General features: G+C 69.8%; 53 protein-coding genes and 1 tRNA gene (1 of these 54 running past the window's edge). 14 read left to right on the forward strand and 40 right to left on the reverse strand.

Annotated features, from left to right (window positions below):
* From hpnE to RIE08_13335, 6 genes are all read right to left on the reverse strand, one after another.
* Window positions 1–1,102, reverse strand: partial view of a hydroxysqualene dehydroxylase HpnE gene (gene hpnE / locus RIE08_13310; GenBank protein MEQ8718584.1) — the 5' portion only. Its footprint begins 260 nt before the window's first position; only the first 1,102 of its 1,362 coding nucleotides appear in the window; it begins with the start codon at window positions 1,100–1,102; its stop codon lies beyond the left edge, outside the window.
* The gene (locus RIE08_13315) at window positions 1,099–1,953 is read right to left on the reverse strand and encodes a squalene/phytoene synthase family protein (protein ID MEQ8718585.1); all 855 of its coding nucleotides are present in this window, start codon (window positions 1,951–1,953) and stop codon (window positions 1,099–1,101) included. Before RIE08_13315 ends, hpnE begins: the two co-directional genes overlap by 4 nt.
* Window positions 1,950–2,831: a squalene synthase HpnC gene (gene hpnC, locus RIE08_13320; GenBank protein ID MEQ8718586.1), complete on the reverse strand. Its 882-nt coding sequence runs from the start codon at window positions 2,829–2,831 to the stop codon at window positions 1,950–1,952. Before hpnC ends, RIE08_13315 begins: the two co-directional genes overlap by 4 nt.
* 194 nt (window positions 2,832–3,025) lie before the next feature.
* Window positions 3,026–3,802 (reverse strand): TetR family transcriptional regulator, encoded by a 777-nt coding sequence (locus RIE08_13325; protein MEQ8718587.1) that lies wholly within the window; start codon window positions 3,800–3,802, stop codon window positions 3,026–3,028.
* 62 nt (window positions 3,803–3,864) lie between these two features.
* Window positions 3,865–4,689, reverse strand: a complete 825-nt coding sequence (locus RIE08_13330) for a fumarylacetoacetate hydrolase family protein (GenBank protein ID MEQ8718588.1) — start codon at window positions 4,687–4,689, stop codon at window positions 3,865–3,867.
* Window positions 4,690–4,742: 53 nt separating this feature from the next.
* Window positions 4,743–7,037, reverse strand: a complete 2,295-nt coding sequence (locus RIE08_13335) for a heavy metal translocating P-type ATPase (protein ID MEQ8718589.1) — start codon at window positions 7,035–7,037, stop codon at window positions 4,743–4,745.
* Window positions 7,038–7,109: 72 nt separating this feature from the next.
* On the opposite strand from RIE08_13335, the gene RIE08_13340 reads away from it, so the two are divergent.
* Window positions 7,110–7,445 (forward strand): metal-sensitive transcriptional regulator, encoded by a 336-nt coding sequence (locus RIE08_13340; GenBank protein MEQ8718590.1) that lies wholly within the window; start codon window positions 7,110–7,112, stop codon window positions 7,443–7,445.
* Between the two features lie 16 nt (window positions 7,446–7,461).
* Window positions 7,462–8,529 (forward strand): amidohydrolase family protein, encoded by a 1,068-nt coding sequence (locus RIE08_13345; protein MEQ8718591.1) that lies wholly within the window; start codon window positions 7,462–7,464, stop codon window positions 8,527–8,529.
* A 9-nt stretch (window positions 8,530–8,538) separates the two neighbouring features.
* Here the strand turns inward: RIE08_13345 and RIE08_13350 are convergent, their stop codons facing one another.
* A complete protein-coding gene (locus RIE08_13350; protein ID MEQ8718592.1) occupies window positions 8,539–10,329 on the reverse strand; it encodes a class II glutamine amidotransferase in 1,791 nt (596 codons plus the stop codon).
* A 151-nt stretch (window positions 10,330–10,480) separates the two neighbouring features.
* Between RIE08_13350 and RIE08_13355 the strand changes: the two genes are divergently transcribed.
* The 3 genes from RIE08_13355 (at window position 10,481) to RIE08_13365 (ending at window position 12,287) form a co-directional block, all read left to right on the forward strand.
* On the forward strand, window positions 10,481–10,900 hold the full coding sequence (locus tag RIE08_13355) for a pyridoxamine 5'-phosphate oxidase family protein (protein MEQ8718593.1): 420 nt from the start codon (window positions 10,481–10,483) through the stop codon (window positions 10,898–10,900).
* A 3-nt stretch (window positions 10,901–10,903) separates the two neighbouring features.
* On the forward strand, window positions 10,904–11,722 hold the full coding sequence (locus RIE08_13360; protein MEQ8718594.1) for an SDR family oxidoreductase: 819 nt from the start codon (window positions 10,904–10,906) through the stop codon (window positions 11,720–11,722).
* A 118-nt stretch (window positions 11,723–11,840) separates the two neighbouring features.
* Window positions 11,841–12,287 (forward strand): universal stress protein, encoded by a 447-nt coding sequence (locus RIE08_13365; protein ID MEQ8718595.1) that lies wholly within the window; start codon window positions 11,841–11,843, stop codon window positions 12,285–12,287.
* Between the two features lie 23 nt (window positions 12,288–12,310).
* On the opposite strand, the gene RIE08_13370 is transcribed toward RIE08_13365, so the two are convergent.
* Window positions 12,311–13,453, reverse strand: a complete 1,143-nt coding sequence (locus tag RIE08_13370) for a serine hydrolase domain-containing protein (GenBank protein MEQ8718596.1) — start codon at window positions 13,451–13,453, stop codon at window positions 12,311–12,313.
* Window positions 13,454–13,506: 53 nt separating this feature from the next.
* Between RIE08_13370 and RIE08_13375 the strand changes: the two genes are divergently transcribed.
* Window positions 13,507–14,328: a formyltransferase family protein gene (locus RIE08_13375; GenBank protein MEQ8718597.1), complete on the forward strand. Its 822-nt coding sequence runs from the start codon at window positions 13,507–13,509 to the stop codon at window positions 14,326–14,328.
* 172 nt (window positions 14,329–14,500) lie between these two features.
* On the opposite strand, the gene RIE08_13380 is transcribed toward RIE08_13375, so the two are convergent.
* Both RIE08_13380 and rraA read right to left on the reverse strand, forming a co-directional pair.
* A tRNA-Leu gene (locus RIE08_13380) sits at window positions 14,501–14,585 on the reverse strand.
* A gap of 48 nt (window positions 14,586–14,633) precedes the next feature.
* Window positions 14,634–15,110, reverse strand: coding sequence for a ribonuclease E activity regulator RraA (rraA, locus tag RIE08_13385; protein ID MEQ8718598.1), 477 nt, complete (start codon window positions 15,108–15,110; stop codon window positions 14,634–14,636).
* Window positions 15,111–15,309: 199 nt separating this feature from the next.
* Here rraA and RIE08_13390 point away from each other — a divergent pair, with 199 nt between their 5' ends.
* Window positions 15,310–15,909: a DoxX family protein gene (locus RIE08_13390; GenBank protein MEQ8718599.1), complete on the forward strand. Its 600-nt coding sequence runs from the start codon at window positions 15,310–15,312 to the stop codon at window positions 15,907–15,909.
* A gap of 2 nt (window positions 15,910–15,911) precedes the next feature.
* Here RIE08_13390 and RIE08_13395 read toward each other — a convergent pair whose 3' ends face one another.
* The gene (locus RIE08_13395; GenBank protein ID MEQ8718600.1) at window positions 15,912–16,280 is read right to left on the reverse strand and encodes a hypothetical protein; all 369 of its coding nucleotides are present in this window, start codon (window positions 16,278–16,280) and stop codon (window positions 15,912–15,914) included.
* A gap of 76 nt (window positions 16,281–16,356) precedes the next feature.
* On the opposite strand from RIE08_13395, the gene RIE08_13400 reads away from it, so the two are divergent.
* Together RIE08_13400 and RIE08_13405 are read left to right on the forward strand one after the other, a co-directional pair.
* Window positions 16,357–17,316, forward strand: a complete 960-nt coding sequence (locus RIE08_13400) for a PD-(D/E)XK nuclease family protein (protein ID MEQ8718601.1) — start codon at window positions 16,357–16,359, stop codon at window positions 17,314–17,316.
* 27 nt (window positions 17,317–17,343) lie between these two features.
* Window positions 17,344–18,099, forward strand: a complete 756-nt coding sequence (locus RIE08_13405; GenBank protein MEQ8718602.1) for an enoyl-CoA hydratase-related protein — start codon at window positions 17,344–17,346, stop codon at window positions 18,097–18,099.
* 67 nt (window positions 18,100–18,166) lie between these two features.
* Here the strand turns inward: RIE08_13405 and RIE08_13410 are convergent, their stop codons facing one another.
* The 9 genes from RIE08_13410 to RIE08_13450 form a co-directional block, all read right to left on the reverse strand.
* Window positions 18,167–19,213, reverse strand: coding sequence for a YbhN family protein (locus RIE08_13410; protein ID MEQ8718603.1), 1,047 nt, complete (start codon window positions 19,211–19,213; stop codon window positions 18,167–18,169).
* Between the two features lie 71 nt (window positions 19,214–19,284).
* Complete coding sequence (locus RIE08_13415) at window positions 19,285–19,911, reverse strand: GNAT family protein (GenBank protein MEQ8718604.1); 627 nt, start codon at window positions 19,909–19,911, stop codon at window positions 19,285–19,287.
* Between the two features lie 4 nt (window positions 19,912–19,915).
* A complete protein-coding gene (locus tag RIE08_13420; protein MEQ8718605.1) occupies window positions 19,916–21,013 on the reverse strand; it encodes an alanine--glyoxylate aminotransferase family protein in 1,098 nt (365 codons plus the stop codon).
* A gap of 91 nt (window positions 21,014–21,104) precedes the next feature.
* Window positions 21,105–23,651: a trehalose-phosphatase gene (otsB, locus tag RIE08_13425; protein ID MEQ8718606.1), complete on the reverse strand. Its 2,547-nt coding sequence runs from the start codon at window positions 23,649–23,651 to the stop codon at window positions 21,105–21,107.
* A 60-nt stretch (window positions 23,652–23,711) separates the two neighbouring features.
* A complete protein-coding gene (locus RIE08_13430) occupies window positions 23,712–25,082 on the reverse strand; it encodes a trehalose-6-phosphate synthase (GenBank protein ID MEQ8718607.1) in 1,371 nt (456 codons plus the stop codon).
* Between the two features lie 11 nt (window positions 25,083–25,093).
* A complete protein-coding gene (locus RIE08_13435; GenBank protein MEQ8718608.1) occupies window positions 25,094–26,026 on the reverse strand; it encodes a Ppx/GppA phosphatase family protein in 933 nt (310 codons plus the stop codon).
* Window positions 26,026–26,589, reverse strand: coding sequence for a DUF501 domain-containing protein (locus tag RIE08_13440; GenBank protein ID MEQ8718609.1), 564 nt, complete (start codon window positions 26,587–26,589; stop codon window positions 26,026–26,028). Before RIE08_13440 ends, RIE08_13435 begins: the two co-directional genes overlap by 1 nt.
* The gene (locus RIE08_13445; protein MEQ8718610.1) at window positions 26,573–27,241 is read right to left on the reverse strand and encodes an SRPBCC family protein; all 669 of its coding nucleotides are present in this window, start codon (window positions 27,239–27,241) and stop codon (window positions 26,573–26,575) included. Before RIE08_13445 ends, RIE08_13440 begins: the two co-directional genes overlap by 17 nt.
* 37 nt (window positions 27,242–27,278) lie before the next feature.
* On the reverse strand, window positions 27,279–27,857 hold the full coding sequence (locus RIE08_13450; GenBank protein MEQ8718611.1) for a nucleotidyltransferase family protein: 579 nt from the start codon (window positions 27,855–27,857) through the stop codon (window positions 27,279–27,281).
* Between the two features lie 56 nt (window positions 27,858–27,913).
* On the opposite strand from RIE08_13450, the gene RIE08_13455 reads away from it, so the two are divergent.
* Entirely contained in the window at window positions 27,914–28,369 is a 456-nt protein-coding gene (locus RIE08_13455; protein ID MEQ8718612.1) for a hypothetical protein, read from the forward strand.
* A gap of 181 nt (window positions 28,370–28,550) precedes the next feature.
* Here RIE08_13455 and RIE08_13460 read toward each other — a convergent pair whose 3' ends face one another.
* From RIE08_13460 to RIE08_13555, 20 genes are all read right to left on the reverse strand, one after another.
* Window positions 28,551–29,027 (reverse strand): hypothetical protein, encoded by a 477-nt coding sequence (locus RIE08_13460; protein ID MEQ8718613.1) that lies wholly within the window; start codon window positions 29,025–29,027, stop codon window positions 28,551–28,553.
* 412 nt (window positions 29,028–29,439) lie between these two features.
* The gene (locus RIE08_13465; protein ID MEQ8718614.1) at window positions 29,440–30,210 is read right to left on the reverse strand and encodes an XdhC/CoxI family protein; all 771 of its coding nucleotides are present in this window, start codon (window positions 30,208–30,210) and stop codon (window positions 29,440–29,442) included.
* A gap of 7 nt (window positions 30,211–30,217) precedes the next feature.
* Window positions 30,218–30,532: an XdhC family protein gene (locus RIE08_13470; GenBank protein ID MEQ8718615.1), complete on the reverse strand. Its 315-nt coding sequence runs from the start codon at window positions 30,530–30,532 to the stop codon at window positions 30,218–30,220.
* A 46-nt stretch (window positions 30,533–30,578) separates the two neighbouring features.
* Window positions 30,579–31,751, reverse strand: a complete 1,173-nt coding sequence (locus RIE08_13475) for a VWA domain-containing protein (protein ID MEQ8718616.1) — start codon at window positions 31,749–31,751, stop codon at window positions 30,579–30,581.
* Between the two features lie 57 nt (window positions 31,752–31,808).
* Window positions 31,809–32,693: a MoxR family ATPase gene (locus tag RIE08_13480; protein ID MEQ8718617.1), complete on the reverse strand. Its 885-nt coding sequence runs from the start codon at window positions 32,691–32,693 to the stop codon at window positions 31,809–31,811.
* Between the two features lie 88 nt (window positions 32,694–32,781).
* Window positions 32,782–33,597, reverse strand: a complete 816-nt coding sequence (locus RIE08_13485) for an ABC transporter permease (protein MEQ8718618.1) — start codon at window positions 33,595–33,597, stop codon at window positions 32,782–32,784.
* Window positions 33,594–34,373: an ABC transporter permease gene (locus tag RIE08_13490; GenBank protein ID MEQ8718619.1), complete on the reverse strand. Its 780-nt coding sequence runs from the start codon at window positions 34,371–34,373 to the stop codon at window positions 33,594–33,596. Before RIE08_13490 ends, RIE08_13485 begins: the two co-directional genes overlap by 4 nt.
* Window positions 34,374–34,395: 22 nt before the next feature.
* Entirely contained in the window at window positions 34,396–35,337 is a 942-nt protein-coding gene (locus tag RIE08_13495) for an ATP-binding cassette domain-containing protein (GenBank protein MEQ8718620.1), read from the reverse strand.
* Between the two features lie 68 nt (window positions 35,338–35,405).
* Complete coding sequence (locus tag RIE08_13500) at window positions 35,406–35,789, reverse strand: septum formation initiator family protein (protein ID MEQ8718621.1); 384 nt, start codon at window positions 35,787–35,789, stop codon at window positions 35,406–35,408.
* Window positions 35,786–37,069 (reverse strand): phosphopyruvate hydratase, encoded by a 1,284-nt coding sequence (gene eno / locus RIE08_13505; protein MEQ8718622.1) that lies wholly within the window; start codon window positions 37,067–37,069, stop codon window positions 35,786–35,788. The genes RIE08_13500 and eno overlap by 4 nt, the downstream gene beginning before the upstream one ends.
* Before the next feature lie 120 nt (window positions 37,070–37,189).
* Window positions 37,190–38,542 (reverse strand): MazG family protein, encoded by a 1,353-nt coding sequence (locus tag RIE08_13510; protein MEQ8718623.1) that lies wholly within the window; start codon window positions 38,540–38,542, stop codon window positions 37,190–37,192.
* Entirely contained in the window at window positions 38,539–39,273 is a 735-nt protein-coding gene (locus RIE08_13515) for a hypothetical protein (GenBank protein MEQ8718624.1), read from the reverse strand. The genes RIE08_13510 and RIE08_13515 overlap by 4 nt, the downstream gene beginning before the upstream one ends.
* A 110-nt stretch (window positions 39,274–39,383) precedes the next feature.
* Window positions 39,384–39,818, reverse strand: a complete 435-nt coding sequence (locus tag RIE08_13520; GenBank protein MEQ8718625.1) for a hypothetical protein — start codon at window positions 39,816–39,818, stop codon at window positions 39,384–39,386.
* Window positions 39,819–39,821: 3 nt separating this feature from the next.
* A complete protein-coding gene (locus RIE08_13525) occupies window positions 39,822–40,061 on the reverse strand; it encodes an AbrB/MazE/SpoVT family DNA-binding domain-containing protein (GenBank protein MEQ8718626.1) in 240 nt (79 codons plus the stop codon).
* A gap of 125 nt (window positions 40,062–40,186) precedes the next feature.
* Entirely contained in the window at window positions 40,187–40,933 is a 747-nt protein-coding gene (locus RIE08_13530; protein MEQ8718627.1) for a hypothetical protein, read from the reverse strand.
* Window positions 40,930–44,418, reverse strand: a complete 3,489-nt coding sequence (gene mfd, locus RIE08_13535) for a transcription-repair coupling factor (GenBank protein MEQ8718628.1) — start codon at window positions 44,416–44,418, stop codon at window positions 40,930–40,932. Before mfd ends, RIE08_13530 begins: the two co-directional genes overlap by 4 nt.
* Window positions 44,415–45,023 carry an aminoacyl-tRNA hydrolase gene (gene pth, locus RIE08_13540; protein ID MEQ8718629.1) on the reverse strand — a complete coding sequence of 203 codons (609 nt, stop codon included), beginning with the start codon at window positions 45,021–45,023 and terminating at the stop codon, window positions 44,415–44,417. Before pth ends, mfd begins: the two co-directional genes overlap by 4 nt.
* Window positions 45,024–45,058: 35 nt before the next feature.
* Entirely contained in the window at window positions 45,059–45,739 is a 681-nt protein-coding gene (locus RIE08_13545) for a 50S ribosomal protein L25 (protein MEQ8718630.1), read from the reverse strand.
* 58 nt (window positions 45,740–45,797) lie between these two features.
* The gene (locus tag RIE08_13550) at window positions 45,798–46,778 is read right to left on the reverse strand and encodes a ribose-phosphate diphosphokinase (GenBank protein ID MEQ8718631.1); all 981 of its coding nucleotides are present in this window, start codon (window positions 46,776–46,778) and stop codon (window positions 45,798–45,800) included.
* Window positions 46,779–46,808: 30 nt separating this feature from the next.
* Window positions 46,809–47,921, reverse strand: coding sequence for an NTP transferase domain-containing protein (locus tag RIE08_13555; protein ID MEQ8718632.1), 1,113 nt, complete (start codon window positions 47,919–47,921; stop codon window positions 46,809–46,811).
* Window positions 47,922–48,011: 90 nt separating this feature from the next.
* Between RIE08_13555 and RIE08_13560 the strand changes: the two genes are divergently transcribed.
* Genes RIE08_13560 through RIE08_13575 form a run of 4 tightly spaced genes read left to right on the forward strand, consistent with a single transcriptional unit; the run spans window position 48,012 to window position 49,804 of the window.
* Window positions 48,012–48,407, forward strand: coding sequence for a 7-cyano-7-deazaguanine reductase (locus RIE08_13560; GenBank protein MEQ8718633.1), 396 nt, complete (start codon window positions 48,012–48,014; stop codon window positions 48,405–48,407).
* 4 nt (window positions 48,408–48,411) lie between these two features.
* The gene (locus tag RIE08_13565) at window positions 48,412–49,215 is read left to right on the forward strand and encodes a TIM barrel protein (protein MEQ8718634.1); all 804 of its coding nucleotides are present in this window, start codon (window positions 48,412–48,414) and stop codon (window positions 49,213–49,215) included.
* 27 nt (window positions 49,216–49,242) lie between these two features.
* Entirely contained in the window at window positions 49,243–49,464 is a 222-nt protein-coding gene (locus tag RIE08_13570) for a CopG family transcriptional regulator (protein ID MEQ8718635.1), read from the forward strand.
* Complete coding sequence (locus RIE08_13575; GenBank protein ID MEQ8718636.1) at window positions 49,457–49,804, forward strand: type II toxin-antitoxin system VapC family toxin; 348 nt, start codon at window positions 49,457–49,459, stop codon at window positions 49,802–49,804. Before RIE08_13570 ends, RIE08_13575 begins: the two co-directional genes overlap by 8 nt.
* Window positions 49,805–50,254: the final 450 nt, after the last annotated feature.

Raw genomic sequence — 50,254 nt, forward strand, 5'->3', positions numbered from 1 at the left:
GGAACAGGGCGGTTACGGCCCCCGACATCGTCGCGATGAGCTCTGCGGGGGACCGGCCGATCTCCTCGTCGGCACCCGAGATGGACACCGCGAGGCACTGGGCACCGTCACCGACGCCGGCGGCCTCGCTGCGGTCGAAGACGAACTGGGCCGGGCTGTTCAAACCCGCCGCGAACGCGAGGTCGGTGACGGGGCGGTCATAGACGAGGTGGACGTTCACGATCGGCGAGACCCCGAGCTCTACGAGTCGGTCCTGGTGTGCGACTGTGGTCGGCGGAACGATCTCGTCGACGACGTCGTGGGGAACGGCGACCACGACCGCGTCGGCGGTGAGCTCGGCGCCGTCGACGTCCACGGTCAGCCGGCCCGCCTCGGCCGCGCTGACCCGCTGCACGTGCGCCCCCGTGCGCACGGTGGCGCCGGCGTCGCTCAGGACAGCGCTCGCCGCATCGGCGTGCAGCTCGGCCAGTGGAACCCGCGTCCATCCGATGTCGGCCCCGCCGGCTTCGGTCAGCAGGCCGGTGACGAAGACCCTGGCGGCGAGCTTGAGCGACGCCTCGCCCACCCGCACGTTCACCGTCGGCAGGACGATGAGTTCCCACAACGCTGCGATCGCCGCCGCGCCCTGGCCCTTCGATACGAGCCACTGCTCGAACGAGCGGTCGTCGAGGGACGCGTCGTCGGGGTCGAGGCGGCTGAGTGCGACCGCTGCGCGCACCGCCGCTGCGCGCTGGCTGACCGACAGGAACGGATAAGTGGCCAGTGTGCGGGCGAGGTGCAGCGGCGCCGGAAGCCGATCACGTCGGATGCTCCCTCGGCGCCCGTCCGGTGAGACCACCGCCACGTCGAGGGCGTCCTGGAGAAAGACCTTGTCCCCCGAGCCGATCCGGTCCAGGAACGAGCGGTACTCGTGACAACACCGCATGAAGACGTGCTGGCCGTTGTCGTAGGAGATGCCGTCGCGGGCGAACGACCAGGTGGCGCCGCCCAGACGGGGGCGACGCTCGAGGAGAGTCACACGCGCGCCACCGTCGACCGCGTCGACTGCTGCAGCGAGCCCGGCCAGTCCGCCACCGACGACCACCACGTGGGGCGACCTCACGGCGTCATCCCCGACAGCGAGCGCCCGGCGACGACGAGCTTCTCCCATGTCGGCAGCGAAACACGCCCCGACAGGATCGCCTCGGGGTCCCGGCGGATCCGTTCGAGAACCCGGCGGTAGATCCCTGCCATCGCCGCCACGCACGCCCGGCTGCGACGGTCGAGATGGTCGAGCAGCGGTAGGCCTCGCGCGAACCAGGTGACCGCCAGATCCGACGTGTGGGTCACGAGCGTGACGATGGACTCCGCGGGCCCGGACATGTCCGGCGCGACCCCCGCGGCGGCGAGCCGGTCCGCGGGCAGGTATACGCGTCCCATGGTCCGATCCTCGACGACGTCACGCAGGATGTTGGTCAACTGGAGTGCGACACCGAGATCGTCGGCGATGACCGCCGAGTCTTCGGGCGTGTCGGTGCCGAAGACGCCGAGCGAGAGGCGCCCGACCGAACCGGCGACCAGACGGCAGTAACGCACCGTGTCGTCCATCGTCTCGTAGACGACGCCGTCGACGTCGTGTTCGCACCCTTCGACGATCTCGTTGAACGCCGCCACCGGTATCGGGAATCGGCGTGCCGCGTCGGCGACCGCTACGAACACGGGATCGTCGCCGTCGGGGGCGCCACCCGCGGCGACCGCATCGATCGACGTCCGCAGCGCGGCGAGACCTGAACGCTTGTCGTCCACGGGCAGGTCACCGTCCCCGACGTCGTCGATGCGTCGGGCGAGCGCGTAGATCGCAGACATCGCGTTGCGCTTGGGCTCAGGCAGCAGGCGGATTCCGTAGGAGAAGTTCTTCGCCTCGGCGCGGGTGATCTCCTCGCACCGGGAGTAGGCGTCGGCCACGGCGATCACCGGTCGGCCGTCCCCATCGGGGCCTTCACCAGCGACTCGACGAGACGGGCGCCGAGGCGGTGGGGACGGGGCGTCACGTCGGCTCCGAGGACGTCGTGGTCCGCTGCTTCGATGGCGTCGAGGGCCGCGTGACCTCCGGCGACGAAACCCGCGATGGCGAGGCGACGCTTACGGCGCAGCGACGCCACCAGTCTCGACCCGCGCCGCAGCAGCTCACGGGCGCGGAACGTCTCGTACGCGACGACCCGCCGCAGGGCGACACCGGCCGTGTCGGCGTCGAGATCGGACTCCACGCAGCCGAAGCGGTCCATGTCGGTGACAGGGAGGTAGATCCGTCCGGCGTCGTAGTCCTCGCCCACGTCCTGGAGGTGCTCCACGAGCTGCAGCCCGGTGCAGACCATGTCGCTCCAGGTGCGCCGGCGCAGATCGTCCACTCCGAACACGGCCAGGACGAGCCGTCCCACCGGGTCCGCCGACAACGTGCAGTAGTGACGCAGCTCGTCCCAGGTGTCGTAGCGCACCTTGACCTGGTCGAGTCGGTTCGCCTCGATGAGGTCGGCGAAGGGCTTGCGGGCGAGGCCGTGACGGGCGATGGTCGCCTCGAGAGCGACGAACACGCCGTGATCGGCCCGACCGGCGATCGCGGCGTCCAGTTGCTGCTCCGCCCAGTCGAGCGCAGCGAACCGGTCGCCGGCGACCTCGTCGCCGAGATCGTCGACGAGGCGGGCGTAACCGTAGATGGCCAGGAGATCGTCGCGGGTACCGGCGGGGAGAAGCTTCATCGCGACCGGGAAGTTCTCCGCGCGGGCCTGCGACATCACGGCCGCTTCGTCGACGACGTCGTCGAAGGCGCGTGCGGCCTGTTGTGTGACGCTCACCTCACCCCGCCCCTCGTCTCGCGGCTACTCCACTGTCAGCGGTACACAATCGCTGACCGCTCGGTCAGTCGTTGTATGCGCGAGGACGATGGTCTGTCAACCACCCTACGGGGTCCGACCACCCACAGTGCCGATGTGGCCGCTTCGAGCGGGGGCCTGGCCCAGCCAGGGGGGCCCGGTGGGCCCGTCCGGGCTCATTCGTCGTCGGTCCCGCCGACGAGGCCGTAGAACACGTGGACCACCGCGTCGAGGATGAGACTCCCACCGACGAGGTAGGCCTGGTCGTCGTCGCGCATCGTTCGGCCGAGGCGGTCGGCGAGGCCCCGAAACACCCGACGGGCCTCGTCCTCGTAGCCGGCTTCGGCCTGGACGGAGCGTTTCGCCAGCTCCAACAGCAGCGGCAGACCCGGCCGCAACATGTCCGCGAAGATCTCCGCCGACGCGCTCATGTCGGGCTCGTTGCCCGAATCCGCGACGTGGACCGCGAAGTCCTCGATGGAACGCTCGACCACCATCTCCACGGCTCTCAGGAAGACCGCCTCCTTCGAGGCGAAGTGACGGTAGAAGGTCCCCTTGCCGATGCCGGCACGCTCACACAGTTCCCCGATCGTGACCTCGCCGAAGCTGCGCGACGAGAAGGCGTCGGCCGCCACCTCGACGAGTTCGTGCGCGGTCCGCTCGTCCGCGTCGTCATGGGTGACGACGCCATCGGCCAGATCGGCCGGCAGTTGATCGGCTGCGAGAAACCTCGGGAGCACGGACGCGATCTCCGACAGAGGCATCCGGCGCCGTTCGCGAAGCAGACGTATCAGCCTCACAGCGCGTTCGTGCCGCTCGTCGTAGAGGAATCGGTTCGAGGACTCGCGCAGCGGCGCAGGCAACAGCCCGATCCGCCGGTAGTGGTGGATCGAGGTCGCCGGGACACCGGTGCGGTCGACCAGTTCGCCGATTCCGAAGGTCTCTTCGTCCATCGTCGTCACCAGAGTGCCACTACCGCCGGGCTCGTGCCCGCGTCCGGTTCCGTCGCCCGTGCTCAGCGCGCGACGATGCGGTTCGCCAGCACGCCGATGCCCTCGATCTCGACCTCCACCGACTGGCCCGGCCCCATCAGCACCGGCGGCGTGCGGGCGAAGCCGACGCCCTCGGGGGTACCCGTGGCCAACACGTCACCGGGGCGCAACGTCAGACAACGCGAGATGTACGCGAGGGTCTCGGGCACACGCAGGATCATCTGCCCGGTCGAACCGGACTGCATCGTCTCACCGTCGACCCGGCACGAGATGGCGAGGTCATAGGGGTCGCCGAGTTCGTCGGGGGTCACCACGACGGGACCTATCGGCCCGGAGGCATCTGCGTTCTTGCCGACGGTGAACTGGGGAACGGCCTTCTGGAAGGTCCGTGCGCTGACATCGTTGAAGCACGTGTAGCCCAGAACCGCCTGCTGCGCGTCGGCGGCATCCACGTCGAGGAGAGGTGCGCCCACGATCGCCGCGAGCTCGGCCTCCCAGTCCAGTCCGACCTCACCGGGGGGCACCGGGATCTCCGCTCCCGGCCCCACGAGCGTCGAACGCCAACGCCCGAAGATGTTGGGCGCGGCGGGCTGGCTGGCACCGGTCTCGGCAATGTGGGCCCGGTAGTTCAACCCCAGACAGAACACCCGCGCGTCCGAGGGCACGGGCGGCACGATCGTGAGGCCGTCGAGGGCCACGTCGGGCCCCGCCCTCTCGGCGAGGACGGCCCGCCCGGTGCTCGCGAGACGTTCGTAGACGCGGTCTACGGGACCGACCGGGGTGACGGTGTCCCCGTTCACCGTGCCGAGCACCGGCCCGTCGGGGGTCGAGTAGGCGATGAGACGCATGACCGATCTCTACCACGCGCCGCGCCGGATGCAACCGGCGGGTCCTGCGGCCACTACCCGGAAGACGCGTCGTCCCACATCGAGTGGACCCGGCGCAGACGCAGGGAGTTCACGACGACCGACACGCTCGACATCGCCATGGCCGCGCCGGCCACGAGCGGGTTCAACAGGCCGGCCACCGCGAGGGGGATCGCAGCGACGTTGTACCCGAATGCCCACACGAGGTTCTGGCGGATCGTGCGCAGCGTGCGGCGGGAGAGGACTATCGCATCAGCGGCTGCACGCAGGTCGCCCCGCACGAGCGTCAGGTCGGCCGCGTCGATGGCCGCTGCGGTACCCGTACCCATCGCAAGGCCGAGGTCGGCCGTGGCGAGCGCCGCAGCGTCGTTGACACCGTCGCCGACCATCGCGACGACCCGCCCTTGCCCGCGCAACTCCTCGACGACGCTCACCTTGTCCTCGGGGAGGACCTCGGCGCGGATCTCTTCGATGCCCACCGACTCCGCCACCGACCGGGCGACGGCGGCGTTGTCGCCGGTCACGAGAAACGGCTCGAGGCCGAGCTCACGCAACGCCGCGACAGCGGCCCGGCTCGTCGGCTTCACGGTGTCGGCGACGACGACCAACCCTGCGATCTCACCGTCGACGCCGACCGCCACGACGGTCCGACCCGCCCCGGTGGCCTCATCGCACGCCTCGGCCAGGTCCACCGGGAGGGCAAGCGACCAGTCCGCCGCGAGCATCGCCGGACGCCCCACGACCACGGCGCGCCCGTCGACCACCCCCGAGACACCGAGACCGGCACGGCTCGTGAAGGACTCGACGGGCGACAGGGTCAGCCCCTCCGCCCGGGCGGCCTCGACCACGGCGGCGGCCACGGGGTGTTCAGATGCGTCTTCCACCGCGCCCGCAGCGGACAGGAGCTCCCCCCGGGTCACACCGTCGGCGGTGACGACGTCGACCACGCCCATGCGGCCCTCGGTCACCGTTCCGGTCTTGTCGAGGACGACCGTGTCGGCGCGCCGCGTGGTCTCGAGCGCCTCGACCCCCGAGATGATGATGCCCATGCGTGCGCCACGACCGGTGCCGACCATCAGCGCGACCGGGGTGGCCAGCCCGAGAGCGCACGGGCAGGCGATCACGAGCACCGAGACACCCGTCGTCAGGGCGAAGCCGGCCCCGTCCCCCGCCACGAGCCAGCCGACCGTGGTCGCCACGGCCACCGCGACCACGGCGGGCACGAAGACTGCGGCGATGCGATCGGCGAGACGCTGGACGGCGGCCTTGGATGTCTGCGCGCGCCGCACCAGCTGCGCGATTCGGGCCAGCTCCGTGTCTGCACCCACGCGGGTCGCCCGGACGATCAGTCGCCCACCGACATTGGTGGTCGCCCCCGTCACGGCGTCGCCGGAGGTGACCTCGACGGGAACAGACTCACCGGTGAGCATCGACTCGTCCACGGCGGAGGTGCCCGACTCGACGGTGCCGTCGGTGGCGATCTTCTCACCCGGACGCACGACGAACCGGTCGCCGACGACGAGTCGCTCGACTGCGATCCGCTCCTCGGTCCCGTCGGCACGCAGGACGGCCACGTCGGCGGCGCCGAGTTGCAGGAGGGAACGGATCGCGTCGCCCGCGGCTGCCTTCGCCCGATGCTCGAACCAACGACCGAGGAGGATGAAGAAGGTCACTCCCGCGGCGGCCTCGAGGTAGATCTCGTCGCCCGCGGCGCCCCGGGAGACGTCCAGGGAGAATCCCATGCCGAAACCGGGATCCCCTGCGGCCCCGCCGAACAGGGAGTACAACGACAGCCCCCAGGCCGCGGTGACCCCGAGCGAGACGAGGGTGTCCATCGTCGCGGTGCGGTGACGCAGCGCCTTGAGGGCCGAGGAGTGGAACGGCCACGCCCCCCAGACAACGACCGGGGAGGCGAGCGCGAAGACGAGCCACTGCCAGTTGTCGAACTGGGCGACGGGCACCATCGACAACACGATGGTCGGCACGGCCAGGAGGCCGACAACGAGCACCCGGCGTCCCAACTCGTCCGTTGGCGCCGCGTGCGACGCGCCGTCTTCGGCAGACGGCTCGGAACCACCGGGGGGCGCCGGGACCCGGGCGTGATAGCCCGAGGCGTCGACGGCGGCGAGAAGATCGGCGACTTCGACCCGGGTGGGGTCGAAGTCGACGGACGCGACCTCGAGGGCGAAGTTGACGGTGGCGACGGTTCCTGGGACCGAGTTGAGTCCCTTCTCGATGTGTGCGGCGCACCCGGCGCAGGTCATGCCGTCCAGATCGAGCTCGACGTGCTCCGTCCCCGGATGGGTGGCGACATCTCCTACATCGGTCATGGACCTGAGCGTAATACCCCCTGGGGGTATCTTCAACCACTACCCCCCGGGGGTACCAGATAGAATAGGGGAATGGCTTCGAACACCCAGGGGTCCGTTTCGACGACGAAGTCCCCCACACGACCCAAACCGGGCTACTCGACGACGCGCGAGGAGCACCTCGCGAGGTTGCGCCGTATCGAGGGTCAGGTGCGGGGACTTCAACGGATGATCGACGAGGACACCTACTGCATCGACGTCATGACCCAGATCTCCTCGGTCACGAAGGCACTCCAGCGGGTCGGACTCGGCCTGCTCGACGAGCACGTCCGACACTGCGTCCTCGAGGCCGCCGCCCGTAGCCCCGAAGAGGGCGACGAGAAGGTCCACGAGGTCGTCGCCGCCGTCGAGCGCCTACTGCGCAGCTGACCGGGCGACCCCTGACATGACGACGATCGCGGTCGAGCGGGTCATCACCCCGATGGGCGTCCGCACCGGCGCCGAAGTCGAGGTGCACGGCACCCTCATCGACTCCGTGCGGCCCGCCACCGGAGCAGTCGAGCCCTGGACCCTGATACCGGGGCTGATCGACCTGCAGGTCAACGGGATCGGCGGGATCGACGTGTGGAGCGCCCACGGGTCCGACTGGGACCACCTCGACGCCGCGCTCGCGCGCCAGGGGGTCACCGCCTGGCTCCCGACGCTCACCTCGCGCCCCCTGGCGGACTATCCCCGGGCGCTGGAGGCGATCACCGAGGCGGCACTCCGTGACGGACGGGGGCGCCCCGCCATCCTGGGCGCCCACCTCGAGGGTCCGTTCCTGGGGCACCGCACCGGCGCCCACGACGATGCAGCCGTCGTCGCCGTCGACCTCGGCTGGATACGCGACCTCCCCGACAACGTCCGGCTCGTCACCCTCGGCCCGGAGCGTGAAGGCGCCCTCGATGCGATCTCCGCGTTGAGCGCCACCGCTGTGATCGTCGCCCTCGGCCACACCGAGGCCGATATCGCCACCATGACGGCTGCCGTGGACGCCGGGGCTTCGATGGTCACGCACCTCTACAACGCGATGAGCCCGTTCCACCATCGCGCCCCGGGACCGGTCGGCGTCGCGCTGACCGACCCCCGCCTGACCACGTCGCTCATCGCGGACGGCATCCATGTCGAGCCGGTGGCGATCAAGCTCGCGTTCGCCGCCAAGGGGCACGGCCGGGTCGTCCTCGTCAGCGACCAGGTTGCGGGGGCGCCCGATGCAGGCGCGGTACGCCTCGCCGATGGGACCCTCGCCGGGGCCACCGCCTCACTCGCCGACGGAGTGCGCTTCGCGGTGACCCGCTGCGGCATCCCGCTCGACATCGCCGTCCACGCCGCGTCGACGACGCCGGCTGCGCTCATGGGCGACGGGAGCCGCGGACGGGTGGAGGCCGGCGCGCGCGCGGACCTCGTCGCGCTGGACGCGGACCTGGAGGTTGCCGCGGTGTGGATTGGCGGCGAGCGCGTCAGCCTCGACTGAGCCGTCGACTCACCACTCGATGGGGGGCCCCGGATCGAGCGGCTCGACCCTTACCTCGACGTGGAGGGACTCGGCGCCGCCACCGCGGTGGATGGTCCCCGCCGTCGGAGTCGCGTCGATGTAGTTGCGCCCGCATGCCACCCGAACGTGATCCGGGCCGACGACACAGCCGTTGGTCGGGTCCAGTCCCCTCCACCCGAGGTGGGGCAGATAGACCTCCACCCAGGCGTGGGACGCCTCTGACTGCATCGTGTTCTCGTAGTCGGCGCCGGTGTAGATGTAGCCGGTCCGGTAGCGGGCCGGGATTCCCGTGAGCCGGGCGAGGCAGATCAGGAGGTTCGCGAAGTCCTGACAGACGCCCGCACGCTTCGTATAGACCTCCCACGGCGTCGTCGCGAGCGTCGTCGCGCCCGGGTGGTAGGTGAAGTCACGGTGGATCGTGACGTTCATGTCCTCCAGGGTCGCCCACAGGTCGTTGCGGTTCCGCTCGGCGAAGCCGGTGGCCAGTTCGGAGAGCTCGAGGAGTTGGATCTCAGGCAGCTCCGGAGGCAGCAGGTACGGCAACATCATCTGGCGCTGCCACGGCATCCAGACCAGGGGGATCGTCGGACGGTCCGCCCGCCGCGAGGGGTCCTCCAGTTCCCGGACGCGCACGATGGACCGGGCCACGATCGAGAACTCGGTGAACGGGTCCTCGATCTCGTAGCCCGCCACGTCGTTGCCGAAGACGTCTTCCCAGTCCGTGCGGACACCGTCCACGCTCATCTCCAGCGAGTGCAGTTGGATGCGCTGATCGCGGTCACGCACGGGCACCAGGCGGAAGCGGTGCGAGCTGCGCACGACCGGCTCGTCGTAGGTGTACGTGGTGCGGTGGTTGACCTCGAGAAGCCGCTCCGGTGGGCGACGCTGAGCGGCCACCGGCGCCGCTGTGACGCCAGGCGTGTGCAGGCCGGGGTCGGGCATCTCGTGGGCGTCGGCGAGGACCGGAACCGGATCCGTCAGCGCACCCGTGTCGTAGTGGATCGCACCGCGCCGGATCACGAGAAGTTGTCCGGGGGCCATCGTCGTCCACTCGCCGTCGTCGAGGGGTTCGGTGGACACGACGAGCGCCGTACGGTTCTCGTCGAGAGGGCCCGAGAGGTCGAGGGTGATCCCGTTGCGCTCGAGGACGTGGGCGGCGTGGGGCGGCACACGGCGTCGCCAGCTCATCGGGTTGTGTCCGGATCGGTCCTGATAGGCGATCAGGTCCAGGCCGTCGGACAACACCACGTTGAGGGTGCCGAGCTCGTTGGCCTCGGCGAAGAGGTCCGCGAGGCGGTCGTAGCCGAACTCCGAGAGAGTCGCTGCGCCGGCGTCACGGGCACACGACAACAGCCAGCCGAAGAGCCGCTCGGTGTCCGTCTGACCGATCGGCTCGAACTCCGGGCCGTGGATCGGGAGCCTCGCGCCGAGATCCCCGCGCAGGTCTCCGTTGTGGGCGATGGACCAGGTCCGCCCGCCGTACGCCCGCAGGAAGGGGTGCGTGTCACGGTGCGCCGCCCGCTTCGCGGCGCCGCGCAGGTGACATACGAAAATCGTCGAGCGGAACCTGTCCCAGTCCCGAAGAACGGCCGACATCACGTCGGAGCCCGTGGAGACCGGGTCTTTCACGACGGCAGCCGCGAGCTCACCCACCGGATACCAGGCGATGCCCCAGCCGCTGCGCCAGTCGGGTCCGCTCGCGAGCGGCCACGGATCGTCCGACATCGAGATCGCCGGGGACGCCGGGCCGTCGAAGGACAGGCCCAACAGGTCGCTCATCGAATCCTCCAGGATGCCCTCGGGGTGCGGCACCGCTCTCGGGGCGAGATTACCTCCGCCCGGGTGAGCGACCACGCAACGGTCGAAGGACCGTTCCACGCCCTGGGGCTTCGGCAGTAGTTTGTAGCCAGCCCCCAACGAAGGAGTCCCGATGAGTGAGATCGACCGGCGGACGGGCATGGAGACCCTCTCTGAGGACGAGTGCTGGTCCCTGATGAAGAAGACGGCGGTCGGCCGCCTGGCCGTCTCGATCGGTGGCGTTCCCGACATCTTCCCCGTGAACTACGTCGTCGACGGTCGCTCGATCGTCGTGAACACGGCGCCGGGGACCAAGCTCGCCGCTGCGGTCTTCGGCGAGGGCGTCGCATTCGAGGTCGACTCCGTCGACGAGGACAGGAAGCTCGGCTGGAGCATCGTGATCCAGGGCACCGGCACCGAGATCGAGAAACTGGACGATCTCATGGACGCCGAGAGCCTCGACGTCGAACCGTGGGCCGACGGGTACAAGGGTCGCTTCCTGCGGATCGACACGGACCGCATCAGCGGCCGACGCATCCCGGGTCACGACTGAGGCGTGACTCCAGCGCCGGTCCATGACCTGAACGGGCATTGCGCGGTCGTCACCGGCGGAGCGCACGGCATCGGTCGCGCCCTCGTCGAGGCGCTCGCCGAACAGGGTGCGAGGGTCGTCGTTGCCGACGTCGACCTGACGGCCGCGCAGAACCTCGCCGACGCGGTGGGAGGACTCGCCGTCCGCTGCGACGTCGCCGAGGAGTCCGACGTGACCGGCCTCGTGACGGCCGCGACCGAGGCGTTCGGTCCCGTCGAGCTGTTCTGCTCCAATGCAGGCATCGCCGACCCCGCCGACGGACTGTGGAGCACTCCCGAGGAGTTCCGTCGCATCACCGACGTCAACCTCCTCGCCCATGTGTGGGCTGCACGAGCGGTGCTTCCCGGAATGGTCGCACGCGGACGCGGGAGTCTCCTGCAGACGCTGTCGGCCGCAGGACTCATCACCGGTCCGATGGGTCCGGGCTACACGCTCACCAAACACGGCGCACTCGGGTTCGCCGAATGGGTGGCGCTCAACTACCGCAACCGGGGCATCCACGTGACGTGCCTGTGCCCGGCCGGGGTGTGGACCGCGATGTCGGGCCATCCCGACGAGGTTCGAAACGCCGATGCTCCACCGTCCGAAGGAGGGGCACCCACGATGGCCGACTTCGTCGAGCCACGCCTGTGTGCGGAGGTGGCACTGCGCGCACTCGCCGAACGACGGTTCCTTGCACTCCCGCATCCCACCGTCGGTGATGAGTTCCATGCCAGGGCACGGGACTACGACGCATGGCTCGCGTCCTCGGCGGTTCCATGCGACGAGCACCCACAGCAGTAGGACGCGACCCTCGCGAGCCCGGACCGACCTTCGGCCCCGACATGCACCGGCATGACGTGATGTATCGTGCGCCCGCTGCGACCGCTACGCCGACCCCGGGTCGGTGACGAGGTGACCGATGTACGACAAGATCGTTCTGGGAACTGACGGCTCGGAGAGGTCCCGCCGGGCCCTCGACCACGCCGTCGGCCTCTGCCAGGCCACCGGCGCGACGCTGCACCTCGTGCAGGGACTCGGCAGTCCGGTCGTGATGGCCGGCACCGAGGGCGCGATCGCCGCCGCGTCGATCGCCGACGAGGGGACCATCAGCGAGGTGGCCCACCATCTCGAGGAGTTCGTCGCTCCCATCCGCGAACTCGGGGTGTCGGTCGAGATCCACGTCCGGCCGCAGGCCGGCGCCAGGGCGATCCTCACACTCGCCGAGGAGATCGATGCCGACCTCATCGTCGTCGGCAACCGGGGAATGACCTCGGCGAGCCGGTTCATCCTCGGCTCCGTACCGAACTCGATCAGCCATCACGCCCCGTGCTCGGTACTGATCGTCGACACCCGCGACCCGGAGTGACCCGGGGGCCAGGCCCCGGAGGATCAACTCACAGCTGAGCGGATCAACTCACAGATCTCGACGGTCGGGCCGGTCCCGGGTGCGGGATAAGCCATCTTGTTGATCGTCACCGCCACCCCGAGGCCCGTCACCGGATCGGCGAAGGCCGTCGAGCCACCTGCGCCGCCATGGCCGAACGTCGTCTCGCGGGGCCCCATGGCGCCGTGGACCTCGCCGCCGCCGGCCACCGGCATGGTCCCCCCGAGTTGGAATCCGAGCCCGTAGCGCAACGGGATACCCAAGACCCGGTCGGTGGCTCTCGCCCGGACCCGGGTGGCGACAGCGAGGGCGTCGGCACCGACGAGGCGGACGCCGTCGACCTCGCCTCCCGCCGCCAGTGCGGCATAGAGGCGGGCGAGCGCCCGGGCGCTGAAGTGACCGTTGGCACCCGGCATGCACGCCCGGCGCACCTCTGTCGAGTTGTAGTGCTCCCACATCGCCCGCGGCATCGCCCTGTAGAAGTCGGAGTCGGCAGGGATGTCGAAGCCCTCACCGGCTGCGACGATCTCGAGGGTCGCGAAACGGTCCGGGTCGTCCGTGGGCCCGTCCACTCCGATGGACAACTCACCGGCGACCCCGAGCGGCTCGGCGATCTCGGTGCGAACCCAGTCGCGGATGTGGCGACCCGTCGCCCCCGCCACGATCCCGCCGACGATCCAGCCGAAGGTCACTGCGTGGTATCCCACTGCGGACCCCGGCTCCCACGCCGGGCGCGCCTGTGCCATCCGGGCCAACCCCGCGTCCCAGTCCATGAGGTGCTCGAGAGCGAAGGGCTCGGGCATCGCATGCAGCCCGGCCTGGTGGCTCACTGCCTGGGCGACGGTCACCGCCTCCTTCCCGTTGGCGGCGAACTCCGGCCAGACCGCGGCGACGGGTTCGTCGACGTCGAGTAGCCCCCGATCGACAAGTTGGGCCAGGGCGAGCGCCGCCACCCCCTTCGTGACCGAGAAGCTCGCGAACAGCGTGTCGTGACGGACCGGCCTGTCGTCATCAGGTCCCATAGACCCGGCAGCGACGTCGACGATCGCCTCGCCGTCGAGAACCGCCGCCACCTGGATCCCGATCTGGGTGCCGTCGCCCACCTGGGCCTCGACCATCTCACGAACCGCATCGTTCACGTCGCTCATGGCCCCCATCCTCTCGCCTGGTGGCGATGGACCCACGCCTAGGCTCGTACGCGATGGACGCACCACGCCGCACCGTCTGTATCGCATCGGGCGGCGACGGGATGCGCCGGTCCATGAATGCGATCCACCGGGCCTGCGGGATCTCGCTGTTGATCGTCGAGGAGGCACCCGTCAGGGCTTCGGCCCGACGACCACACAGCGAAGGTGCCGCGCTACACACGCGGGCACGTCGGCGACTCGGTGCTGCGGTGCACCGCGTCCGACGGGGCCCGCTCTCCCCCACCACGCCGGTGGAACTGGACCCCGGGATCGAGACCCTCCCGGTGCGCGACGCCTCGGATCCACGAGTGCGCGCCACCCTGCGCGAGATGGGACCCGACGTGCTCCTGGCGTACGGCGGGTCACTACTCGGCAAGGACGTCCTCGGCCTCGCGGGCACCGCACTCAACGTCCACTGGGGTCTGGCGCCGTGGTACCGCGGGCTCTACACCACCGCGTGGGCCCTGCTCGGCTGGGATCCGCACGGCATCGGCATCACGGTGCACCACATGTCACCGGTGATCGACGGCGGGCCGATCGCAGCACAGCTGGCCACACCACCCTGTCCCGGCGACGACTACGCGGCCATCCTCAGACGCCAGCGGGAGGCCGCGGTCGACCTCACCGTCGCCTGCCTTCACCGGATCACGCAGGGGCAGGCGTTGCCGGCCGTCGACCAGGACCGGGAAACGGGCCGGCTCTACACCGCTGAGCAGTGGTCGCCGTCGCTGTCGACAGCGGTCCTCGATCTCCTGGCCGACGACGGCGCGGCGAGGATGATCGCCCGACCGTCACGGCCGGGGCCGCTCGACATCGTCCGGCTCGACAAAGCCTGACGCCGCGTCGGCGTCAGGCGCCCTTCGACAGAACCCCACCGACCACCGCGAACTCACCATCGCCGGGATCGACGTCGCAGATCTCCGGAGCCTCGTAGGGGTGCTCCCCGTTGTCCGTGTCGGTATCCATGTTCACGCCTCCGGCAATCGACAAGCCATCAGACTAGCGCCGTGCCCGGGGTGGGAGTCGAACCCACACGCCCCCTGAGGAGCCGAGGGGTTTAAGCCCTCTGCGTCTGCCGTTCCGCCACCCGGGCCGTGGCGCAACGCTAGCCGTGGGCCCGGTAGCGGTGGCCCCGAGGCACTCAGTCGAGTTGGTGGGGTGCGACGACCACGCCGTCGGCGTCGCAGTAGACCCAGGCGCCCGGCCGGAACACGACGCCGCCGAACTCGACGGGCACATCCCGCTCGCCGCCACCGCGCTTGGTCGCACGCGCCGGGTTCGTGCCGAGGGCCTTGATCCCCACGGCGATCGTGCCCAGTTCCACGACGTCACGGACGACGCCGTTGACGATCACACCCGCCCAGCCGTTGTCGCGGGCGCGCGCACCCATGCGATCGCCCACCATGGCGACCCTCAGAGAAGCGTCGTTGTCCACGACCAGGACCGCTCCCCCGCCGTCTTCGGAGAGGACCTCATGGACGTCGAGGTTGTCGTCGTCGCAGCGCACGGTCTTTACCGGACCGCCGAACGCCGTCACACCGCCCAGATCACGGAACTGGGTGACGCACGACCAGAGTCGCTCGCCGTGGTCGTCGAACAGGTCAGCGGTGGCCTTCATTCCGCAATCGTCGCGCGGGCCACGACGACGAACCACATGAGCCCGGGGACCCTTCGACCGGCCGCCGGCTCACGGCGGGTGGACCTTGACGAAAGCTGTCTGGTATGTGACGTTCGTCTCTGGACCGGGTCGGCAGGACTCACGACCATGGACCGGACCCGGCGAAAACGCCGAGGCGGGAAACACGGGGAGGGCTCACGTGACCACGATCATCGACCAGGCTGCGCGCGCGACAGGCGAGGGCACCGGCGACTCGACGACCACCGGCGAACCACGGGGAATGCTGTTCTGGACGATCCTGCGGATCCTCCTGGGGTGGTCGTTCCTGTGGGCTTTCCTCGACAAGATGTTCGGCCTCGGCTTCGCCACGTGCCGAGCCGGCGACTCGTCCGCCATCGACTTCGGCTGCGACGCAGCGATGATCCAGGGCGGATCGCCGACGTACGGCTATCTCGAGTTCGCCACCAGGGGCAGCCACACCGGCGATCTGTTCAGCTGGATGGCGTCGTCGGGGCCGAGCTCGATCGGCTTCGCCGACATCGGATTCATGGCGGCGCTCGGTCTCGGCGGAATCGCGCTGATGACCGGTATCGGGACGCGTATCGCAGCTGTCGGCGGGGTACTGCTGATGGCCTTCATGTTCCTGGCGGGCGACGTCTGGCCCGAGAACAACCCGATCAACTCCAGCCATGTCATCGAGATGGCCGCCTTCGGCGGAATCGCCTGGGTCGGTGCCGGCCGTCTCTCCCTGCAGGGATGGTTCGATCGCCGCTTCCCCGCCCTGAAGTTCATCCGCTGAGTTCAGGCCGCGGCGACACCCGCCTCGGCGAGCACCACCCACAGATCCGTCCTCAGGCGGCCGGCCTCGACTCCGTCGAGGTCGTTGGCCGCGACGACGCCCTCCACCATGTCCGCGAGCACGGCGAGCCAGGGCCGACCCTTCACCAGGACCGCCACCGAACACGAACCGTCGTCACGGCGGTGCAGCGTCCTGGTGGCGCCGACGACCTTCGGCGGGCTCCGGAACGTCGGCGCCCGCAGGCCGCGTGTACGCGCCACACCTCCGAGCCGGCGGGCGGCCTCGGCGAAACGCAGCGAGGCCGGCGCCGGACCCGGAGAGGAGGCACCGTCGGTGACGGCGCCACGACGTGTTGGCGGCCCGTACTCCATCGACACCCATGATGACGACCGGGTGTGACAACGCTGCGAACGGCGCCATACGGCGTCGGGGTGTGATGATGAACAGGTGGAGTCCGAACAACTGACCCCCGCCCAGCGCGCCGTGCTCGCCGAACTCGGCGCGACACCCGACGAGCGGCCGCGCTTCGACCCCGCACTGGGAGACCGCCTGCGCGCCCATGTCGAGGCTGACCTCGCCGCCGTCGCCCACGAGGTCGACCCGCAGGACCCGGTGGTCGTCACCAAGCACGCCCTCGCCATGGTCCACGGCTGCGAGGCGCGCTACCTCGCCGAACAGGCCGACCCGTTCGCGTGGACCGTTCCGATGGCGCGCGGCGTGGTCGCCCACAAGGCGATCGAACTCTCGGTGCACCTCGAGGGCGAACCGGAACCACTGGACCTCGTCGACGAGTCGCTCGCACGCCTCGCCGAGGACGACTGGTCCCTCGGCCAATGGCTCCGCACGCTCGCCGAGGTCGACCTCGCGGAGTTGCGGTCCATCGCCAACGACCGGGTCTCCGCGTTCCTCGAGTGCTTTCCGCCCCTCAAGTCACGCTGGCGACCCGTCACCGAGAGCCGGGTACGCTCCGAACTGCTCGACGGGCGGGTCGTTCTCACGGGCAAGGTCGACCTCACCCTCGGACGCGCCGAGGGGAGCACCGCCGGGAAGGTCCTCCTGGACCTCAAGACCGGGCGGACGCACCCCCAACATCGCGAGGACCTGCGGTTCTACGCGCTCCTCGAGACGATCCGGATCGGGACACCACCGCGACGGGTCGCCTCGTACTACCTCGACCGGGCGCGCTTCGAGGCCGAGGACGTCAACGAGGACCTCCTGTTCGCCGCGGCCGAACGCCTACTGGACGGCGCCAGCCGCATGATCGAGCTCGGTGAGCAACCGGGCGGCGCGGTCAAGCGCACCGGACCGGCCTGTCGTTGGTGCCCGCTTCTGGAGAGGTGCGAGGAGGGCCGACGCCACCTCGACGACGCCGACGAGGCCTCGGGCATCGACACGGACCTCTACTGAGTCCGACCGGTCTGCCAGACTTCGGTCATGAGCTTCGTCCTGAGTGAGATCACCGACCGCGTGGCGACCATCACGCTGAACGACCCGGACCGCCGCAACGCCGTCAACCTCGCCATGAACGGCGAGTTGATCGAGGAACTGGACCGGATCGAATCCGAGAACCTCGCCGGGGCCGTCGTCGTCACCGGCGCCGGCTCAGCCTTCAGCGCCGGGGCGGATCTGAACGACCTGCTCGACGCGATGGACCACGACGAGGTCCGCCGGATCTACGGCGGGTTCCTGCGCCTCGCCAACTGCGGGCTCCCCACGATCGCCGCGGTCAACGGACCCGCGGTCGGCGCCGGCATGAACCTCGCGCTGGCCTGCGACGTGATCGTGGCCGGGCGCTCCGCCCGCTTCGACTCGCGGTTCGTCCAGATCGGCCTGCACCCGGGCGGCGGCCACATCTGGCGCCTCGCGGGACGGTGCGGCACCCAGGCCGCGGCGGCCATGGTCCTGTTCGGCCAGACCCTCGACGGGGCCGAAGCCGAAAGGGTCGGACTCGCCTGGCGCTGCGTGGACGACGATGCACTGCTCACCGAGTCCACCGCCATCGCAGCGAAGTCCGCCGGCTTCCCCACCGAGCTCGTTCGCCGGGCCAAGCGCACCCTCGACGACTGCCGCGAGATCACCGAGGCGGGCCAGGCCGTGGAGATGGAGGCCGAACCCCAGGCGTGGTCGATGGGACAACCGGAGTTCAGTGCGCTCGTCGCGAAGCTCCGCTCACAGATCTCGTCGGGCTGAGCCCGCGCAGCCGTCCCGGGCACCGACGTGAGCGGGGCAAGGCCGCCTCAGCCGGGGTCGACGAGGTTCAGGCCGGCGCGACGAGGTCGACGTCCGGCGCCGCGTCCGTAGGCGACGCATCCGGTCGGGTCAGACGCAGGACCAGGTATGACAACGCCCCGGCGGGGATCGGCAGCCAGTAGTGGACCAACCGGTAGGCGGCGATGCCGACGAACACCGGCGCGGATGCCGAGCCGACGCTGATGAGGGTGGCGGCGAGAGTCGTCTCGACGATGCCGAGCCCGCCCGGGCTGATCGGGACCATCGAGATGACGTTCGCCGCGGCGAACGCGACCAGGACCCACACCGGTGAGGGACTCGCGCCGAACGCGACGAGGAACACCCACAGCGAGGCGGCGTCGAAGAGCCAATTCGCGAGCCCCCACGTGATCCCGCCGAGCAGCCTCGACCGGTCCCGTGCGAGGTGGCCCCAGCGGGCGCGGGCACCGTCGACGGCGGCACCGACACGGTCCGCCCCGGAGCCGGGGAGACATCGCGCGACCCCTGCGAGGCCGCGTGCGAACAGTGCCGGGCGGAAGAACAGGGCCCACAGGGCGACCCCCACGATGCAGAGGGCCACGAGCCCGATGGCAGCCGCGGCCACAGCACCGGGGGCGAATCCGGAGATCGGCACGAGTGGGACCATCGCGGCCCACAGCAGCGCCTGGAGCAGGATCGCCGAGCCGACTGCCTGAACGGTCATCGCGAACGCGACGTCGGACCCGTCGACCCCCTCGCGCCGCAGCAGCCGGTAGGTCACCACGCTGCCGGCGGCCATCCCGAGCGGCGCGGTGCGGTTCACCGCCAGCGACGAGATGACGATGCCAAGGATGCGACGCGGGCGAGGCCGGACTCCGGCAGGTAGCAGCGAGGAGGTCACCTGCGCGTACGCGGCGAACGCGGCGAAGCCGAGGAGAGCGCCGACGACGAGCATCCCGGGCGGAACGTCGTCGACGACACGGAAGACGTCAGCCGTGTCGCCGAGACGGGGCAGGACCAACAGCCAGACGACCAGACCGAGCGCAATCGCCTGGAGCACCCTCAGTGCGACTCTGGCAGGCGGACGACGGGCCACCTGGGCGACGATATCGGTATGACGATCTGGTTACAGGTCACCTCGTCGTAATGTTCGACCTGCCCGACGGCTCAGAGCCAGGTGTCGACCAGTTCGGCGCGGCGCTGTGACCACTCCTCGGCGGTCATCGCGAAGCGCATGTGGTCCTCCCAGGTCCCGTTGATCTCCAGGTAGCGGCGGGCGATCCCCTCATCGCGGATCCCGAGCTTGTCGACCACACGCCGACTCGCCGAGTTACGCGGCACGATCGCTATCTGGACACGGTGGAGGCGCAGTTCCTCGAAGGCGAAGCGCAAGATGGCGGCGAGCGCCTCGGGGGTGTAGCCGTTGCCCGCCACCTCCTCGTCGATCCAGTAGCCGACGTAGCAGCTCTGGAACGGTCCCCGCTGGATCGCGTTGAGGTTCATCTCGCCCACGAAACGGTCACCGACGAAGATGCCGAAGCCGTAACCGGTGGCGATCTGGCGCTCCCTGTCACGGGCGCTGCAACGGGCCACGAACGCCGAGCGGTCCTCCACGGGATCCGGCGAACCGGGCGACCGCGATGGCTCCCACTTCGTCAGCCAGTCCACGTTGCGTCGCCGGACCTCGCGCCACGCGCGGAAGTCGTTCGCACGCAACGCACGCAGAGTGACTCTGCGTCCCACCAGGACCGGGCCGGGCTCGCTGCGGGAGCCCAGAGCGATGGGACGCTTCACCGCCTCAGCCTTCCAGGATCTCCGACAGCGCACCCAACAGGAGGGTGACGTTGCGTTGCCGTGCGGTGTGGCCCATGCAGCCGATGCGCCAGACCTTGCCGGCCACGGGACCGAGCCCGCCACCGATCTCGATGCCGTGCTCGTCGAGGAGACGGCGCCGCACCGCGGCCTCGTCCGTCCCTGCGGGGAGGCGGTCGAGGGGGACCTCGACGGTCGTGAGCTCGGGTAGGCGGTGCCCTTCCTGGGCCCAGAGGGTGAAGCCCAGGTCCACGAGCCCGGCCTGGAGGCGTTCGCCGCACGCCCGGTGGCGGGCGATCGACGCCTCGAGTCCCTCGTCGAGGATGGCGCCGAGCCCGGCGTGCAGGGCCATGATCATCGAGATGGGGGCGGTGTGGTGATACGCGCGGGCGCCGTCACCGCTCACGTACCGGGCGATCATGTTGAGGTCCAGGTACCAGGAGCGGGGGCGTTCGACGATGGCGGCGCGGGCCCGCTCGGACACCGTCAGCGGCGCGAGGCCGGGCGGGACACCCAGGCACTTCTGCGTGCCGCTGTAGGCGAGGTCCACCCCCCAGTCGTCGATGGCCACCTCGATGCCGGCGAGCGACGTGACGCAGTCGATGAGGATCAGCGCGTCCGGAGCACCCTCGGACAGCCCCGCGATGTCGTTGCGGACACCCGTCGACGTCTCGGCGTGGACGACGGCGACGATCTTCGGGGAGGGGTGCGCCTCGACGAGACGTTCCGGGTCGATGGCGCGACCCCAGTCCTCCTCGACGCGCACGACCTCAGCTCCGCAGCGCTCGGCGACGTCACACATCCGTCCGCCGAACACGCCGTTGACGCCGACCACCACGACGTCTCCGGGTTCGATCACGTTGACGAAGGCCGCCTCCATGCCGGCGGAGCCGGTTCCACTGACCGGGAAGGTCAACTCGTTGGCCGTGCCGAAGACGGTCCTGAGCCGTTCGTTGGTCTCGTCGAGGAGCGTGATGAACTCCGGATCGAGGTGTCCGAGCATCGGCCGGGCGAACGCCTCGGCGATCTCGGGGTACGGGTTGCAGGGGCCGGGCCCCATGAGAACTCTGTCGGTGAGCACCATCGGCGCAACCTTAGGCACCCGCTCCGCCGTTTACATTTCTGGCGCTGCTCCGCAGCGCGAGGAGGTCACGGGTTGCACGCTGTACACGCGCTCAACGTGCGGACTTCTCGAGAGCGAGGGCGGCGTTGATGAGCCCGAGGTGGGAGTAGGCCTGGGGGACGTTGCCGAGGGTGACCTCTTCAGCCGGGTCGTACTGCTCGGGCAGGATCCCGGTGGGGCCGACGAGTTCGACCAGCCGGTTGAACATGTCGCGGGCCTCGGTCAACTCGCCGATCAGCGCGTACGCCTCCACGAGCCAGAATGCGCAGATGAAGAACCCGCCCTCGAAGCCCGGCAGGCCGTCATCACGCCGGTAGCGGTAGACGATCGGCCCCGAGCGCAGGTCCCGCTCGATCTCGCGCACGGTGGAGACGAAGCGCTCGTCGTCGGGAGCGAGCAGTCCCGACAGTCCGATGTGCAGGACCGCCGCGTCCATGTCCGTGTCGCCATAGGAGGTCGTGAATGCACCACGCTCGTCACTCCAGCCGTTGGCCAGCACGTCGGCGGAGATGTCGTCTCGGAGCTGGAACCAGTCGTCGGGGGCGGAGCCCTGCGAACCGTTGCCGCCGGCGAGGCGGATCGCGCGGTCCACGGCCACCCACGACATCACCTTGGAGTGCACGTGGTGGCGACGGGGGCGCCGCTCCTCCCAGATCCCGTGGTCGGGCTCGCGCCACGACCGCGAGACGGCCTCGACCATGGCGCGCACGACATGCCACGCCTCGTCGGACACGGGCAGGCCGTACTCACCGAGCCGGTGGATCACATCGACGATCGGCCCGAAGATGTCGAGCTGGACCTGATGCTCGGCGGCGTTGCCCACCCGCACCGGGCGGCTGCCGCGGTATCCCGACAGCGTCGTGATGACGGCCTCGGGGATGAGGTCGTCACCGACGAGCGGGTAGACCGGCCGTAGCTGGTCGGGATGGGTGACCGCCCGGGTGCGGTCCAGGAGCCATGACACGAACGAGATGGCCTCTCCGACGCTGCCGAGCCCGACGAGGGCCGAGGCCGACAACGCGGCGTCGCGGGGCCAACAGAACCGGTAGTCCCAGTTCCGCACGCCCCCGAGTTCCTCGGGGAGGCTCGTCGTGGCGGCGGCGAGCACAGCGCCCGACGGTTCGAAGCAGAGGCCCTTGACCGTCAACGCTGACCGCAGCACGGCATCGGACGCCACCGACGGCAGCTTCAGGCGCGACGCCCACGAGGACCAGTCGGATGCGGTGTCGCGCCGCCGATCCCCCTCGGCGCGGTCGTGTGTGGCCAGATCGTCGTCGCCGAGGCGGAGCTCACACACCACGGGATGGTCGCCGGGTCGGACGCGGCCGACCGCCCGCTGATGGGGCCCGTCCGCCACGATCTCCCAGGTGACCCCCGGCGCGTGCAGGGAGATGGCCGTGGTGCCGCCCCGCACGACGACTCCGTCGTCGCGGATCTCGAGCTCGGCGGGGGCGCGACCGAAGTCCGGTCGCGGGGCGAAGTCGATCACCACGTCCGCCGACCCTTCGAGAACCCGTACGAGGCGGTTCACGGCGTCGCCGTGGTCGGACCGGTCCAGGTAGTCGGTCACTGTGAGGTCCGTCCAGCGGGTCTCCGCCACCAGGGTGTCGGCGACGTAGCGGTGCGCGATCGGGTCACGACCCGACTCGGGCGCCACCGCGAAGTAGCCGGCCGTCGGTCCACCGAGCAACTCCGCGAAGACCGAGGGCGAGTCGGGCCGCGGGTGGCACATCCAGGTCACGCGCCCCGACTGGGTCATCAGTGCGACCGTGCGGCGGTTGGACAACATGGTGTGCCGCTCGATCGGTGGCGCCCCGTGGCCCGAGAGCCACTCCGAGCGGGCCTCGCACAGAAAGGCGAGGACACGGGCGACATCGTCGGTGTCCGACACGCGGTAGCGCGCCGCTGTGTCACCGTCGCCGACCTTGATGCCGACGTCGGGACCCCGCAGCCTTGCGAACGCGTCCTCGTCGGTGACGTCGTCGCCCACGAACAGGACGGCCTCGGCGGAGAGCTGGTGACGGAGCTGGTCGAGCGCGGAACCCTTGTCCCGCTCGACCACGGCGTATTCGATCACCATCTTGCCGGACTTGGCGAAGACGTCGCCGACATCCTCGGCGAGGTCCTGGGCACGGGCGAGGACCTCGTCGTGGCGGGCCGGGTCGACCTCGCGGTAGTGCAGTGCCGCCGACGCGGGCTTCCGCTCCAGCCGGGTTCCCTCGATGTCGTCGACGATCGCCTGGAAGCCGGCGACGAGACGACCCAGACGGCCCCGGACCTCCGGGTCGAGACCCTCCGCGAACCCGACGTCGAACTCCGAGCCGTGGCTGCCGACCAGGTGGACCTCCTCGGGGAGGCGGCTCAGCGCCGCCAGGTCACGCAGCGAGCGGCCGCTGATGACCGCGACGGGAGTGTCGGGGAGGTTCGCCATGGACCGTAGGGCGGCCGTCGACTCCCGCACCGGCCGCGCCGCCATCGGGTCGGTGACGATGGGCGAGAGGGTCCCGTCGTAGTCGCTGGCGACCAGCAGCACCGGGACGCGCACCAGCTCACGCAGCGCCTTGCGTAGCTCGCCGTCGAGTGGGCGGGGGTCGTCCATCACGGTCTCCTGGTGGGGGATGTCATCGGGGGACGGGGGAAGCGTCGGTCTGCGCCGGGTTCATGCGCCGCGCAGCGCGTCGACGAAGCGGCGGGCCCACACCCGCACGTCGTTCTTCGCAACCGCGGCTCGCAGGTTACGCATCCGGCGGCGGCGTTCATCGGGGTCCATCGTGACCGCCGTCTCGATGGCGGACTTGACGCCCTCGATGTCGTGGGGGTTGACGAGGAGCGCGTCGCCGAGTTCGTTGGCCGAACCGGTGAACTCGGACAACACGACGACGCCGTCGTCGTCGGCCTGGGCGGCGATGTACTCCTTGGAGACGAGGTTCATCCCGTCACGGAACGGGGTGACGAGCAGAACGTCGGCGGCGCGGTACATCGCCACCAGTTCCTCGAAGGGCTGCCCCTGGTAGAGGTAGTGGATGACGGGCCGACCCATCTCGGCATGCGCGCCGTTGATCTCACCGACGATCCGCTCGACCCGTTCACGCAGTTCCACGTACCCGGGGATGTTCGAGCGGCTCGGTTGGGCGATCTGGAGGAGCGCGGCGTCCTTGACGGTGAGACGACCCTCGTCGAGCAACTCGCCGAAGGCCCGCATCCGCAGGTCTATCCCCTTCGTGTAGTCGAGCCGGTCCACCCCCAACAGGAGGGTCCGGGCATCGATTCGTTCGCGGATCTCGCCGGCCCGCTCGATGATCGCCGGGTCCACCGAGGCCCGGGCGAACCGCTCGACGTCGATGCCGATGGGAAACGCGTCGACCACGACCTGGCGGCCGTCGACGTCGAGACCGCCCGGCGAAGGACTCGCCGCGCGGAGCCGCTCGGCGATCCTCATCAGGTTCTGGGCCCCGATGCGGGTCTGGAACCCGACCACGTCCGCGCCGAGCAGTCCGTCGACGATCGCCCGTCGCCACGGCAACTGGACGAACAACTCCAGCGGTGGGAACGGGATGTGGTTGAACCAGCCGATCCGCAGATCCGGGCGGCGGGCGCGCAACATCCCCGGGACCAGCTGGAGCTGATAGTCGTGGATCCAGACGAGAGCGCCGGGCTCGGCGATGTCCACCGTCGCATCGCAGAAGCGTTCGTTGATCGCCCGGTAGCTGTTCCACCAGGTGCGGTGGTACTCCGGCGGTTGGACGGCGTCGTGGTACAGCGGCCACAGCGTCGCGTTCGCCATGCCCTCGTAGTAGAGCTGGACGTCCGCGCGCGACAGGCCGACCGGGACGACCCGGATGTTGTCGATCGTGAAAGGATCGGGAGCATCGCCGGTTGCGCCGGTCCAGCCGACCCACACGGAGTCGTCCGCCTCCTCGAGCACCGGGGCCAGGGCCGAGACCAGCCCGCCGGGGCTCGCCTCCCAGCGCTGCTCCGCGGGAATCCACTTGACCGGGAGGCGGTTGGCGACGACGACGAACTGGGACATCGGTCGCGAAACTAGCGCTCCGCCGGCCCGACCCCGGCCAATACCGCAGCCACGCCGTCGAGAATGTCGTGCTGGGAGACCAGACAGTCGGCCACACCGAGGTGTCGCATCACCTTCACGAGGATGCACATGCCGGCGACGATGACGTCGACCCGACCGGGATGCAGGCCCGGGTTCGTCGCCCTCATCTCCCGGTCCTCGGTTGCGAGGGTCCGGAAGACGTCCTCGGCGGCCTCGCGGGTGAGCCGGAAGCCGTGCAGCGCAGGCGGCGAATCGTCGGGGAGACCGAGCTCCACCGCGGCGGCCGTCGTGATCGTCCCGGCCACGCCGACGAGTTGGCGCACCGAGCCCAGGCCGCCGTGATCCCGGAAGGCCGCCGCCACGTCGTCGAGGTGTCCCTCGGTGATGGACTGGCAGGCCAGCAGTTCCTCGGGCCTGGGAGGGTCCGAGTCGATGTAGGCCTCGGTGAGACGCACCGAGCCGATGTCGGCGCTGTGGATGGCGTCGACCGCCGTGGTGCCGAGGATGAATTCGGTGGACCCACCGCCGATGTCGAGGACCAGGAACGGGCCGTCGGCCGGGTCGAGGTCGGTGGTGGCCCCCGCGAAGGAGAGCCGCCCCTCCTCCTCTCCCGGGATCACTTCGGGACGTACGCCGAGCGCAGCCTGTGCGGCGTCGAGGAACTCCCCCGCATTGGTGGCGTCACGAACGGCGGAGGTGGCGACCGCCCGCACCGCGTCCACACCGTGGCGTTCGATGTCCCGCGCGTAGTCGCCGAGGGCGGCGGCCGTGCGTGTGATCGCCGCGGGCGTGAGGCGCCGGCTCGCGTCGACACCCTCACCCAGGCGCGTGATCTGGAGTCGGCGCTGCAGGTCCTCACCGTCGCGACGGATCAACAGGCGCGTCGAGTTGGTCCCGATGTCGAGGGCCGCGACCGTGGCCATCAGGCGTCGCCTGGGTCGGCGTCGATACTCGTGTCGGGGCCTGGTCCGGAGGCGGAGTCGGTGTCCCCGCCGCGGAGCGTCGCGCCGATCTCGCCCGCGCCCTCGGCGAGGCGGTCGGCCACCCAGGCTCCCACCGGATCGTCGCCGCCGGCGAGGTGCCAGGCGTAGTGGGCGTGGAGGCACTTCACCCCGCGCCGGGTCCCGCCCACCCCGCCGCTGGGGCGTGGCCCGGCGTGACCGGACGGGATCGCCGCATCGCGTTCGACGGCGTAGCGTCCGTGGGCCTCGGCGATGACCGCCAGTCCGACGGCGGCCTCGGCCGCACCGACACCCCCGGCCGATTCCAGACGGCTCACGAGCAGACGATCGCGGTCGCCGACCAGCCAGTAGCGGGTGGGCATGGGGGTGCCGTCCGCGAGGATCGGCTCGTTGAGGATCACCCTCGGAACTCCGGCGTGGTCACGCACGACGACCCGGAAGCCCCCCTGAGGTGCCCGTCCCAGTAGCTCGGCGACGACGGCGACGTCGTCGTCGTCGGCAGCCGGGTCAGTTGTCGTCGCCACCGCCCCAGAGGATCCGGCGCAGGACGAGAAGTACGAAGATGATGCCGAGCGCGGGGACCATGCGCTTGAGCACCGGCGCACCGGCTGCGTCGAGCAGGTCCACGGCCTCGGGCTCGGGTGCGTCGATCTTTCGCACCGACGACCCGTTGGACGACGACGGGACAGAGGCGGCGGGTTCCGGCTCGGGGGCCTCGTCGGCTTCGTCGCCGCCGGCCACGAGCTCGGAGAGGTTGTCCGCGAACTGGCCCATCAGCTTGGACGACACGTCCTCGAGGACGCCCCGCCCGAACTGGGCGACCTTGCCGGTGATGGTGAGGTCGGTATGGACGTTCACCTTCGTGGTGGTGTCGCTGACGGCTTCGAGCGTGGCGGTGATGATGGCCTTGGCGTTGCCGGCGCCGCGTGTGTCACGGCCCGCAGCGTCGAGAACCATGCGACCCTCGTCGCGGTTCTGCTCGATGAAGGTCGCCTTGCCCTTGTACTGGGCGCTGATCGGGCCGACCTTCACCTTCACGATTCCCCGGAACTCGTCGCCTTCGATCTCCTGCAGCTGCGCGCCGGGAAGGCACGGGGCGATCCGCTCGACGTCGTTGAGCACCTCCCAGGCCTCATCGACACCGGTCTCGACCTCGAAAGAGTCGTTCAGCTCCACTGTGTGGTCCCCTCGTCTGGCTCCTGGGCGGCGACCATCAACCCCACCGATCGAGATCGGAGAGCGTGTCGATGTCGACCGCGCGTCCGTCGCAGGCTATCTCCTGCACCAGTTCAGGCCGACGTCGCAGCAGGCCCCGGGCTCCCTCGTCGCCGCTGATCGGCAGCAGGCCCCAGACGTCCGCGGTGAACTTCACGGGTGGCGTGCGGTGACCGTCGAAGGTGGCGGTGACCACGGCGCCATCGGCGTTCGCGACCGTCTCCCAGGCACTCGCGGGCACCAGCGGCTGGTCGCCGAGACCGACGACGACGCTCTGGTAGCCCTCGCGTTCGGCCTGTGCCACCCCTGCACGCAGCGACACTGCCTGTCCGTCCGCCCAGCTGTGGTTCTCCACGACGGTCACCGTTTCGGGGAGCAGGTCGAGCAGGTCGACGGCTCCGGTGACGACGTAGACGTCGCCGAAGACCGGACCGTCGTCGTTCTGAGCGGCGAGCGCCGCCTCGACCGCCCAGAGGACGAGCGGCTTGCCCTTGAACCTGGTGCGGAGCTTGTGGTCGTCGCCGCCGAAACGACTTCCCTCACCCGCGGCGAGGACGATGGCACAGATGTCGGTCACACGCCGAGTGTGCCTGATGGCTGCGGCGTTGGCGCGCGGGGCCGTAGGGTCGGGTCATGACCGATACCAGCTCTGTCGGGCCCGACGTCGAGGTCACGATGATGTTGTGCGACGCGGCCCAGGTGGCCAACGGCAAGCTCTACATCCTCGGTGGGGGGGTGACCGCCGTGGGCCCGAACCCCCAACCGCTCGCCCTCGCCATCCGGATCACGCTCCCCTGGGACCGGGCCAACATCCCCCACACCTGGCGCATCGACCTCGTCGACGAGGACGGCCATCCCGTCCAGGGCCGCAACGAGAAGCCCGTCGCGCTGGAGGGTCGGCTCGAGGCCGGTCGCCCCGCCGGGCTGCGACCGGGGAGTCCGCTGTCGGTCGCGCTGGCTCTCAACGTCGCCGCAATCGCGCTGAGCCGCGGCAAGTCCTACACCTTCCGGCTTTCGATCGAGGGCGAGACGCGTCCGCAGTGGCGGGTCGCCTTCCTCGCCCGGGAGAAGCCGACGACCCAGGGCTGAGCGGGCTGCCAGGCCGGGGAGGGATCCGTCGACGTTCGTTGACGTCCGCTGCGCTGGCGCTAAGGGCCATGAGGGATTCGGAACCTCCGCCGATCGCGGACGCGCACCCGCGGTTCTCGCCAATGGAAACCCGCAGACTCCGCAAGATCACGGCGCCGATCCCCCGGATGACACTGCACCGTCAGCCCGGGTCGTCCTCGGTGGCGTCGGGTCCGGGCAATCCGAGGTCCTCCAGATCGGCCAGGTCGCGGAGCCGGCCCGTGGCCAGCTTGTTCCGACGCAGGTCGGTGCGGCCGATCACCGGCACCTCGGTGTCGCCGAAGTCGACGAGGACTCGATTGGCGAACGCCTCGTCGAAATCCACGCCGCTCGCGAAGGTCAGCAGGTCGATCCGCTGTGGCTCGCGACCGAGCTGGACGACGACCTGATCCTCGAGAAAATCGTCTACGGACAAGCCCAGACCGCCGAACCCGAACTCCTCCAGAGCCTCGATGATCCGGCGGGCGTTATCCGGGTCGACTCTCACCCAGACGTCCAGGTCCTTCGTGTATCTCGGATGACCATGGGCGGCGACGGCGTAACCGCCGACGATCAGGAAGCGGACATCATGAGCGGCGAAACACGCCATGAACTCGCTGAAGTCGCGGTTCAGCTCCATCTGCCCATCCGTGATGCTCCCGACGCAACTCGTCGACCATTGCCACCCGCTCGGAGACAGGACGAGTCAGCCAGTACCTCCACGGCTCGTCAGGCTCGTCCAGTCGCCTGACCTCGACCACGCGCTCCATGCTGGGATTCTACCTTCGAGGCGATGGGGCAAGTTGATGATCCCGAGCGCTTTCACCACGTTCTGTCGAGCTTGGAACGAGGACAGCGGAAGGCTGGCCGCGCCCGTCTCACTATCCGTCCACGACTGGCATGTGATTGTTCACGAGCGGTACGAGGTCGCCGGGATTCGCAAATAGCTCGAGGCGTACGTGAAGCACCTCCGGCTGGTGAACCGGCGAGAGAGGCGCTGCCGATTCGCCGAACGCCACGGTGCCGATACAGGGCTGAGGAGCCAGCAATCCTCAGTGGATCGAGCCCTCGCCGTCACGCAGTTGGGGGACGTCACGACCGGAACGCACGGCGATGATCTCGGCGAGGATCGACACGGCGGTCTCCTCGGGCGTGCGTGATCCGATGTCGATGCCGATCGGCGCCATCAGCTTGGCGAGGCCCGCGTCGTCGACGCCGACCTCGCGCAGACGCTCGACGCGCTTCTCGTGCGTGCGGCGTGACCCCATGACGCCGATGTAGCCGACGTCGGTCTCGAGCGCCCGCACCACCGCCGGCACGTCGAACTTCGTGTCGTGGGTGAGGATGCACACGGCGTCACGGGGCGTGAGGGTGAACCGGTCGAACACCCCGTCGGGCCACGACACGATGACCTCGTCGGCCATCGGGAACCGCTTCGTGGTGGCGAAGACCTCACGGGCATCGGCCACGATCACCTTGTAGCCGACCACCTTGGCAGCCTCGGCGAGGGCCTTCGTGAAGTCCACCGCACCGAACACGAGCATCAGCGGCGGAGGCGCGAACGACTCGATGAAGACCGTCACCGCCGTCTCACGCTGTTGGCCCTCGGTGCCGTAGTGTCGGACCCCCGATCGACCGTGTTCGAGCTCGCCGAGTGCATCGCGGGTGACCACACGGTCCAACTCGTCGTGGCCGAGGCCACCGAGAGGTTCACGGTCCGGGCCGACGAGGAGCTTCCCGCCGACACCGACACCGTCGATGATCGTGGCCAGTGAGACGGGCTGGGACGCGGCCAGGGCGTCGCGGAGAGCTGCGTAGATCATGTTCCCGCTACCAGTCCAGCGGTTCGACGAAGAGGTGGATGGTGCCCCCGCAGGTGAGACCGACGGAGAAGGCCTCGTCGTCGCTGTAGCCGAAGGTGACCATCCGGCGACCTCCGTTGTCGAGCACGTCGAGCGCCTCGGCCACGACGGCCCCCTCGACACAACCGCCCGAGACGCTTCCGGCGACTTCGCCATCCTCACTCACGGCCATCGCGGCACCCGGGTCCCGTGGACCCGAACCGTCGGTGTCGACCACCCGGGCCACGGCGATCCGCTTGCCGGCCGACTTCCACCGCTCGATGTCGTCGAGGATCTCTCTCATCGTCTGTGCCTCTCTGTCATCTCGGTCGGTGCCGTCGGACTCGCTGTCATCGGCCGGCTCCGTGGTCGGTGCGTTCGATCACCCGGGCGAGCTCCGCCAACGAGTTCATCGAGTGGCCTTCTATGAAATCGTCAACATGGGGCAGGGCCGCCGCCATTCCCTGAGCGACCGGCGCGTAGCCCGGGGTCGCCTTCAGCGGGTTCACCCAGATGATGCGGTGCGCGCAACGCGCGAGGCGGGCCATCTGTTCGTCCATGATCTCGGGGGCGCCGCGGTCCCATCCGTCGGACAGGATGACCACGACGGCTCCCCGTGCCATCCCCCGCTGGCCCCACTCGTCGTTGAAGGCCCGCAGGGCGTCGCCGAGACGCGTCCCGCCCGACCAGTCCTCCACGGCGTCGGCCGCGGCGGTGAGTGCTTGATCCGGGTCCCGTGACGACAGCTCCCGGGTGAGCCGGGTGAGCCGGGTCCCGAGCGCGAACGCCTCCACCCGTCGCCGGCCGACGACAGCCACGTGCACGAAGCGGATCAGCGCCCGGGCGTAGGTCTCCATGGACCCGGAGACGTCGAGGAGCAGCACCAGGCGGCGTGGCCGGTCGCTGCGGTCGAAATGGTGCCAACGCACAGGTTCGCCGCCCGAGCGCAGGGCCTCGCGGACCGTCCGACGCACGTCGGGGCGCACGCCGCGTCGCCGGGTGGTCACGAGGCGACGTGCCGGACGCGTCTCACCGACGAGATGCATGCGGCTCATCAGCTCCAGGGCCTCGGCCAGTTCCTCGTCGGTGTACTCGGCGAAGTCCTTGGCGCTGAGGATCTCCGACGCGCTGTACCGCACGGTGATCGTCTCGCCCTCCTCCGAGCCCTCGTCGCCCTCGTCGGGTACGTCGTCGTCGAACGCCAGCGTGACGACGTCGGGCTCGGCCACAGCGACCTCGACGGGGGCCACGCCGAGCCAGTAGGTCCCGAACAGCTCGTCGTAGACCCCGATGTCGTTGGGCTTGGTGATCAGCGTCGCCCGTCCGGCCCAGTAGACGGCATCGGAGTCACCGAGCCCGAGTATCGCCAGCGCGTCGAGGTAGTTGATGGTCGAGCCGACGGGGATGTTGACGCCCTGTTCGCGGAGTAGATCCACGAACCGCTTCGCCATGCGGATGGGCACGGCCTTGTCCGGATCGGCGACACGCTCCGCCGCTGTCCGGAAGTCCGCTTCGAGCGTCACGGCGTCAACGGCCTGCGATCATCCGCGGCGGTGATGCCGAGCCGTCGTGGGAACAGATCATGCGAGGAACAGGTCCCGCAGGCCCTTCTCACGGACCCGTCGCTGGTCCTCGCGGTACTTGAGGACCGCACCGAGGCTGGCGTCGGCGAGATCGGGGTCGAGCGTCTCGGCGCCGAGGCGACCCAGGGCCTGGGCCCAGTCGATGCTCTCGGCCACGCCGGGTGGCTTGTAGAGACCCACCTCACGCAGGTTGGCCACCGCCTTCGCGACCTCCTCGATCAGCTTGTCGGGCACGCCGGTGGTACGGAGCCGGATGATCTCGACCTCGCGCTCGAAGTCGGGATGCTCCACCCAGTGGTAGAGGCAGCGACGCTTCAACGCGTCGTGCACGTCGCGGGTGCGGTTGGAGGTCACGACGACGATGGGTGGCTGGTCCGCCCGGTAGGTGCCGAGCTCGGGGATCGTGACGGAGTAGTCCGAGAGGACCTCGAGCAGGTAGGCCTCGAATTCGTCGTCGGCGCGATCCACCTCGTCGATCAAAAGGACGGGCGGCGGACCGTCGCCGTGGGCGATGGCCGCCAGGAGCGGGCGACGGACGAGGAACGTCTCGGAGTAGAGCTCGCCCTCGAGTTGGTCGGTGTCGAGCTCACGGGCGTGACCCGAGGCCTCGGCGGCCCGCAGGTGCAGCAGCTGGCGGGAGTAGTCCCATTCGTACACGGCCTGGGAGACGTCGATGCCGTCGTAGCACTGGAGCCGGATGAGCTCTCCGCCGGTCCATGCAGCGAGCGTCTTGGCGACCTCGGTCTTGCCCACGCCGGGCTCGCCTTCGAGCAGCAGCGGGCGCTGCAGGCTGAGGGCGAGAAAGATCGCCGTGGAGAGTCCGACGTCGGCGAGGTAGCCGTTGTCGGCGAGCGCGGTCTGGACGTCTTGGACGGTTTCCATCGAGCCCGAGGCTAGAGGGCCAGGCGGCCCGATCGTGAATCGACGCGCGCAGGGCGCATGACCCGTCGATGGCCCGGACGGGCGTTCTTCAGCTCACCCGTCGGAGCGTGAACCATGCCGTGGTCCCGAACGCGACCACGAGGCCGGCGATGGCCACGAGCCCCGGCCAGGTCGTCGACCAGGCGACGTCACCGAGCATCCCCTGGCGGGCCATCCGCAAGATGTTGGTCACCGGATTCAGCCGGGCGACCGTGTGGAGCCACCCGTCCATCACGGCCAGGGGGACCTGACCGATGGACAGGAAGGTCGAGATGACGATGGTCATCTGCACGACGGCGAGCGCCTTCATGGACTTCAACCGGTAGACGAGCGTCAGCCCGAGCAGGGACATGACCACGGCGAGCCCGATGCCGCCGATCCACATCATCGCCATGCCGGCGACGCCACCCCGGAAGTCCACGCCGAGGAGATATCCGAGGGGGATGACAAGTGTGAGCGGAATCAGCGAACGGGCGACCGCGTAGGACACGGCACCGGCGAGCACGACCACCCGCGACACAGGCGCGAGCAGGAGCCGGTCGAAGAAGCCGTCCTGCATGTCCTGGGCGGCCATCGCCGATGCCCCGACACCGGCGAACGCGCCACCCTGTAGCGCCGCCCAGGGGAGCACCCACGCCGTCACGTCGATGTCGCCATAGCCGGGAAGTTCAGCGACCGCCTCGAAGGAGTTGCCGAAGGTGATGACGAAGAACAGCGGCGTCACGATGACCGGCACCATCAGCGACGGGCGCCGACGCATCCGGATGAGACCCCGCACCCCGAGCGCGACCGTCGGAGCCCACAACGCTCGCAGGGCCTGCACCGACGACGGACCCGGCGCCCTGATGCGGGCCGGGGCGGTCACGAGGTCTCCCTGAGGCGGTACCGCAGGGCGGCGAGAGCGACTCCGATACCCGCCGCGGTCATGGCGAGGCCCACTCCCAGCATCATCGCGAGATCGCTCCCGTCCATGCCGTCGAGCACGAGGCGGCGCGTGGGATCGATGAGGAAGGTCACGGGGTTGCGCTCCGCGAGCCAGCGGTACCACCCCGACATCGCCTCGGTCGGAAAGAAGGCCGACGAGATGAACAGACCGATGAACGTCACCGGGAACAGCGACTGCACCGACTCCTGGTTGCCCGTCCAGAAGGCGAGCGCGGACGCAATCGCTCCGATGGACAGCGCAAGCATGACCGCCGCGGCGGCGACCGCCGGCACGACCGCCGCCGAGATGTCCGCACCGAAGGCGACGAAGACGCCCATGAGCACGAGCGCCTGGAGAACGGCGAGCACGGCGGAACCGGCGAGGCGCCCGATGAGGATCGAAACCGGCCGCACCGGCGAGGCGAGGAGACGCTCGAAGAAGCCGTCCTCGAGGTCGATCGCGAGGTCCGACGCGCCGTTCGTCGCGGCGAACGTGACGCCCTGCAGGACCGAGGCCGGCAGGAGGAACTCGAGGAACGAGTCCACGTCGCCGAAACCCTCGAGGTTCACCGCGTCACCGAACTGGGCGGTGTAGACGGCCGCGAGGACGAGCGGAAAGATCGTCGACGGGAGCCAGTTCTGCGGCTGGCGTGCGGTCGCCTTGAGCGAACGCACACTCAGCGCCACCACGGGGAGCTCGACGGGATCGCGTCTCACGGTCGGCCCGGCCACATCCGGCTCACTCCCCCGGCTCGGCGCCCTCGAGGCGCCGACCGGTCGCCTCGGCGAACACGTCGTCGAGGCTCGGCTCGTCGAGCTCGAGGTGGTGCAGGACGACCCCGGCCTCGTCAAGAGCGCGGACGACCTCGGACATCCCGGCCGTGCCGGACGCGAGACCGATGGCGACCCGACCGCGGCGCGCGGGCCGCTGCTCGCCGAAACGACTCATGACCTCCAGCGCGCGGTCCACGTCGTCGGTCTCGATCCGCAAGGTGGGCGCTCCGACCGCCTTCTTCAGCGCGGCCGGAGTTCCCTGCTCGACGATCCTGCCGCCGTCGATGATGGCGACCCGCTCGGCCAGTTCGTCGGCCTCCTCGAGGTACTGCGTGGTCAGGAACACCGCGGTTCCGTTCTCGGCGTTGAGGGTACGGATCTCGTCCCACAGCGTGAGCCGTGAGGTCGGGTCGAGCCCGGTGGTCGGCTCGTCGAGGAAGAGGACGGCCGGTTCGTGCACGAGAGCGAGCGCCAGATCGAGGCGGCGGCGCATGCCACCCGAGTAGGTGCCGACGCGGCGGTCCCCGGCAGCGACGAGCCCCACCCGCTCGAGCAGTTCCCCGCCGCGTTGGCGGGCGCTGCGGCGGGCGATCCCGTGCAGGACCGCCTGGAGATGCAGAAGCTCGCGGCCGGTCATCAGCGGGTCGATGGCGGCGTCCTGGAGCGCGACTCCGATGCGACGACGCACGAGCGCCGCCTCGGTCACCACGTCGTGGCCGGCAACCGTCGCCGTGCCGCCGGTGGGACGCAGCAGCGTCGTCAACATGCGGACGGTGGTGGACTTGCCGGCGCCGTTGGGGCCCAGGAACCCGAAGATCTCACCGTCGGCCACGTGGAGGTCCACGCCGTCCACGGCGACGACGTCGCCGAAGCGGCGGACCAGTCCGGTGGCCTCGATCGGATGCACCGACCGAGTCTGCCCGGTGTCGACGACAGTGCGACGTGATGGGTGTCCGTTGTCCCCGGGATCCGGGCTCAGGACGTGAGCGCGTCGCCGAGGATCGTGAAGGGCCAGGTGCCCGGAACCGAGATCGGCGCCGGGGGCGACGGAAGCAGGGCGTAGGCTTCCTCGCCCGGGTACACGAGGCTGAGGTCGCGCCGGGCGATCCGCTCGATCTCGGCATCGGTCTGGAGCCGTGCGATGTCGGTCGTGAGCATGCTGTTCGCCTCGGTCAGTTCTTCGATCTCGGCTTCGAGCGCGGCGGCCTCGGACCGCTGGTCCAACCAGGTGCGCGTCGGGAAGACCGCGTAGAAGAGGACCGCCAGGACGGTGGCGACGGCCAACAGCGGCCAGATCGCCCGCCGCCAGCTGATGCTGCTGCGGCGCGGCTTCGCCTCGTCGGTGTCGCTCTCCGTCACGGCCGACCACCGGCGAGTGCCCTGCGACCGCGGAAGGCCGCCGACTCGGCGAGGCCCTCCTCGATGCGCAGGAGCTGGTTGTACTTGGCGACCCGATCCGAACGGGCGGGGGCGCCGGTCTTGATCTGGCCGCAGTTGGTGGCGACGGCGAGATCGGCGATCGTCGTGTCCTCGGTCTCACCGGAGCGGTGCGACAACACCGACGTGTAGCCGTTGCGGGTGGCGAGCTCGACAGCCTCGAGGGTCTCGGTGAGCGTGCCGATCTGGTTCACCTTGACGAGGATCGAGTTGGCGACGCCGGCTTCGATCCCGCGTCCCAGGCGCGTGACGTTCGTGACGAACAGATCGTCGCCGACGAGTTGGACCCGGTCGCCGAGCGCCGCTGTCATCTCGGCCCAGCCGTCCCAGTCGTCCTCGTCGAGGCCGTCCTCGACCGACACGATCGGGTACCTGTCGCACAGGTCTACGAGGTAGGAGGTCATCTCCGAGGGCGACAGCGTCCGACCCTCGCCGGCGAGCGTGTAGACCCCGTCGCTGTGGAACTCGGTGGCGGCGACGTCGAGTGCGAGGGCGATGTCGGTACCCGGGGTGAAGCCCGCCTGTTCGATGGCGGCGACGAGCAACTGCACCGCTTCCTCGTTGGAACCCAGGTTGGGGGCGAAACCGCCTTCGTCGCCGATGGCCGTCGAGAGCCCCCGCTCGGCGAGGACGCCCTTGAGGACGTGGTAGGTCTCGGTCCCCCACCGCAGAGCCTCGGAGAACGACGCCGCGCCGACGGGCATCAACATGAACTCCTGGATGTCCACGTTGTTGTCGGCGTGCTCGCCACCGTTGAGCACGTTCATCATCGGCACCGGCAGGACGTGGGCGTTGGTGCCGCCGACCCAGCGGTACAGGGGCAGGCCGAAGTGGTCCGCGGCGGCACGGGCCACCGCGAGCGACACGCCCAACATGGCGTTCGCACCGAGGCGGGACTTGTTCTCCGTGCCGTCGAGGGTGAGAAGGATGTCGTCCACGAGACGCTGTTCGACGACGTCGAGGCCCTCGAGCGCGTCGGCGATCTCCTCGTTTACGTTCCCGACAGCGGTGGTGACGCCTTTGCCGTTCCAGGTGTCACCACCGTCGCGGAGCTCCACCGCCTCGAAGGCGCCGGTGGACGCACCCGAGGGGACCAGGGCGCGGCCGATGGCCCCGGAATCGCAGTGGACCTCGACCTCCACAGTGGGGTTGCCACGGGAGTCGAGGACCTGACGGGCGTGGACGTGGACGATCGTGCTCACGGTGCTGGTGTTGCTCCTGTGGAGATTGACGCTAAACGTTACCGCAGTGGTTCCGGTTGGGGAATGAGGTTCGCGTTGTGGCCGCCAGGGGCGGTTTCGTCGCCGCCGGAGGCGGTCCCGTCACAGCTGCGATGCAGCCTCCGACGACGCCTCCCGTTCGCGGGCCTCGGAGCGGAGCCGGTCGGCCGCGGTCCGCAGGGCGGACTCGGGGTCCACGTCGACGAGGCGAGCGAGAGCGACGGCCGCCACGAGCACCTCGCCGAGCGCCGTCTCGTCGGGCACGGCCGCGAGCGACTTCACGGCTCCCCGCAGCCGCGTGAGGGCACCGGTGGGATCGGCCGGCACGAGTTCGGGAGCCACGCCGACGGCCTTCTTGAGGATCTTCGTCGTGTAGAGCAGGGCCGGCAGAGCCCCGGGCACCCCGTCGAAGACGGACTCGCGGCCCTTCTCGGACTTCTTGAGCTGTTCCCAGTTGGCGAACACCGTGTCGACGTCGGGAGCGTCCACACCACCGAAGACATGGGGATGGCGGGTGTACAGCTTGTGGTGGATCCCCCGGGCCACGTCGGCCACGTCGAACTGGCCCTCCTCGGTGGCGAGTTCGGCGTGGAAGAAGACCTGGTAGAGGAGGTCGCCCAACTCCTCCTCGAGGTGTCCGTAGGTGAGCGGCTCCTCGGCGTCGACGGCGTCGATCGCCTCGAGGACCTCGTAGGTCTCCTCGAGGAGGTGGTGGCGAAGCGAGAGGTGGGTCTGTTCGCGATCCCAGGGGCATTCGGCCCGCAGGGTGGTCACGAGGTCCGCCAGGCCCGCGAACGCCGCTCCCACCGGTTCGGTGACGGAGGGCAGCCACACGGCGGTGAGGTGGTCCGGTTCGATGGAGCGATCCAGTTCGGCGATGGTGGTCTCGATGATCTGCTCGTCGGGGAGGCCGAGGTGGTGCAGGATCACCGCCGGCGTGTCGTCGGCGTCGAGGGAGAGCTTCAGGTTCGACATCACCGGGCGGGAATGCGTGTGGGCCACGAGCAGCGCGCCAGCGGCGCCGGCGACGGAGCGGGCGGCCACATGGGCGTCGACGAGACGGACCCCGCGCTCGATGGGATCCACGCCGAGCCGCGCCCATGCGAGATCGAGGAAGGACATGGCTGGCAGGACGCGCGTCTCGACGCGCTCGTCGGCGGTCAGCAGATCGACGGAGCGTTCCAGTACCCGGGGCGAACCCGGCACGGCGTAGAGGATCTCGCCGTGCTCGGCTGCGGCTGCGACGAGTCGCTCGACGATCTCCCGGTAGACGTCGTCGAAGGTCGCCTCGCTCTCGTAGACGTCGTCGAAGGTGGTGACGTCGCCCATGACCCCGGCCGACGGATGGACCGCCGTGCGCAGGTAGCGGTGCTCGTGGGCCGCGATGGCGTCGCCCGTCTGAGCCGTCACGAGACCGGCGCCGGCGGGCCCGATCCCGCAGACGGTGACGATCACCCGGCGGCGGGAGTGAAGCCCGGCGGGAACCCGACCGACGCGCCCCTCGGGAAGATCGCGAGCTGGAACGGGATCCACTCGCCGTAGCGGGGATCCAGGTCGACGTCGGTCTCGAGGGATGCGAAGAGGACAGCGACACTGCCCGGCCCGTTCGCGATGGCCGCCTCGACCTGCTGGAGGAGAACGGGATCGTCGGGTCCCGGGGCGCCGGCGGCCTCGGCCAGCAGGGCGAGTTCGGCTTCGGTGGGTTCGAAGAAACCGACCGATGCGTTCAGGATCTCCTGGTCCACGAAGAAGTCCCGCAGGACCTTCCCGAGCCCCGTCTCGAGCTCGTCGTCGAGTCCGAAGTTGGCCAGGAACGCACCGTCGATGCCCGCGCCGATCTCCGCGCGGAGGTCGTCGCCGATCTGGGCGTTGCGGGCCTCGAAGGCGACGTCGATGACCTCGGACGCCGCGTACAGCTCGAGAATCCCCCCGATGAGGTCGGCGGACTCGGAGCCGGCAAGGTCCGTCGCGGGCGTCCCGATGAAGGGGAGGCCGGCACCGCCGCCGCCCCGCTCCGCGACGAAGACGTCCTGGAGTTCACGGGCCTCGGCGACGAGACCGTCGAGGTCGTCACGGGTTATCTCGGTCGAACCGACCTCGAGGGCCGGGTCCAGGTCGGACGCACAGGCCGACGCGACGAGTCCCAGCGTGAGGAGGATGGCGAGGAACAGACTCAGGCGACGCACCCGGGTGAGGCTAACGGACGCCGCCGCGGCTGCGCAGCCGAGATGGCTCTCCCCACCCCGTCGCGCAGCTTGGACCCATGATCCGTCAGGATCACCCCGTGGAGCGCCCGTCACACATCGACGATGCGCCAGGCCACGGATTCGGCATCCAGGACCCCGGGCAGGACTCCGTCGGCCGCACGCGGGGACAACCACACCGTGGCACCGAGCGAGAGCGCAGCGCCGGCGGCTTCGAGGTTCAACACGTTGAGCTTCGGGTGACGCTCAGCCAGTTCCGCCATGACCGGTACCGTCGAGCGCGGATCAGGCAGGGAGATGTCGGGCCGCAGCTCGAGGAGGCTGCGGATCGCCGCAGCCTGACGAGCCGGGTCGAGCTGAGTGAACGGACCCGAGAGCGCACCGCCGGCGCCGGCCACGGCGGCGCGACACGCGCGGTGGTACCAGTACGTGGTGGTCGACAGGTGGAGATCGGGTTCGCCGAGCCCGGCAAGCAGCTCGCGAATGAGTAGCCGATCGTCGATCAGGACCGGTGGCGAGTCCGCCACGGTCTACTGGTCGGCGAGATCCGGATCGCCGAGCGAGGCCACAGCGTCGTCGTAGCGATCGTCGAGGACCCGGAGCAGCTCGCGCTTCGCGTCGTCGATTCCTCCCGGGATGATCAGTGCTGCGTCGCCGAGATCGATTATCCCGACCTCACCGCCGTCGTCGATACCCCAGCGGTGGCGCAGCTGCGCCGGGAGGTTGGTCTGGCCGCGATGGGAAACCCTCGTCGTCGTCACTGCCGGCATCTCTGCATTGTAACCGCGGTCGGCTTACAATGCAGCGTCGGGCTGAGCTCCGGACTTCACGTGGCGGCGGCTGCGGGTGCAACGACTCCGACGGGACATCGGCCGTCGGCAGGTCGGCCCGGAGGTCAGCGCAGATCCGGTTCGCCGTCGGCGGTGTTCGGCCACTCCCACGTCACGAGCACCCACCCATGGTCGCGATGCAGGTCGTCGGTCAGGTCCGCGAGGGCTTCGATCGCCCACTCCAGGGACTTCTCCGGCGTGGTCACCTCGAAGCTGGCCCAGGGAATCTCGACAGGCACGATCGGGTCGGCACCGTCCCATCTGTCACTGCGGAGGTCGAGGCCGAGGATCACTCCTCCCTGCCCGGTGATCTCGGAAACCGCGTGCCTCGCCCAATAGCGCGGCCACATGACCTCGTCGCCGGGGAGCACCCAAACCCGCTCACGTGCACGTTTGGAAAGGCGACGGACACGCTGGTGATGGAAGTTCCTCCGATTCCTGTCGTGGTTCGCCTCGATGCGGCGCCGCGACTCCGCTCGGTATGCGACTGGGTCCTCGTCGTAGGCCTGCAGCTGCTGGAGCCACGCTTCGAGTTCGTCCTTGATGTAGGACATCGGGTGGTAGTAGGGCCGATGTTCTCCATGATCGCCGTGGCGGATCAGCCTCCGGTTGCCGGCGGGGTGTGTCATGTCGAACCCGTGGAGCGTTGTCAGAACCCCCTCCACGATCCACTCCACGCGCCCCTCCGGAACGCTTTCCTCGACCCAGGGTCTGACCCAGGAGTGGATCTCCTCCCTGCTCATTTCACCCGCGATGACGGCACGCCAGCGGCGCTCGACCTCGTCACGGGTGGGCGGTTGGAGATCGCTCACGTTGCAGCGGTAGCGGGCGCAGTGTCCGCTTCGACCTCGGGGCCCGGCTCGGGGGGCGGGACGAGCTCGCGCAGAGCGTTGATCACCTCGTCGACGACGTCGCCCTTGCGGGCGATCGGCAACTGGAGCTCGCGGGGGCCCTCCTTGTACGTGGCCTTGGGCCACTGCCGCTGCAGGCGGATCTTCTTCGACTCCTTGAGAGCCAACGGCGAGATCTTGGCGATGTGCTTCGGCCCGCCGAACCCGGGACCGGGTAGCACCGCCACATCGGTGACGCCGGTCCGCAGGCACTCGGCGCGCAGCCGTGCGACGGCCAACAGGGCCTCTGCCTCGGGCGGCGGCGGGCCGTAGCGGTCCGCCCACTCCGCGGCCACGTCGTCGACCTGATCCGCGGTCGTCACCTGCGACAGGCGCCGGTAGGCCCCGAGACGCATCGACTCCGACGGGACGTAGGCCGCGGGAAGGTGCGCGTCCACCGGCAGCTCGATGCGGATCTCGACGGGCTCGGCCACCTCCTCTCCCTTCAACTCGGCGACCGCCTCGGTCACCAGTTGGCAGTAGAGGTCGTAGCCGACGGCTGCGATGTGGCCGGACTGGCCGGTACCCAGCAGGTTTCCCGCGCCGCGGATCTCGAGGTCCCGCATCGCGATCTTGAAACCGGACCCGAGCTCGGTGGCCTCACCGATCGTCTTGAGCCGTTCGTACGCCTCTTCTGACAGCACCTTGTCGGGCGGCGTGAACAGGTACGCGTAGGCCCGCACGCCGGCCCTACCCACCCGGCCGCGCAACTGGTGGAGCTGACCGAGGCCCAACATGTCGGCCCTGTCCACGACGAGCGTGTTCACGGTGGGCATGTCGATGCCGGATTCGATGATCGTCGTGCAGACGAGCACGTCGAACTCGCCCTCCCAGAAGTCGAGCACGACCCGCTCCAGGGCGACCTCGTCCATCTGGCCGTGCGCCACAGCGGTGCGCGCCTCGGGGACCAGGTCACGGATCCGGGCGGCGACGTGTTCGATGTCCGCGATCCGGTTGTGGACGAAGAAGATCTGACCTTCGCGCAGGAGCTCACGTCGGATGGCCTCGGCGACAGCACGTTCGTCGTGCTCGCCGACGTAGGTGAGGATCGGCTGACGATCGGCGGGCGGCGTCTGGAGCAGCGTCAGGTCACGGATCCCCGTCAGGCTCATCTCGAGGGTCCGCGGGATCGGCGTGGCGGTCAGGGTGAGCACATCGACGTTGGCGCGCAGGTTCTTGATGGCCTCCTTGTGGGAGACGCCGAAGCGCTGCTCCTCGTCGACGATCAGCAGTCCGAGATCCTTGAACTTCACGTCGCCGGACAGGAGCCGGTGGGTACCGACGACCATGTCGACCGAACCGTCCTCGAGCCCGGCGAGCACCTTGCGCGTGTCGGCCGGTGGGACGAAACGCGAAAGAACCTCGACGCGCACCGGGAAGCCGGCGAAGCGCTCGCTGAGTGTCTGGTGGTGTTGCTGAGCGAGCAGCGTCGTCGGCACGAGCATCGCCACCTGCGCCCCGGACTGGATGGCCTTGAACGCACCCCGGATGGCGACCTCGGTCTTGCCGAAACCGACGTCGCCGCAGATCAGGCGGTCCATCGGAACGGTCCGCTCCATGTCGGCGGTGACCTCCTCGATGGCCGTCAGCTGATCGGGCGTCTCCTGGTACGGGAACGCCTGGGCGAGCTCGCGCTGCCACGGCGTGTCGGGCTCGAAGGCCCGGCCCGGCGAGGCGAGGCGGCGCTGATAGAGCACGACGAGCTCCTGGGCGACCTCGTGGACCGCCGAACGCACCCGGCTCTTGGCCTTCTGCCAGTCGCTGCCGCCCATCTTCGACAGCGTCGGCGTGTCGCCGCCGGTGTAGTGGCGGACGACGTCGATCTGGTCCGACGGGACGTAGAGGCGGTCATCGCCGCGGTACTGCAGGAGCAGATAGTCCCGCTCGACGCCGCCGATGGCCCGGGTGACCATCCCCTCGTAGCGGGCGATGCCGTGGGTCTCGTGCACGACGTACGCGCCGGGGGCGAGGTCGTCGATGGGACCCTGGGCGGCCCGGGGCCGAGGCACGGGACGACGGCGCGTGCGGCGGCGACCGACGAGTTCGGACTCGGCGAGCACCGCGACACCGACGTCGGGGAGCACACACCCACGCTCGAGCGGGGCGACGACGATACCCGAGCGGTCGAGGCTGTCGACGACATCGAGTTCCACCCCCTCGTCCGCGAGGAGTCTGCCGATGCGGGCCGCGGAGCCGGCACCGTCCGCGGCGACGGCGACCAGCGTCCCGTCCCCGACGAGACCGGCCACCTGGCGCACCGGACCACGCTCGGTCCCCGTCGGCGGGTCCCAACCGGCCACGTTGACGACGGGGATGTCGGGACCCTCGCTCAGGGTCGTCACCGACCACACGGGAGCGTCCGTCGTCGCCAGCAGCGACGTGAAGGGGACGTGCAGGTGGGGGAACGAGCGGGATTCGTCGTCGGACTCGGCGTCCCAGGTGCGCGCCAGCGTGTGGGCGAGATCCTCCTCCTCGGCGCGCAGTTCCTCGGCGCGGTCGCGGATCCGCGCCGGGTCGACGAGGACCACCAGGGCGTCAGCACCCACGTGGTCGAGGGCGATGTCGGCCGTCGCGTCGCCGTGCTCGTCGTCGACGAGCCACGGGAGCCAGGACTCCATGCCGTCGAACATCTCGCCGTCGGAGAGGCGCTCCCACTGCTCGCGACCCCACGGCTCACGGGCGACGAGGTCTGCCGCCCTGGCCCGGATCTCCGGCGACGGCACGACCTCACGACAGCCGAAGATGGTGACCTCGGACACGGGCGCGACCGAGCGCTGATCGCCGAGGGAGAAGGTGGTCAACCTGTCGACCTCGTCCCCCCAGAGATCGATACGCACGGGGGCGTCGGCCGTGGACGGAAACACGTCGACGATCGAACCGCGCACGGCGACGTCGCCCCGGTGCTCGATCTGGACGTCCCGGCGGTAGCCCATGTCCACGAGGCGCTCCACCAGGTCCGCCTGGTCGACGACGTCGCCGACACCGACGGTCACAGGCTCCGCATCGACGGCCCCGGGGGCCAGTCGCTGGAGCAGCGACCTGATGGGGGCGACGACGACCGAGGGGCCGTGGTCCGGATCGCGCAGATGCCAGAGGGTCTCGAGGCGGCGCCCCATCGTCTCGATCCCGGGGCTCACCCGCTCGAAGGGCAGGGTCTCCCAGGCCGGGAACAGTGCCGCCTCGCCGGGTCCGAGCAGCGCCTCGATGTCGCGGGCGAGCCGTTCGGCGATCGTGGTGGTCGACGTCGCCACCACCAGGGGCCGACGCTCGACGGTGCGGGCCAGTGATGCCAACACGAGGGCCTGGGCGTTCTCGGCGACGCCAAGGCGGGCCTCGCGCGAGCCCAGCACTGCGACGATCGCCGGGTCGGTCGCGACCCTGGCGAGGAGGGGGTCGAAGGCGCTCAATTGAACCGGTTCATCGCAGCGTCGACGCCGTCGGTGAGGATGACCTCCACGGCGTCGGCGGCCCGCTCGACCACCTCGTCGAGGGTCGCCCGGTCCGCCTTCCCAGGTCGACGCAGGACCCAGTCGGCGCCGTTCATCGTCCCGGGGGGCTTGTCGACGCCGATGCGCACACGCACGAACTCCGTGGTCTTGAGGTGGTCCCGGATCGACTTGAGTCCGTTGTTGCCGGCCAGCCCACCCCCGACCTTCACCTTCAGGCGCCCGGTCTCGAGGTCCAGTTCATCGTGGACGACGACGAGCCTCGTCAGGTCCTCGATGCCGTGGCGGCGAACGAGGGCCCGCGCCGACTCGCCGGCCCGGTTGTAGAAGGTCTGGGGGAAGGCGAGCGCGAGTCGCTGTCCACCGACCCTGACCTCGTCGGCCAGCGCGGCCTCCTTCGAGGAACGCAGCCGTCCGCCGTGACGCTCCGCGAGCAGATCCACGACCTCGGCCCCGACGTTGTGTCGGGTCCCCGCGTAGTCGTCGCCCGGATTCCCCAGGCCCACGACCAACAGGTCGGCGGGCGTGCCTGTGCGCTCGCCCTTACGGCGGCGGCGCAACGGCATCAGGGTCGGGGATCCGGGGGGTGGTGACAGCCGGGTCAGTCGTCGGAGGCGTCGTCGCCACCGTCGGCGTCGTCGCCATCAGCGTCGGCGTCACCGCCTTCGCCAGCTTCTTCGGCCGCTTCGGCCTCGGCGGCGGCTTCGGCAGCCTCGGCTTCGATCGTGGAACGCGGGATGAGCGCCGACAGGACGCTCGTCTCGGGCTCGTTGATCGGCTCACTACCGGCTGGGAACGACAGGTCGGCGACCGAGCGCGACGACCCGATCTCGAGTTCTGAGATGTCGAGGTCGATCTCGTTGGGGATGTTGGTCACGGGTGCGGACACGAGGACGGTGAACAGGGTCTGATCGACCACGCCACCTTCCTGGGTGACCTTTTCGGCCTCGCCGACGAGGACGATGCGGACTTCGACCTCGACACGCTGGTTGGCGTCCACCCGCATGAAGTCCACGTGGAGGACCTCGTCGCGGACCGGGTCGCGCTGCAGGTCCTTGACGATCGACAGGTGCTGCTCGCCGGAGACCATCAATTCGATCACCGCGTTGAGACCGGCATCGCCGGTGAGAGCGGAGCGCAGGTCGGAGAAGTCCACGGAGATCGACGCCGGGTCGGCGTCGAGGCCGTACACCACCCCGGGCACGCGGCCGGCGTTGCGCAGCTTGCGCACGGCACGCGACCCCGACTGGCGGGTCTCAGCTTCCAGAACGACGTTGGCCATCGGTTTCACCTCGTAAGCGTCAGCTCTCGACCGAGAGCGACGCACGAGTGTACCGGCCTCAGGAGAGGTTCTTGCCGCCGAAGATCTTGGAGACCGAGGTGTCCTCGAAGACGGCGTCGATCGCGGCCGCGACGATCCCCGCGACGGACACGACCTCGATCTTGTCGATGTGCTTGTCGGCAGGCAACGGGACCGTGTCGGTGATGATGACCTTGTCGATCACGGAGTTCTTGATGCGGTCGATCGCCGGCCCCGACAGGAGTCCGTGGGTGGTCGCAGCGTGGACCGCCGAGGCACCACGCTCGGCGAGCTGTTCGGCGGCGGCGACGATGGTCCCGCCCGTGTCGATCATGTCGTCGATGAGCACGCAGGTGCGGCCGTCGACCTCACCGACGACCTCCTTGGCCTCGACGACGTTCTTCTCGCCGGAGATCCGTCGCTTGTGCACGATGGCGAGATCGGCGCCGAGCTCGATCGCGTAGCGCTCGGCCACCTTCACGCGGCCGGCGTCCGGCGAGACGACGACGAGATCTCCTCCGAGAGCCTTCATCGCCTCACACAGAACGGGCATCGCCGTCAGGTGGTCCCAGGGCCCGTCGAAGAACCCCTGGATCTGACCCGAGTGCAGGTCGACCGAGATGAGCCGGTCGGCCCCGGCCAAGCGGAAGGCATCGGCCACGAGCTTGGCCGAGATCGGTTCACGGCCGTGGGACTTGCGGTCCTGGCGCGCGTACCCGTAGAGCGGGCAGACGGCGGTGATCCGCTTGGCCGACGCGCGCTCGGCGGCGTCCACCATGATCAGGTGCTCCATGATCGCGTCGTTGATGGAGTGGTCCTCCCACGACACGTGGCTCTGCACGATGAAGACGTCGGCGCCCCGCACGGAGTCGCCGAAGCGGCAGTGGATCTCGCCGTTGGCGAACTCGGCGAGGTTGGTCTCCCCCAGCGGGACGCCGAGATGCTCGGCTATCGAGGTGGCGAGGCCGAAGTTGGCGCGACCCGCCACGAGGTGAAGGCGCTTCTTGGTTACGAGCTCCATCGGATGTGTCGCCTCTGCTTTTCTCGCGGCTCAGTCTGCCGCGTCGCCCTCGGAGGAGAGCGCAGTGTAGAACGGCCCGGTCACGGCGTCCCCGGGGATCTGTGCGCCGGGTTCGAGAACCGCGTAGGGACCGACGGTGGCGCCCGGGCCGATCTCGGCGTCGCGCGCCGTCGTCGACGACACCCGTGCACCGGCACCGACCGCGCAGTCGACGAGCCGCACGTCCGGGCCGATCTCGGTTCCCTCACCAACGACGGTACGTCCCTGGAGCAACACGTTGGGGAACAACGTGACGTCGGGGGCGAGCTCCACGGTGGTGTCGAGGTACGTCGCGGACGGGTCGAGCATGGTCACTCCGGCACGCATCCAGGCGAGGTTGGTGCGTCGCCGCAGCGCTGCCTCGGCGGCCGCGAGTTGGATGCGGTCGTTGACCCCGGCTGTCTCGGCGGCGTCGGCCACGCTGATCGCCTCGACCTGGTTGCCGGTGTCCGCGAGGACCGCCACGGCGTCGGTCAGGTACAGCTCGCCCTGTGCGTTCTCGGGCGAGATGCGTCGCAGGGCCGGCGCCAGGAAGCCCCGCTTGAAGCAGTAGATGGACGTGTTGACCTCGTCGATGGCGAGCTCGGTGGGCGAGCCGTCGGACTGCTCCACGATCCTCACCACGCGGTCGTCACGGCCCCGCACGATCCGGCCGTATCCCGTCGGGTCGTCCAGGCGCGCTGTGAGAACGGTGCATGCGGCCCCCGTCTCGCGGTGGTGCTCGAGGAGGTTCGCGATGGTCCCCGGCTCGAGCAGGGGGGTGTCGCCGGGCAGGACGATCACGTCGCCGGCTTCATCCTCGTCGTCGGTCGGCAGGACGCTGAGACCGACGGCGGCGGCATCGCCGGTGCCGCGCTGGTGGGCCTGCTCGACGAACTCGAGGGGGAGGCCGCCCGCCTCGGCGTGGAGCTTCTTGACCACACGCTCGGCGCCGGTACCGACGACGACCGACACGACCTCCACGTCGCACTGGGCCAGCGCGTCCAGCACGTACAGAACCATCGGCTTGCCACACAGCAGGTGCAGCGGCTTGGGTCGCGACGACTGCATCCGGGTGCCCTTGCCAGCAGCGAGCACGACAGCGAAGAGGCGACGGGAGCTCACAGCTCTCTTTCTACCGCGCGATCCCGGTCGCGCGGGTCACCCGTCCAGGCCGGGCAGGTGCGCGGGCCCCCGGGCTGCGAAGCTGTGGAGATGGACACACCCCACTACGACCTCGAGATGCTCGGCCGGCCACTGCGTGGTCCGGTGGATCGCGTCGAGACCTTCCCGTTGAGCGAGGCAGCCCTCGCGACCAACCCGAGCGTCACGTTCATGACCGACGAGTTGACCGCCGTGTGTCCCGTCACCGGCCAGCCCGACATCTACGAACTCGAGCTGACGTACCAGCCCGCGGGCGAGGCCGTGGAGTCGAAGTCCCTCAAGCACTGGCTGTGGGGCTTCCGTGACGAGTCGATCTTCGCGGAGGAACTCGCGCCGAGGATCGCAACGACGATCCACGAGGCCACCGGCGCCCGGTGGACGAGCGTGAGGCTCACCCAGAACATCCGCGGCGGGATCGTCACCGTCGTCGAAGCCACGGCGGGCTGAGGTCGTGGGCATCGGTCTGGTCGGTCTCGCGTCGGGGGTCATCGACCGTCGCGACGTTGTCGGCACCATCCGTGCCGCCGCCGAGGGCGGGTTCGACGCAGTCGGCATCTGGTTCGACCCCGCGTCGTGGTCGACGGCACGCGAGCGCGAGGTCGCGGCCGCCCTGGCCGACACCGGACTCGTGGCGCTCGACATGGAGGCTCTCTACATCGGCGGGCCCGACGGTCGATCCCACGACCACGGCGAGGCGATGGTCGACGCGGCCCTGGCCATCGGCGCGAGGAACGTTCTGTGCGTCGGTCCCGGTGTGGGGCCCGGCCCGTTCGCCGAACGCTTCGGAGAACTGGCGGACCGCGCCGCGGCGGGCTCCACCGACCGGGCACCGCTCACGTTGTCCGTCGAGCCGACGAAGCTGTTCTCGATCGCTCTGCTCACCGACGCAGTGGACGTCATGGAGCGCAGCGCCCGACCCAACACCGGGATCCTCCTCGACAACCTCCACATCTCCCGGATGGGCCTCGACCCGGCCGTCGGAGCGGAGCTGGACCAGGGGTGGATCCGCTATGCGCAGGTCTGCGACGCCCCGGCGCAACCTCGGGGCTGGTCGCCCACGGAACTGCGCGCCGACGCGGTGGACGACCGCTGCAACCTGGGCGAGGGCGACCTCGACGTCGTCGCCTTCGTGGGTTCCCTCCCACCCGACACGCCGTGCAACCTCGAGATCCTGTCGTCGGCACTGCGCGAGCTCGATCCGGTTCCACGGGCGAAGTCGGTGCGCGAGGCGTGCCGCCGCACACTCGGCGTCTGAGCCGTAGTGCGCTGTATGCTCTGATGTATGTCGGCGACGCGCACACAGATCTACCTGACCGACGAGCTGCGTGCGGCGATCGATCGTGTGGCAGAGGCCGAGGGCGTGACCATGGCCGAGGTCATCCGGCGGGCCGTGTCCGCCTACGTCGACGAGGTGACGCCGGATTCTGAACCGGCGCTCGCTGCGACCTTCGGCGCAGCCCCCGATGCCGAGATGCCCGATCGTGACAGCTGGGACCGTGGCTGACGTCCTGGTCGATACCGACGTCTTCGTGGACCACCTCCGCGGAGCGGCGGAGCTGAAACCGGGAGGGCACCGGATCCACTACTCGGTGATCACACGCGCCGAACTCTTCGCCGGCAACAGCGCAACGGATCTCGTCACGATCCTGTTGGCACCGTTCCGTGAGCTCCCGATCGGGAGGGCGATCGCCGAGCGGGCTGGCCGGATCCGTCGCGAGTCCGGAGTCCGGCTCCCCGACGCTCTGATCGCGGCCACGGCACTCGAAGGTGGCCTGTCGTTGTCGACCCGCAACCGCGGAGACTTCGAGAAGGTCCGAAGCCTGCGCTTCCGCTCTCTTCGCTGAAGACCACGTCCGGCGCCGGCGAGGCACGGGAAGCCACGACGACGTGCTTGCCTGCGGGTGGGCGACCGACGCCGGGCCGCAATGGAGCCCGTCCCCGAAGGGACGGGAGAGGACCTCCTGGCCGACCAACGCCGATCACGTCGAGTGGGCCGCAATGGAGCCCGTCCCCGAAGGGACGGGAGAGGTTCGGCGCGGGCCAGCGCCTTGTCCAGATCCGCCAGGCCGCAATGGAGCCCGTCCCCGAAGGGACGGGAGAGATGGCCTCGGCGCCGCGGAGTCCTGCGCTGGTGATGGTGCCGCAATGGAGCCCGTCCCCGAAGGGACGGGAGAGGCGTCCGACGAACGCCGCGAGATCGCCGACCGCGTCGGCCGCAATGGAGCCCGTCCCCGAAGGGACGGGAGAGGCTACGACCCCGACGGAGGCGCAGCATGACCACCGCCGCAATGGAG

It is taken from the genome of Acidimicrobiales bacterium (assembly GCA_040219085.1).
Lineage (GTDB): Bacteria > Actinomycetota > Acidimicrobiia > Acidimicrobiales > JAVJTC01 > JAVJTC01.

What these genes read in the sequence shown, in the direction of transcription:
- RIE08_13325 (MEQ8718587.1), bottom strand. Translation starts at nt 3,802, where the DNA reads ATGGACGAAGAGACCTTCGGAATCGGCGAACTGGTCGACCGCACCGGT.
- RIE08_13330 (MEQ8718588.1), bottom strand. Translation starts at nt 4,689, where the DNA reads ATGCGTCTCATCGCCTACTCGACCCCCGACGGGCCGGTGCTCGGCACG.
- RIE08_13335 (MEQ8718589.1), bottom strand. Translation starts at nt 7,037, where the DNA reads ATGACCGATGTAGGAGATGTCGCCACCCATCCGGGGACGGAGCACGTC.
- RIE08_13340 (MEQ8718590.1), top strand. Translation starts at nt 7,110, where the DNA reads ATGGCTTCGAACACCCAGGGGTCCGTTTCGACGACGAAGTCCCCCACA.
- RIE08_13345 (MEQ8718591.1), top strand. Translation starts at nt 7,462, where the DNA reads ATGACGACGATCGCGGTCGAGCGGGTCATCACCCCGATGGGCGTCCGC.
- RIE08_13350 (MEQ8718592.1), bottom strand. Translation starts at nt 10,329, where the DNA reads ATGAGCGACCTGTTGGGCCTGTCCTTCGACGGCCCGGCGTCCCCGGCG.
- RIE08_13355 (MEQ8718593.1), top strand. Translation starts at nt 10,481, where the DNA reads ATGAGTGAGATCGACCGGCGGACGGGCATGGAGACCCTCTCTGAGGAC.
- RIE08_13365 (MEQ8718595.1), top strand. Translation starts at nt 11,841, where the DNA reads ATGTACGACAAGATCGTTCTGGGAACTGACGGCTCGGAGAGGTCCCGC.
- RIE08_13370 (MEQ8718596.1), bottom strand. Translation starts at nt 13,453, where the DNA reads ATGAGCGACGTGAACGATGCGGTTCGTGAGATGGTCGAGGCCCAGGTG.
- RIE08_13375 (MEQ8718597.1), top strand. Translation starts at nt 13,507, where the DNA reads ATGGACGCACCACGCCGCACCGTCTGTATCGCATCGGGCGGCGACGGG.
- rraA (MEQ8718598.1), bottom strand. Translation starts at nt 15,110, where the DNA reads ATGAAGGCCACCGCTGACCTGTTCGACGACCACGGCGAGCGACTCTGG.
- RIE08_13395 (MEQ8718600.1), bottom strand. Translation starts at nt 16,280, where the DNA reads ATGGAGTACGGGCCGCCAACACGTCGTGGCGCCGTCACCGACGGTGCC.
- RIE08_13405 (MEQ8718602.1), top strand. Translation starts at nt 17,344, where the DNA reads ATGAGCTTCGTCCTGAGTGAGATCACCGACCGCGTGGCGACCATCACG.
- RIE08_13420 (MEQ8718605.1), bottom strand. Translation starts at nt 21,013, where the DNA reads ATGGTGCTCACCGACAGAGTTCTCATGGGGCCCGGCCCCTGCAACCCG.
- otsB (MEQ8718606.1), bottom strand. Translation starts at nt 23,651, where the DNA reads ATGGACGACCCCCGCCCACTCGACGGCGAGCTACGCAAGGCGCTGCGT.
- RIE08_13430 (MEQ8718607.1), bottom strand. Translation starts at nt 25,082, where the DNA reads ATGTCCCAGTTCGTCGTCGTCGCCAACCGCCTCCCGGTCAAGTGGATT.
- RIE08_13435 (MEQ8718608.1), bottom strand. Translation starts at nt 26,026, where the DNA reads ATGGCCACGGTCGCGGCCCTCGACATCGGGACCAACTCGACGCGCCTG.
- RIE08_13455 (MEQ8718612.1), top strand. Translation starts at nt 27,914, where the DNA reads ATGACCGATACCAGCTCTGTCGGGCCCGACGTCGAGGTCACGATGATG.
- RIE08_13460 (MEQ8718613.1), bottom strand. Translation starts at nt 29,027, where the DNA reads ATGGAGCTGAACCGCGACTTCAGCGAGTTCATGGCGTGTTTCGCCGCT.
- RIE08_13465 (MEQ8718614.1), bottom strand. Translation starts at nt 30,210, where the DNA reads ATGATCTACGCAGCTCTCCGCGACGCCCTGGCCGCGTCCCAGCCCGTC.
- RIE08_13470 (MEQ8718615.1), bottom strand. Translation starts at nt 30,532, where the DNA reads ATGAGAGAGATCCTCGACGACATCGAGCGGTGGAAGTCGGCCGGCAAG.
- RIE08_13480 (MEQ8718617.1), bottom strand. Translation starts at nt 32,693, where the DNA reads ATGGAAACCGTCCAAGACGTCCAGACCGCGCTCGCCGACAACGGCTAC.
- RIE08_13525 (MEQ8718626.1), bottom strand. Translation starts at nt 40,061, where the DNA reads ATGCCGGCAGTGACGACGACGAGGGTTTCCCATCGCGGCCAGACCAAC.
- pth (MEQ8718629.1), bottom strand. Translation starts at nt 45,023, where the DNA reads ATGCCGTTGCGCCGCCGCCGTAAGGGCGAGCGCACAGGCACGCCCGCC.
- RIE08_13545 (MEQ8718630.1), bottom strand. Translation starts at nt 45,739, where the DNA reads ATGGCCAACGTCGTTCTGGAAGCTGAGACCCGCCAGTCGGGGTCGCGT.
- RIE08_13550 (MEQ8718631.1), bottom strand. Translation starts at nt 46,778, where the DNA reads ATGGAGCTCGTAACCAAGAAGCGCCTTCACCTCGTGGCGGGTCGCGCC.
- RIE08_13560 (MEQ8718633.1), top strand. Translation starts at nt 48,012, where the DNA reads ATGGACACACCCCACTACGACCTCGAGATGCTCGGCCGGCCACTGCGT.
- RIE08_13570 (MEQ8718635.1), top strand. Translation starts at nt 49,243, where the DNA reads ATGTCGGCGACGCGCACACAGATCTACCTGACCGACGAGCTGCGTGCG.